This is a genomic window from Paenibacillus oenotherae, from assembly GCF_019443105.1.
In the GTDB taxonomy this organism is placed as follows: Bacteria; Bacillota; Bacilli; order Paenibacillales; family Paenibacillaceae; genus Paenibacillus_Z; species Paenibacillus_Z oenotherae.
Window position 1 is genome coordinate 1 of the sequence record NZ_JAHZIJ010000001.1, and the last position, 57,671, is coordinate 57,671.

The 57,671-nt window shown below is 51.3% G+C and carries 55 protein-coding genes and 1 rRNA gene (1 of these 56 running past the window's edge); 13 read left to right on the forward strand and 43 right to left on the reverse strand.

Annotated features, from left to right (window positions below):
- The 4 genes from K0T92_RS00005 to K0T92_RS00020 all read right to left on the reverse strand — a co-directional run.
- Nucleotides 1-329, reverse strand: a 16S ribosomal RNA gene (locus tag K0T92_RS00005); the annotation flags it as partial.
- 532 nt (nt 330-861) lie between these two features.
- Complete coding sequence (locus K0T92_RS00010; RefSeq protein WP_219870375.1) at nt 862-1,188, reverse strand: hypothetical protein; 327 nt, start codon at nt 1,186-1,188, stop codon at nt 862-864.
- A gap of 178 nt (nt 1,189-1,366) precedes the next feature.
- Nucleotides 1,367-2,299: a manganese-dependent inorganic pyrophosphatase gene (locus tag K0T92_RS00015; protein WP_219870376.1), complete on the reverse strand. Its 933-nt coding sequence runs from the start codon at nt 2,297-2,299 to the stop codon at nt 1,367-1,369.
- A 193-nt stretch (nt 2,300-2,492) separates the two neighbouring features.
- Nucleotides 2,493-3,440, reverse strand: a complete 948-nt coding sequence (locus K0T92_RS00020) for an alpha/beta hydrolase (protein WP_219870377.1) — start codon at nt 3,438-3,440, stop codon at nt 2,493-2,495.
- A 124-nt stretch (nt 3,441-3,564) separates the two neighbouring features.
- Here K0T92_RS00020 and K0T92_RS00025 point away from each other — a divergent pair, with 124 nt between their 5' ends.
- A complete protein-coding gene (locus tag K0T92_RS00025; protein ID WP_219870378.1) occupies nt 3,565-3,867 on the forward strand; it encodes a hypothetical protein in 303 nt (100 codons plus the stop codon).
- A gap of 147 nt (nt 3,868-4,014) precedes the next feature.
- Here the strand turns inward: K0T92_RS00025 and K0T92_RS00030 are convergent, their stop codons facing one another.
- The 6 genes from K0T92_RS00030 to K0T92_RS00055 all read right to left on the reverse strand — a co-directional run bounded on the left by K0T92_RS00030 (nt 4,015) and on the right by K0T92_RS00055 (nt 8,956).
- Entirely contained in the window at nt 4,015-4,314 is a 300-nt protein-coding gene (locus tag K0T92_RS00030) for a hypothetical protein (protein WP_219870379.1), read from the reverse strand.
- Complete coding sequence (locus K0T92_RS00035) at nt 4,283-4,894, reverse strand: DUF3990 domain-containing protein (protein WP_219870380.1); 612 nt, start codon at nt 4,892-4,894, stop codon at nt 4,283-4,285. The genes K0T92_RS00030 and K0T92_RS00035 overlap by 32 nt, the downstream gene beginning before the upstream one ends.
- Nucleotides 4,895-4,923: 29 nt before the next feature.
- Nucleotides 4,924-6,873, reverse strand: coding sequence for an ATP-dependent DNA helicase (locus tag K0T92_RS00040; RefSeq protein ID WP_219870381.1), 1,950 nt, complete (start codon nt 6,871-6,873; stop codon nt 4,924-4,926).
- 182 nt (nt 6,874-7,055) lie between these two features.
- On the reverse strand, nt 7,056-7,514 hold the full coding sequence (locus tag K0T92_RS00045) for a hypothetical protein (protein ID WP_219870382.1): 459 nt from the start codon (nt 7,512-7,514) through the stop codon (nt 7,056-7,058).
- A gap of 234 nt (nt 7,515-7,748) precedes the next feature.
- Nucleotides 7,749-8,726, reverse strand: coding sequence for a peptide-methionine (R)-S-oxide reductase MsrB (gene msrB, locus K0T92_RS00050; RefSeq protein WP_219870383.1), 978 nt, complete (start codon nt 8,724-8,726; stop codon nt 7,749-7,751).
- Nucleotides 8,727-8,764: 38 nt separating this feature from the next.
- Nucleotides 8,765-8,956, reverse strand: coding sequence for a hypothetical protein (locus K0T92_RS00055; protein ID WP_219870384.1), 192 nt, complete (start codon nt 8,954-8,956; stop codon nt 8,765-8,767).
- Between the two features lie 84 nt (nt 8,957-9,040).
- Between K0T92_RS00055 and K0T92_RS00060 the strand changes: the two genes are divergently transcribed.
- Complete coding sequence (locus tag K0T92_RS00060; protein WP_343223601.1) at nt 9,041-9,769, forward strand: metal-dependent hydrolase; 729 nt, start codon at nt 9,041-9,043, stop codon at nt 9,767-9,769.
- Between the two features lie 96 nt (nt 9,770-9,865).
- Here the strand turns inward: K0T92_RS00060 and K0T92_RS00065 are convergent, their stop codons facing one another.
- The 3 genes from K0T92_RS00065 to K0T92_RS00075 form a co-directional block, all read right to left on the reverse strand.
- On the reverse strand, nt 9,866-11,050 hold the full coding sequence (locus K0T92_RS00065) for a peptidylprolyl isomerase (protein ID WP_219870385.1): 1,185 nt from the start codon (nt 11,048-11,050) through the stop codon (nt 9,866-9,868).
- A gap of 141 nt (nt 11,051-11,191) precedes the next feature.
- A complete protein-coding gene (locus K0T92_RS00070) occupies nt 11,192-12,082 on the reverse strand; it encodes a MarR family transcriptional regulator (protein WP_219870386.1) in 891 nt (296 codons plus the stop codon).
- Nucleotides 12,083-12,365: 283 nt separating this feature from the next.
- Nucleotides 12,366-13,106, reverse strand: a complete 741-nt coding sequence (locus K0T92_RS00075) for a MerR family transcriptional regulator (RefSeq protein ID WP_219870387.1) — start codon at nt 13,104-13,106, stop codon at nt 12,366-12,368.
- A gap of 231 nt (nt 13,107-13,337) precedes the next feature.
- Between K0T92_RS00075 and K0T92_RS00080 the strand changes: the two genes are divergently transcribed.
- Nucleotides 13,338-15,098: an alpha-glycosidase gene (locus K0T92_RS00080; protein WP_219870388.1), complete on the forward strand. Its 1,761-nt coding sequence runs from the start codon at nt 13,338-13,340 to the stop codon at nt 15,096-15,098.
- A 49-nt stretch (nt 15,099-15,147) separates the two neighbouring features.
- A complete protein-coding gene (locus K0T92_RS00085; protein WP_219870389.1) occupies nt 15,148-15,924 on the forward strand; it encodes a hypothetical protein in 777 nt (258 codons plus the stop codon).
- A gap of 539 nt (nt 15,925-16,463) precedes the next feature.
- Here the strand turns inward: K0T92_RS00085 and K0T92_RS00090 are convergent.
- Nucleotides 16,464-17,174, reverse strand: coding sequence for an AAA family ATPase (locus tag K0T92_RS00090; RefSeq protein WP_219870390.1), 711 nt, complete (start codon nt 17,172-17,174; stop codon nt 16,464-16,466).
- Between the two features lie 18 nt (nt 17,175-17,192).
- Nucleotides 17,193-17,534, reverse strand: coding sequence for a zinc ribbon domain-containing protein YjdM (locus tag K0T92_RS00095; protein ID WP_219870391.1), 342 nt, complete (start codon nt 17,532-17,534; stop codon nt 17,193-17,195).
- A 170-nt stretch (nt 17,535-17,704) separates the two neighbouring features.
- Here K0T92_RS00095 and K0T92_RS00100 point away from each other — a divergent pair, with 170 nt between their 5' ends.
- On the forward strand, nt 17,705-18,775 hold the full coding sequence (locus tag K0T92_RS00100; protein ID WP_219870392.1) for an LLM class flavin-dependent oxidoreductase: 1,071 nt from the start codon (nt 17,705-17,707) through the stop codon (nt 18,773-18,775).
- A 143-nt stretch (nt 18,776-18,918) separates the two neighbouring features.
- On the opposite strand, the gene K0T92_RS00105 is transcribed toward K0T92_RS00100, so the two are convergent.
- A complete protein-coding gene (locus K0T92_RS00105) occupies nt 18,919-19,935 on the reverse strand; it encodes an SDR family oxidoreductase (protein ID WP_219870393.1) in 1,017 nt (338 codons plus the stop codon).
- A gap of 258 nt (nt 19,936-20,193) precedes the next feature.
- Between K0T92_RS00105 and K0T92_RS00110 the strand changes: the two genes are divergently transcribed.
- Complete coding sequence (locus K0T92_RS00110; protein ID WP_219870394.1) at nt 20,194-20,619, forward strand: MarR family winged helix-turn-helix transcriptional regulator; 426 nt, start codon at nt 20,194-20,196, stop codon at nt 20,617-20,619.
- 25 nt (nt 20,620-20,644) lie between these two features.
- Entirely contained in the window at nt 20,645-21,280 is a 636-nt protein-coding gene (locus K0T92_RS00115) for a nitroreductase family protein (protein WP_219870395.1), read from the forward strand.
- Between the two features lie 112 nt (nt 21,281-21,392).
- Here the strand turns inward: K0T92_RS00115 and K0T92_RS00120 are convergent, their stop codons facing one another.
- The 9 genes from K0T92_RS00120 to K0T92_RS00160 all read right to left on the reverse strand — a co-directional run bounded on the left by K0T92_RS00120 (nt 21,393) and on the right by K0T92_RS00160 (nt 30,195).
- Complete coding sequence (locus tag K0T92_RS00120; protein WP_219870396.1) at nt 21,393-21,821, reverse strand: GNAT family N-acetyltransferase; 429 nt, start codon at nt 21,819-21,821, stop codon at nt 21,393-21,395.
- Nucleotides 21,822-21,935: 114 nt separating this feature from the next.
- Nucleotides 21,936-22,136 carry a copper ion binding protein gene (locus K0T92_RS00125; protein WP_219870397.1) on the reverse strand — a complete coding sequence of 67 codons (201 nt, stop codon included), beginning with the start codon at nt 22,134-22,136 and terminating at the stop codon, nt 21,936-21,938.
- 18 nt (nt 22,137-22,154) lie between these two features.
- Nucleotides 22,155-22,499, reverse strand: coding sequence for a metal-sensitive transcriptional regulator (locus K0T92_RS00130; protein WP_219870398.1), 345 nt, complete (start codon nt 22,497-22,499; stop codon nt 22,155-22,157).
- A gap of 148 nt (nt 22,500-22,647) precedes the next feature.
- Nucleotides 22,648-23,964, reverse strand: a complete 1,317-nt coding sequence (locus K0T92_RS00135; RefSeq protein ID WP_219871138.1) for a deoxyguanosinetriphosphate triphosphohydrolase family protein — start codon at nt 23,962-23,964, stop codon at nt 22,648-22,650.
- A gap of 19 nt (nt 23,965-23,983) precedes the next feature.
- Entirely contained in the window at nt 23,984-25,051 is a 1,068-nt protein-coding gene (gene add / locus K0T92_RS00140; protein WP_219870399.1) for an adenosine deaminase, read from the reverse strand.
- Between the two features lie 257 nt (nt 25,052-25,308).
- Nucleotides 25,309-26,625, reverse strand: a complete 1,317-nt coding sequence (odhB, locus tag K0T92_RS00145) for a 2-oxoglutarate dehydrogenase complex dihydrolipoyllysine-residue succinyltransferase (RefSeq protein ID WP_219870400.1) — start codon at nt 26,623-26,625, stop codon at nt 25,309-25,311.
- Nucleotides 26,626-26,637: 12 nt separating this feature from the next.
- Nucleotides 26,638-29,535, reverse strand: coding sequence for a 2-oxoglutarate dehydrogenase E1 component (locus K0T92_RS00150; protein ID WP_219870401.1), 2,898 nt, complete (start codon nt 29,533-29,535; stop codon nt 26,638-26,640).
- 40 nt (nt 29,536-29,575) lie between these two features.
- On the reverse strand, nt 29,576-29,734 hold the full coding sequence (locus K0T92_RS00155) for a hypothetical protein (protein WP_219870402.1): 159 nt from the start codon (nt 29,732-29,734) through the stop codon (nt 29,576-29,578).
- Nucleotides 29,735-29,826: 92 nt separating this feature from the next.
- Nucleotides 29,827-30,195: an ArsR/SmtB family transcription factor gene (locus K0T92_RS00160; RefSeq protein WP_219870403.1), complete on the reverse strand. Its 369-nt coding sequence runs from the start codon at nt 30,193-30,195 to the stop codon at nt 29,827-29,829.
- A gap of 291 nt (nt 30,196-30,486) precedes the next feature.
- On the opposite strand from K0T92_RS00160, the gene K0T92_RS00165 reads away from it, so the two are divergent.
- A complete protein-coding gene (locus tag K0T92_RS00165) occupies nt 30,487-31,251 on the forward strand; it encodes a carbohydrate-binding protein (protein WP_219870404.1) in 765 nt (254 codons plus the stop codon).
- Between the two features lie 295 nt (nt 31,252-31,546).
- On the opposite strand, the gene K0T92_RS25235 is transcribed toward K0T92_RS00165, so the two are convergent.
- The 3 genes from K0T92_RS25235 to K0T92_RS00175 are packed head-to-tail and all read right to left on the reverse strand — an operon-like array spanning nt 31,547 to nt 33,517.
- Complete coding sequence (locus tag K0T92_RS25235; RefSeq protein ID WP_281423085.1) at nt 31,547-31,678, reverse strand: hypothetical protein; 132 nt, start codon at nt 31,676-31,678, stop codon at nt 31,547-31,549.
- A gap of 40 nt (nt 31,679-31,718) precedes the next feature.
- Nucleotides 31,719-32,672, reverse strand: a complete 954-nt coding sequence (locus K0T92_RS00170) for a carbon-nitrogen hydrolase family protein (protein WP_219870405.1) — start codon at nt 32,670-32,672, stop codon at nt 31,719-31,721.
- Nucleotides 32,669-33,517 carry a uroporphyrinogen-III synthase gene (locus K0T92_RS00175; RefSeq protein ID WP_219870406.1) on the reverse strand — a complete coding sequence of 283 codons (849 nt, stop codon included), beginning with the start codon at nt 33,515-33,517 and terminating at the stop codon, nt 32,669-32,671. The genes K0T92_RS00170 and K0T92_RS00175 overlap by 4 nt, the downstream gene beginning before the upstream one ends.
- Before the next feature lie 347 nt (nt 33,518-33,864).
- Here K0T92_RS00175 and pdxR point away from each other — a divergent pair, with 347 nt between their 5' ends.
- Nucleotides 33,865-35,295, forward strand: coding sequence for a MocR-like pyridoxine biosynthesis transcription factor PdxR (gene pdxR / locus K0T92_RS00180; RefSeq protein ID WP_219870407.1), 1,431 nt, complete (start codon nt 33,865-33,867; stop codon nt 35,293-35,295).
- A gap of 527 nt (nt 35,296-35,822) precedes the next feature.
- Here pdxR and K0T92_RS00185 read toward each other — a convergent pair.
- A complete protein-coding gene (locus tag K0T92_RS00185) occupies nt 35,823-37,667 on the reverse strand; it encodes an ATP-binding cassette domain-containing protein (RefSeq protein ID WP_219870408.1) in 1,845 nt (614 codons plus the stop codon).
- Nucleotides 37,658-38,503: an energy-coupling factor ABC transporter ATP-binding protein gene (locus K0T92_RS00190; protein WP_219870409.1), complete on the reverse strand. Its 846-nt coding sequence runs from the start codon at nt 38,501-38,503 to the stop codon at nt 37,658-37,660. Before K0T92_RS00190 ends, K0T92_RS00185 begins: the two co-directional genes overlap by 10 nt.
- A gap of 85 nt (nt 38,504-38,588) precedes the next feature.
- Between K0T92_RS00190 and K0T92_RS00195 the strand changes: the two genes are divergently transcribed.
- On the forward strand, nt 38,589-39,170 hold the full coding sequence (locus tag K0T92_RS00195; RefSeq protein WP_219870410.1) for a biotin transporter BioY: 582 nt from the start codon (nt 38,589-38,591) through the stop codon (nt 39,168-39,170).
- Between the two features lie 32 nt (nt 39,171-39,202).
- Here the strand turns inward: K0T92_RS00195 and K0T92_RS00200 are convergent, their stop codons facing one another.
- Together K0T92_RS00200 and K0T92_RS00205 are read right to left on the reverse strand one after the other, a co-directional pair.
- The gene (locus K0T92_RS00200; protein WP_219870411.1) at nt 39,203-39,679 is read right to left on the reverse strand and encodes a YhjD family protein; all 477 of its coding nucleotides are present in this window, start codon (nt 39,677-39,679) and stop codon (nt 39,203-39,205) included.
- The gene (locus tag K0T92_RS00205; RefSeq protein WP_219870412.1) at nt 39,676-40,932 is read right to left on the reverse strand and encodes a DNA polymerase IV; all 1,257 of its coding nucleotides are present in this window, start codon (nt 40,930-40,932) and stop codon (nt 39,676-39,678) included. The genes K0T92_RS00200 and K0T92_RS00205 overlap by 4 nt, the downstream gene beginning before the upstream one ends.
- Nucleotides 40,933-41,181: 249 nt before the next feature.
- Between K0T92_RS00205 and K0T92_RS00210 the strand changes: the two genes are divergently transcribed.
- Entirely contained in the window at nt 41,182-42,438 is a 1,257-nt protein-coding gene (locus K0T92_RS00210; RefSeq protein WP_219870413.1) for an MFS transporter, read from the forward strand.
- Between the two features lie 803 nt (nt 42,439-43,241).
- Here the strand turns inward: K0T92_RS00210 and K0T92_RS00215 are convergent.
- From K0T92_RS00215 to K0T92_RS00230, 4 genes are read right to left on the reverse strand one after another with little or no spacing between them, the layout of a single operon-like run.
- Nucleotides 43,242-44,000 (reverse strand): phytanoyl-CoA dioxygenase family protein, encoded by a 759-nt coding sequence (locus K0T92_RS00215; protein WP_219870414.1) that lies wholly within the window; start codon nt 43,998-44,000, stop codon nt 43,242-43,244.
- Between the two features lie 15 nt (nt 44,001-44,015).
- Nucleotides 44,016-45,413: a class I adenylate-forming enzyme family protein gene (locus K0T92_RS00220; protein WP_219870415.1), complete on the reverse strand. Its 1,398-nt coding sequence runs from the start codon at nt 45,411-45,413 to the stop codon at nt 44,016-44,018.
- A gap of 35 nt (nt 45,414-45,448) precedes the next feature.
- Nucleotides 45,449-46,864: a hypothetical protein gene (locus K0T92_RS00225; RefSeq protein WP_219870416.1), complete on the reverse strand. Its 1,416-nt coding sequence runs from the start codon at nt 46,862-46,864 to the stop codon at nt 45,449-45,451.
- Complete coding sequence (locus K0T92_RS00230) at nt 46,845-48,236, reverse strand: alpha/beta hydrolase (RefSeq protein WP_219871139.1); 1,392 nt, start codon at nt 48,234-48,236, stop codon at nt 46,845-46,847. The genes K0T92_RS00225 and K0T92_RS00230 overlap by 20 nt, the downstream gene beginning before the upstream one ends.
- 430 nt (nt 48,237-48,666) lie before the next feature.
- Between K0T92_RS00230 and K0T92_RS00235 the strand changes: the two genes are divergently transcribed.
- Nucleotides 48,667-50,310 (forward strand): diguanylate cyclase domain-containing protein, encoded by a 1,644-nt coding sequence (locus K0T92_RS00235; protein WP_343223602.1) that lies wholly within the window; start codon nt 48,667-48,669, stop codon nt 50,308-50,310.
- A gap of 93 nt (nt 50,311-50,403) precedes the next feature.
- Here the strand turns inward: K0T92_RS00235 and helD are convergent, their stop codons facing one another.
- Complete coding sequence (gene helD, locus K0T92_RS00240) at nt 50,404-52,779, reverse strand: RNA polymerase recycling motor HelD (RefSeq protein ID WP_219870417.1); 2,376 nt, start codon at nt 52,777-52,779, stop codon at nt 50,404-50,406.
- Between the two features lie 407 nt (nt 52,780-53,186).
- On the opposite strand from helD, the gene K0T92_RS00245 reads away from it, so the two are divergent.
- Nucleotides 53,187-54,020: a glycerophosphodiester phosphodiesterase gene (locus K0T92_RS00245; protein WP_219870418.1), complete on the forward strand. Its 834-nt coding sequence runs from the start codon at nt 53,187-53,189 to the stop codon at nt 54,018-54,020.
- Nucleotides 54,021-54,116: 96 nt separating this feature from the next.
- Here K0T92_RS00245 and K0T92_RS00250 read toward each other — a convergent pair whose 3' ends face one another.
- The 6 genes from K0T92_RS00250 to K0T92_RS00275 form a co-directional block, all read right to left on the reverse strand.
- The gene (locus K0T92_RS00250) at nt 54,117-54,767 is read right to left on the reverse strand and encodes a cell wall hydrolase (RefSeq protein WP_219870419.1); all 651 of its coding nucleotides are present in this window, start codon (nt 54,765-54,767) and stop codon (nt 54,117-54,119) included.
- 187 nt (nt 54,768-54,954) lie between these two features.
- Complete coding sequence (gene hflC / locus K0T92_RS00255) at nt 54,955-55,821, reverse strand: protease modulator HflC (protein ID WP_219870420.1); 867 nt, start codon at nt 55,819-55,821, stop codon at nt 54,955-54,957.
- Nucleotides 55,818-56,840: an FtsH protease activity modulator HflK gene (gene hflK / locus K0T92_RS00260; RefSeq protein ID WP_219870421.1), complete on the reverse strand. Its 1,023-nt coding sequence runs from the start codon at nt 56,838-56,840 to the stop codon at nt 55,818-55,820. Before hflK ends, hflC begins: the two co-directional genes overlap by 4 nt.
- A gap of 80 nt (nt 56,841-56,920) precedes the next feature.
- Nucleotides 56,921-57,130 (reverse strand): coiled-coil domain-containing protein 22, encoded by a 210-nt coding sequence (locus K0T92_RS00265; protein WP_219870422.1) that lies wholly within the window; start codon nt 57,128-57,130, stop codon nt 56,921-56,923.
- Between the two features lie 80 nt (nt 57,131-57,210).
- Nucleotides 57,211-57,627: a disulfide oxidoreductase gene (locus K0T92_RS00270; RefSeq protein WP_219870423.1), complete on the reverse strand. Its 417-nt coding sequence runs from the start codon at nt 57,625-57,627 to the stop codon at nt 57,211-57,213.
- A gap of 26 nt (nt 57,628-57,653) precedes the next feature.
- A protein-coding gene (locus K0T92_RS00275) for a DsbA family protein (RefSeq protein ID WP_219870424.1) crosses the window boundary here: on the reverse strand, nt 57,654-57,671 show its 3' end. Its footprint extends 648 nt past the window's final position; 18 of the gene's 666 nt are visible here — the last part of the coding sequence; the start codon falls outside the window, past its right edge; the stop codon is at nt 57,654-57,656.

A 57,671-nucleotide genomic window follows, 5' to 3' on the forward strand; every position in this document is an offset into this window, starting at 1 on the left:
CCAGTGTGGCCGATCACCCTCTCAGGTCGGCTACGCATCGTCGCCTTGGTGAGCCGTTACCCCACCAACTAGCTAATGCGCCGCAGGCCCATCTGCAAGTGACAGATTGCTCCGTCTTTCCCAATTCGGCCATGCAGCCAAATTGCGTATCCGGTATTAGCATTCGTTTCCGAATGTTATCCCGGTCTTGCAGGCAGGTTGCCTACGTGTTACTCACCCGTCCGCCGCTAACCATCAGAGAAGCAAGCTTCTCGTCAAGTCCGCTCGACTTGCATGTATTAGGCACGCCGCCAGCGTTCGTCCTGAGCCAGGATCAAACTCTCCATAAAAGAAGTCATTCCGCTTCAGCCAAGGCCTCCGGCGAAACACCTTCCATAACTTCAGCCCGAAGGCCTCCGTCTAGTAGAAGCTTGTTAGCTCATTACTTTGTATTGCTTGCTACAGCTCTTGGAGCTGAAGGGCATTTCACTCGTTGTGCAGTTTTCAAAGAACAATCCATTTCAATGAGACAGGAATTATATCTTATCACATTCAGCAGTTACTTGTAAAGATCTTTTTTCAATAACATTGGATCGTTACGGAGTGTATTCTGCTGCATGCCAGCCATCATTTCGTGGCAGGAAATATAGAATACCATAGATTATCCTTCATGTACAATAGTAATTTATTCCAAATCATTTTTTATTGCACCGCTACCCTCACTATACCCTTGCGCTCCCGAAACGCAAGCTTGTGCAGCATGCGCCTAACCAGGTTAAAAGAGCCAAGGCTCTCGCCTTGACTCACCTGCATCTCTATTCGATGTGGCCCCCATCCATCCTGTTAGGACAGCGCACATATTACTCCTGCTCCGCTGTAACATTACGAGGGCACCAATAATGCATGCAATTCATCCCTGGTTCTTTCTCTCATCAGTACATCCTCCGCAAGAATCTCGCCCGCCTCCGGCTTCGTAAACGCTTTGCCTTGAAGATGGTAGCCGTTCATTCTGGCCATGGAGTAGAAGGTGCACAGCTGATCTGCCACCCGGATGGCTTTTTCTTTGCTGGTAGCCGAATACAGCGTGTTGCCGAAACTGAGCGGATTGTTGTCGCTTTGAATGTTGACATTATATTGCCCGCCGTCTTCCTCCACCTGCTTCACAAGAATCTTAATATTATAGCAGTTCAATAGATAATGGACTGTCATGTCATTCACCGCCTAATCTGTCGTTTCGGCCTGCACCTCGGCTTGCCGTACTTGTTATTACACACAACCAACTTATCTTAACCATATCTCCCAGGCGGCCTCATAAGAAAAGAATCGCCCCTCTCATTGCTACAAGGCAATGGGAAGGACGATTCCAGCAATCCATAAAACGTCTATCTTAATAGTTGCTTAGCGTATCGGTCAGCACCGGTACGATTTGTGATTTGCGGGATACGACGCCTTTAAGCACGGCTTTGTTGTCAGCCAAGGTTACGTTGTAAGCTTTCTCAACTGCTTGGCTTACACGGCCAAGTGCCAAACCGATCGAATCATTGTTCAGAATATCGGTTACAACGAGCAAGAACAAGTCCAGGTTCTTCTCCGCGATAATGCTGTTCAATGCATCTTCCAGCTCAGCTTGACGGGAAAGCACGTCATTCGTATCCACTGCGTTCACTTGTGCGATTTCTACTTTGTAGCTGCCCATTTGAAACTCTTTTGCATCCAGCGAGATCAGTTGGCTGATCGTTTTGTCGCTCAGATCTGCTCCGGCTTTCAGCATTTCCAGACCATAGCTATCCGCGTCCACGCCAGCAATCTGGGCCAGCTCGCGGGCTGCATCCACATCTTCTTGCGTGCAGGTCGGGGATTTGAACAGGAGGGAGTCCGAAATAATCGCAGACAGCATAAGGCCCGCGATGTCTTTCTCGATCTCAACACCGTTCTCTTTGTAGAGCTTCTTCAGAATTGTAGCCGTGCAACCGACAGGCTCTGCACGATAGTACAATGGACCGCTTGTCTCAAAGTTAGCGATACGGTGGTGGTCGATAACTTCAACAACACGGACTTTATCAATGTCAGAAGCGCTTTGTTGGCGCTCATTATGATCAACCAATATTACATCCTTCGCTTCGTTCGATACAGTCTCGACCAGACGCGGAGCAGCCACCTTGAACTGATCCAATGCATATTGTGTTTCTCCATTCACTTCGCCCAGACGTACCGGCTCTACATTCCAGCCCAGTTTGGTTTTGAGCGCAGCGTAAGCAATTGCTGAACAGATTGTGTCTGTGTCGGGATTTTTATGCCCGAAGATAAGCGTCTTTTCCATGTTAATCTCCTTAATTGTTTATTGGCGGGCGAGAAAGCTTCCTATGTAAACCGATATCCTCATCAACTCTCAACCCGTCCTAAATGATTTCCCAATCTATTATAGCGTGAAATTCACCTTATTCCTATTCCTTTTGTACAGAATACGACAAAAGGCTCGAAATATTGGCAGAATGATGAAGGATTCTCCGCCATTAACGCTCGACGGCCAGGGGGCGCTGCCTTAATACCTCATTAACCCAGACAACAATATCGTTGTATACTGTTTCCTTATCAATTTCATTCAGAATTTCGTGACGCATCCCTTCATACAGCTTCACCTGTACGTTCGACACGCCTGCTTTTATGTAGGAATTGAAAGCCCGCTTGACCATTTTGCCATAAGAGCCTACAGGATCATCCTTCCCGGACAGAAGCAGTATCGGCAAATCTGCGCGGGTTCCATTGATATTGTTCTGATCTGTAATGAAGAGGAGGCCATGGAACATATCGCGGAAGGCGCCAGCTGTGAATACAAAGCCGCAGCGCTCATCCTGCCTGAACAGATCCACCTCGGCATCATTGCGCGACAGCCAATCCTGCTTCGTTCTTGACGGCTGAAACCGGTGATTAAACGACTCATATGACAATCTGTTCAGCAGTTTGCTTCTATGCCGGATGCCGAAAGCCCGGATTTCCCAATTAGCGATGAACCTTGCCACCCGAAGCATCACTCTCACATGATGCGCCGTTCCGACGAGTATTAAGCCGTTCAATTCATCCGTGTACCGTATCGCATAATGTCTTGCAAGAAAGGAACCCATGCTGTGCCCCAGCATAATAAGCTGCAGTTGAGGATGCTCTTGCCTGGCCAGCCTCGTCACTTGATGCAAATCATCCACCATCAGGCTCCAACCGTTCCACTCTCCAAAATAGCCCAAATCCCCATCCACTGCTGCCGTTAAGCCGTGGCCCCGATGATCACTCGCATATACTACAAAGCCCCGGCTGGTTAGAAACTGCGCGAATCGCTCATATCTTCCCGCATGCTCGCAGGAACCATGCACCAGTTGAATGATGCCGAGCACCTCAGCCCCATTATCCGGCTCCCATTTGTAGACATATACATGATCATCAGACAGCTTGTAGTGTGAGCATTTCATCGCATTACATCTCCTCCGCCCATTATCAATTGCATCTCCCTGATATTCCTGCCGGTTGTAGATCTAAGGCTATCTTCGTATAATTAGCTCATATATTGCCCCTAACAATGAAGGAGAACTGATAATGAACCGCAACGAACTCGAACAATTTATTATCCAAAGCTATCAGAATGACGAGCAGTCGATGATTCTTTGCTTCGCCCAATGGTGCGTCAATAATGATCTCGATCCGCAGCAATTGTATGCGCGCGCCTATCCGCAGCAGGCTGACAATGAAGCTCTGCAGCAAGCGATCGCACTAACGGTCAATAAGGAAGATGCAGATCCGATTGGAGCTGAGGTCGTGCAAGCCTTCTTGTCCATGTTCGATAATGAGGAACTGGCCTTTATCGTTTATGAGGAAGCGGCCAAATTGGAGTCCAGATAGCGAATGCTTGTGAACGATGCCGCTTGTCTTCGCCCCAATCTGCCGCGAAGCAGGTACACTCGCCACAATAAAAGGCTATCCCGAGTCATTCATAGGATGACAATAGGATAGCCCCTTATACTGTTTGCATGTCTATAGCTGTCAATATTACCATACGCGTGCGTATTGGGAGCCATGTTCAAGGTGAAGAATCCCTTTGTCCGCTGCTGCCTCACGATCTATGGAGCGGATACGCTCCAGCCATTCTTCCGGCATAAGGTTCAATTGCTGCGCCTGAACAAGACGCTCCGCATGGTCGCGGCAGCTGTCATAACCGCCAAGCTTGCGGATAACTGCAATATATTGAACGACTAGACGGCGAGCCCCGTCAGCACTGTAACCGAAATGTTCCACGAGCTCTTCAACTATGCCCCGTTCATAAAGATTGAGCCTCACTTGAGCAGTCATGATAGATCCACCTTCCCCCCATATAGATATTATACCCAACGAGTTTAAGAGATGATTCCCAACTCTCGGAAGAGAACACAACCTGATTCCCAAGAAGGAGCGAATCCAGTCGCCGTCCGCGCATTGTTCGTGTAATTTGCTCGTAGAACCAGTGTGCATCTTTATTCAATTGTAACGCTTCTTTTATAATTTTACCAGTGTCACTGTCCGCCATCGGGCCGATAATAATATCTGGATGACGGTCGCATGGATCCGTCCCCTTCCGCTCGACAAGGCGGTGCAGCATAATAAATTCCGCCCAGGCCAGCGAGTCGCTCAGGAAGATCAGAGGATGGCACGGATCGGGAATGGCGTGCAGTTCGATCTCCAGCACACACGCTCTGACCGCTCCCTGCAGTGAGCCCCGCATCGCCTTGTACGCCCATTTCCTGGCTTGTCCAGCAGAAATTGTTGTATAGAAGCCCTCGCCGAAATCCCGGCCAGGCCGCCAGTATTGGCTGTTCAGCAGCTTCGTCTGGAAGGATGGCAGCAAGTTGTCTGTCGTGCCGTGATACAACCGTTGTGGTGTAATAATGTCCATCGTACACACACTCCGAATCTAGTAATAATCTAGCGATCAATAAGTTGAATGGACACGCCCTGAGGAAGCGACTGAATGACGCTCTCCCGCACCTTCTCATCCTTCAGCTCTTGTCCGAATATCGTGATCGTCCCGCGATCACCGCGAGTGCGAATCAGCCGCCCTGCTCCCTGTCTGAGTCTTAGCAGCATATACGGCATATCCACCTCTTCGAAGGCGTTGGACGCATCCCTTCTTTTGGCTGCAAAGACGGGGTCACGGGATGGAAAAGGCAGCGACCATACGATCACATGCGACAGGGATGGCCCTGGAATGTCCAGCCCTTCCCACAGCGTAACCGCCCCCAGGGTGCTTGTCTCATCATTCTGAAACTCGCCGATCAGATGACTGATCTCACTATCGCCCTCATATAGAAAACGAAATGCGAATTGCCCCGCTTGAGGCTCCATATGCTGCTTGAACAGATTCAGCTCTTCCTTGGACGGGAATAGAATTAATGTGCGGCCCTCCGATTGCTGAAGCATTCGAACCGCTATCCCGATCTTTTGACTATAGTCTGCATCGTTATCCAAGGATGATGTCGCCACACGCATCTGGTTCTCATAATCGTACGGCGACTGCACGGTGAAATCGAGGCTGTTCTCAATTCCCAAGCTGTCGGCAATATAGCGAAAATCTCCATTGACAGAAAGTGTGGCGGATGAGAACACAACAGGCATTTGCCGCGAGAATACTTGCTCCTTCAGTACCTGCTTCACCCATTTGGGCATGATGACCAGAGTGATTCCTTCCTTATCCTCCATTACCCAAGAGATAAATTGATTCTGCTGCTTGAATAAGCCAAGCGCAAGCTGAATCATCTCCAGATGCTCCTCAACGATCTTGAGCTGGTAGGAATCGAGGGAATAGACACCGCTCTCGTATACGAGCTCTTCCTCAATTGCATCAATCATACCGCGAAAACGGGCAATCTCGCGCAGCAGCTCCTCGTTCCAGACAATTTCCTTCCGGTCCGATGCCGGAATGCGCACACTATATTGATCGATCAGTGAGAATAGATGCTCGCTCTGCATGCTGGCCTCATCAATAGCAACCGCGAGCGACTCGCGAATTTCCCCTTGCAGGAGGCGCGACAGAATGCCGTCGAATACAGCATGATTCAGCTTATAGGTAAGCGCCTTCTGTGCAGCGGTCTCGAGCAGATGCCCCTCATCAAATACGACCGAGCTGTGCTCCGGCAGCAAAGGCAGCTGACCCTCCCGCTTCCTCGCTTCATAGGTCCACACATGCTCCATATAGAAATCATGGGAACAGATGATCAGATCCGTTGATTTGCGGTAATGATCCCGTGATAAGGTCTGCCCGCAGCGATGGCGCCTGCTGCAAACGAGGCAATCCTGGAACACATCCCACCCGATTTTGTTCCACTGCTCATCGTTCAGATCTGAATAATCTTTGCGATTCCCGTAGGGATAGAACGATTGCATCGTGACGGGCGAATGAACGAAATCAGGCAGTCCCTGATAAATCTCCTGATAGAGATCTCCGTCTTCCAACGAGCCTCGCGCATCGTCAAGCTTGTTCAAGCAAATATATTGATGAGGAGACTTGCCTAGTCTGGCATCAATCGTCAGATCCAAGTAACGGGCAAGCTTGGCAATATCGCCTTCCGGCTTGACCAGCTGCTCGATCAACGATTCATCCGCACAGGCGATAATAGCCGGCTTTCTCGTATAGCGCGCATAATTGATCGCATACAGCAAGTAGACAAGTGTCTTGCCCGTGCCGACTCCGGCTTCCGCGAAAATGGTCGCTTTCTCGCTATAGGCCCGTTCCAGTTGAAAGGCCATATAAATTTGTTCATCTCTAATTTCGAAGCCCGCTTCAGGCAGTATCTCGTAGAATACATCTGCGATCCAATCGCTTGCCTGTGTGACAAAGGGTTGTTTCGGATCATAGGAGAATGGATAATTGTTCACTCGGTCTTGCCTCCACATTAGCAGTTCATTCTGCGTTGTTTAACAATTCATTGTATCACGAAATGAACAAAAAACCGAACCCTCCTCCTTTTTTCCGCACAGCCTGTTCATGGCAAAGACCATCCAGAGCTTTGTCCGGATGGCCGTTTCGTACTCCCTATGTACATACTTAATGCTATTAATTATTTGACCTGAAACCAAGTCCAATAATTTACCTTACTATCGAAGGAGCCTGCCGCATGCGGTGCTACTTTCCAATAGATGGAGTCCCCGCTTTGAATCTTTTGGGTGTAGCTGTCGAACTTATCCGTCCCCCGATCCGCCACATTTGCTGTTCCTTTGAGATGATCCGGATCACTCCCCCACGAGACCGTCAAATCATTATTATTATTCTTGGGAGTCAGGAGGAACACGGTAACATATTGGTCTTTGCCGCTCGTATTCGTATAGGAATACCAATCCACATCATTAACGGCATTAATATAATGGGAGAAAAATTGCGGCTCCGCAAATTTCTCTGCCTTGTCAATCGAATCCGCGAAGGGCTCAGGACTGAAATTCCCGCTTGCGAAAGCTGTTTGAGAGACCGTCAGCATACATGCCGCAACTAACACAGATAGAATTAACTTTTTGGATTTCATCGTAATACCCCTCCGTATTGGTTTGTCAGATGCTGGCCAGTCATCTATTCTCAGTATGTCATTCCAACCATATTATGTTAATAGTTCTTAGTCCCCTTTCTTGTGTAGAATAATGTCTTGTTAATTAACGACATAAACCTTCAAGATATGAAAAATGGGCGGGATTCATTGGCTTATTAGCCAAAATCCGCGCCCTGTATGTCGAGATGGCGTTTGTGCCATTCCGTTATGCTGTCATTCTGTGCGGAATAGCCCGCTGTATTCGCCATAGCCCTCTTGCTCCAGCTCAGCTTTCGGAATAAAGCGCAGTGCAGCGGAGTTAATACAATAACGAAGCCCGCCAGGCTTCGGACCGTCCGGGAAGACATGGCCCAAATGGGAATTGCCGAGCCTGCTTCTTACTTCCGTGCGGATCATATTATGCGTGTAATCCTCCACTTCACCAACCAAGCCCGCTTCAACCGGCTTTGTGAAGCTCGGCCAGCCGCAGCCGGAATCGAACTTGTCCATGGAGCTGAACAGCGGCTCGCCGGAAACAATATCGACGTACAGCCCCTCCTCCTTATGATTCCAAAATTCATTATGGAAGGGCGGCTCTGTAGCATTATTCTGTGTGACCTCAAATTGCAGCTTCGTCAGCTTGCTCCGCAGCTGCTCCCGATCCTGCTCGGTATTCCAATGCTTGGCGATAAAGGCATCGCGGCCGGAGCCCTTGCGGTACATTTTGTATCGAAGCGGATTCGTCTTATGGTAGTTCTGATGATAATCCTCCGCTGAATAGAAGACAGTTGCCGGAACAATTGGCGTGACAATCGGCTTGCTGAACCGGCCGCTTTGCGCCAGTGCAGCCTTGGACGCTTCAGCCTTGCGCTGCTGCTCCTCAGAATAGGTGAAGATCGCTGTCCTGTAGGATGAGCCGCGATCATGGAATTGACCGCCTTCATCGGTAGGATCGATCTGCCTCCAGTAAATATCCAGCAGCTTCTCATAAGGGAATTTCTCCGGATTGAACGTAATTTGTACCGCCTCCGTATGTCCCGTTTCATGCGTGCATACTTCTTCATAGGTCGGGTTAACCGTATCTCCGCCAATATAACCCGAGACGACGCTAATGATGCCAGGAAGCTCTTCAAACGGTGTTACCATGCACCAGAAGCACCCTCCGGCGAATGTTGCATATTCCACTGGCTCTTCAGACCGATTCTCATTCATTTCTCTTCAGCTCCCTGTATTTAGTAATTGCAGCATGTTCATCCTTCACCAATAACTGTCCACAGGCTCCCGTTCCATTGGATCCGGTCATCTGGCTTAACACTCGGGACTACCTTGCTTGCCGGAATGTTTATATTCTTGCCGTTGACTGCTGCCACCACATGATTCTGCCCAACCGAAATTACGATGGCTGTTCGTTCGATGGAACAACTGCTCCTGCTCTCTGCCATAGAACAACCCCATTTCACGATCTTGATTAATCGTATACATCACACCTGCTTGCAAGCCTCTTCTTACCTTTGGAGGTTGTTTCATTGGAGCTGTTCATGTATACTGTTACAACGAACGTACGTTTGCCTAATGAATACATTCGATCCCAATCAATCAACGGAGGAATTATGAAAGGAACTACACATCTCGCCATTGGCGCCGCTATCGGGCTTGCCGCAGCCGCCTATTATCCCTTCACCTTGAAGCATGCTGCTCTATATGTTACGGTTGCAGGCTTCTCCGCCCTTAGCGCAGATCTCGACGGTACAAGCATGTTAAGCAGCAAGCTTGGCAAGCTGTCCAAGCTAATCAGGGAGCTGCTTCTGTGGGGAGGCGCGCTCTTATTAGCCGGTGTCGCTTATATTTATTACCTGGAGGCGCAGTTCTACAAGGAATATACGATTATCTCCGTTATTGTGTTTCTACTTGGTATGGTAACAAAGCAAGGGATGATTCGCAATGCGCTTGTAAGTGCAATCGGCTGTATTCTGCTGTATGTCGGCCTGACATACGCCATGAACTGGCTCATGGGCCTCGGACTGTTCATTGCTTGGGTCCCATGGCTGAACCATCGAGGAATGACGCATACGGTGTGGGCCGTACTGATCTGGGGAGCGATCGGCTGGGGGCTGGAGCAGCAGCTTCAGTTGGAAGGCATCACCATTGTCTCGTTAGCCGGCTATGTATCCCATCTGGTTGCAGATACTTTAACGCCTAGCGGGGTCAAGTGGCTGTATCCTCTCTATAAGAAAAGCATCAAGCTGCCGCTGTGACCCAACGAATGCTTATTTAGAATTGCACAAATAAATCCACCTGACAGACAGCATGGCGCTGTATTGTCAGGTGGATTCCAATTTGATGGATGAGCTTTACGCCTTGGACGCATCCAGCTTCGTAATCTTACCAGGCAGCTCGTTGCTCATGAAATTTTCAAAGCGTGCTTGAGCAATTTCTGATCGCAGCTGCGCAATATCTTGTTCGGTCAGATTCTCATAGCTCTTCGTTTCCCTCTTCTCAACCTGAATGACATGATAGCCGTAATCCGTCTTCACAGGGTCACCGATCTCACCGATCGGCTGGGTGTTCGCAGCATCCTTGAACTCCGTAACCCATCCAAGCGATTGTTGATTCTCGTACAAACCGCCGTTGTCGCTGGAGCCCGGATCTTCGGAGTACTCCTTGGCAAGCGCAGTCCAATTGCCGCCATCTACCAGCAGCTTTTTAACTTCCTTCGCCCGTGCCAGCGCTTCAGCATCTGTACGTTCAACACCGCCCGTGCTCAAAGCCTCTGTACCGATGAGAATATGGCGAACGGTAACAATGTTATAGTCAGCTTGCTTGGCCATAAACTCAGCTTTGATCGCATCCGCTGTCACATTATTCTCCATCTCTTTAGGAACCAGCGTCAGCATCTTGTAGTAGACCCTCATATCGTTCTCTGTCACGCCGGATTTTTCCAGCTTTGTCTTCAGATCGGGGTTTTGGCCGAGATAAGTTTTCAATTGTGCCAGGAACTCATTGAAATCTGCGGCAAAAGCAGTCTTGTCCTCCGCGCTCATTTCTTTGGAACCATAGGTGGCATACAATATTTTGTAGCCGACATATTCACGCAAGAACTGCTCCTTATACGTTGCATCCTCCAGCATTTGCGATGTGCTTGAGTTTACAACCGTCATGAAGGTTTTGTATTTAGCATATTCCGTATCCATTACTGTCGCCTCTTTGGCATTGACCTTATAGGTGGCAATGACTTGGGGCTTCGATGGCAGCACAGATGGATCTACCTTCAGCTCAATTGTCTTGGTCTTCGTGTTCCAATTGACTTGAGCGCCTAGCAGCTTGCTGACATCCTTGAGATAGACATATGTTTTCCCATCGTAGGTAATAGCAGGATTGTCCAGCTTCGCCGCACTCCCGTTGACAGTAACCTTGACACTTCTGTCGAGCAGCGCTTTGATTGCTTGTATGCCATTATCGGCGAAGGCAACCGAAGACACGGTTAACAGTGATCCTACTACTGTACCAATAATGAATGGTTTGATTGATTTTTTCATTATGTAACCCCTTTCATATAACAAATCTCATTCAGTATATCATATCTTGCACGAGTTGCTAGGCAGAATTATCGCGAAAAAACCCTCATTATCGCCAATAATAGCGAAAATGAGGGAATGTTAATCTAAATATGGCCAATATCAACGCAGCCGCTGCTCAAGAATGGCTGTCAGCTCCTCGGTACCGCCCCATATGATGGGATTTATTTCTTTGGAATGAAGAGGCAGCTGCTCCGCATCGCTCTTGTTGACCGTGCATAGAAGCGGAATTTGCAGCCCTAGCGCATAGCCAGCTGCAAAATAAATCTCCTGATCCTGGCCAGTCAAATCCGCAATGATCAGCTTGCTCTCGGCAATAAGCTGCATAATCCCATCACCCTCTGCATCATTTTGCGGATTATCCGCCATTCGTACCGTATAGCCGCATTGCTCGATCATCGGCACCACCTTCTCCGACCACTCCTGACGCCACTGCTCATCGTCAGCCACAATAACGACACAGGGCTGCAGCCGTTTGCCGCCGGCAATCATGGAAGCCTCCTTCCAGCCTGACTCGGTCAGCTTGAAGGTTGCTCCTACTCTTTCGACATATTCCTCTTCCCTCAGCTTCTCTATAATGTAGATAAGCTCCTGCAGGTTCGGCGAATAAGTGAGATTATAGCTTTGGGACAGCTGATGAATGACAACCGGCTCAAGCGGCCCGCGTGAGCGCTTAAATAGATATTGCAGCAATCGCTGAGACTTCTCTTCGATTGTCGTCGGTATGGCAGGACTATTCAGGATGCCCTCCAAATCCTCGAACGTGATCATGACTCTCTCATCAAGATCTGTCAGCTCCCGGATATAGGCCGATAGAATCGGGAACATCTGGCGTTTATTCTGGTAGGACAACGAATTATAGTGGATATAGCTGTCATTTCTCAGGTTATAGGAGCTTCCCGGCGCACAGTAGCAGCCCTCATAACGATCATAATCTCCGATACTATTGACCGGTACGATTTGATCGCAGAACAGACATCGTTTCGTAATCATTATCGTCAATCACCCCTTCTCAATAGCTTTCGCATATCGTACAGGAATAAGGGGTGTCACAGTTATTAAATGTCTCTCATGAAATATTCATTATTCTCACATAATCGTACAGCAGCGCTTCAGAACGCCCTGGCCTCTAAGGGTTCAGAGCATTATAGCTGTTAGTTAGCTTGCTGGGCGAAACATTCTTCCACGCTTGTATAATTAACCCATGCAATTCCACTAAACCAGCCCGATCCATTCGAACGAGAGAAAATGCTCTCTTACCCTTTATGGTACATTATTATTGGCTGTTCTGGTCGGCGTAGGCGCCCATTGCATCACGCATGAAAACCGCCAATCCTTCGCCAAATTGATCAATATTCCGGGTGAAGCGTACATCATCCACATACATTTGCCCGAGGCCTTTGAATGCCTCCAGTGAATAACTGCCCATTCGATTCAGCATATCGTACCACTTGCCAATCGCGGCCTGCGCTTCCTGGGATTGCGGCGGCGTATGGCGAAGGGAAGCGAGCAACGTATAGATTGCCGTCATTTCCTCCGACATCGCCTGCTGCTGGTCTTTGGACATGCCCGCTACTTTCGCGTTTGCACGATCGACCGCTTCGTCTCCCCATCGTTCACGAGCTTCCTGCTCATAAGGGTTGCGGCTGAAGTCAAAGCCTTCGAATTTCTCTTTATTCGTCATTGTAATTTCTCCTTTCGTATACTGCAGAGTCTTATCAAGGGTTGCAATCATCTTGTCGAGCCGGCTCCGTTTCTCCAGCAGCAGCTTTCGATGCATGACAAGCGCTTCCTGACGGTTGAATGATTCGTCATTGATGATTGCTTTGATTTGCTTTAAAGGAAGGTCAAGTTCTCTGAAAAATAAAATTTGCTGCAGCAGCTCAAGATTATTGTCAGAGTACAGCCGGTATCCGGATTCCGTTGTCTCCTCTGGCGTCAATAATCCAATTTCATCATAGTGGTGTAGTGTGCGCACACTAATACCGACCAAATCCGCAACCTCTTTTACTTTCATGCAATCTTCATTGCCTCCTTTCAATGCTAACTATAAAATATCACGTAACGTGAGAGTCAATCATAAAATTAAATTGCAAAAATCGACAAAATTCTTCTTGACGCGAATATTGATACCGTGTTATCTTGGCATTATTAATTAAAGGGCAATGCAACCTTCGGGTTCAACCTCACAAACGGGTGGGGTTGAACCTTTTTGCATTATCCGTAAAAAGGGGAGAATGATGCTAATATGAATTTAGAAGCTGTCTATCACCGTGCAAAATCCAGCTGGTCCTATGCTTATGACGATCGAACCCTGCATATCCGCATTCGTACGAAGAAAAACGACATCACTGCGATTGATCTTCACTCCGGCGACAAGTATGGCGGAGAAGATACAAACGCTGTCGCTGCTATGGTTCGTTTTGCCTCCGATGCCTTGTTCGACTACTGGGAAGCAGCCGTGCGACCGAAATATCGCAGAACGGTCTATTATTTTGCCCTGCATGACGGAGAGACATCGGCGTATGTGCTGGAGAAAGGCATTTTTGATGAGCCACCGCCATACATCTATGAAGGTTGTTTTGACTTTCCTTTCATTAATGCAGTCGATGTGCTGAAGCCGCCAGCCTGGGTTAAGGATGCCGTGTTCTACCAAATCTTCCCTGAGCGCTTCGCGAATGGCGATCCCAGCCTCAATCCGGAAGGAACAGAGCCATGGGGCGGAACGCCAACTCCCACAAACTACTTCGGCGGAGACTTGAAGGGCGTTATGGATCATCTTGACCATCTGACTTCGCTTGGCGTCAATGCGATCTATTTCAATCCCGTTTTTGAGGCAACTAAGAACCACAAATACGATACTAGTGATTATTTGAAGGTTGATCCGCAATTCGGTACGAATGAAACATTGAAGGAGCTCGTACAGGCTTGTCACGAAAAGGGCATCCGCGTGCTGCTTGATGCAGTGTTCAACCATAGCGGCCATGCGTTTCCGCCATTCGTTGATGTACTTGAGAATGGTCCTGACTCACAGTATGCGGATTGGTTCCACGTACGGGAATGGCCGCTTACAGTAAAGGATGGTGTGGCTACCTATGACACGTTCGGCTATGAGCCGATCATGCCAAAGTTGAATACAGAAAATCCGGAAGTCATTGCATATCTGCTTAAAGTGGCAAAATATTGGATCGAGGAAGTTGGAATCGATGGATGGAGACTGGATGTCGCGAACGAGGTCGACCATGCCTTCTGGCGAGAGTTCCGCAAGACGGTGAAAGCGGTAAATCCGGAAGCCTATCTGCTTGGTGAAGTTATGCATGACTCGCTCCCTTGGCTGCTTGGCGACCAATTCGATGCCGTCATGAATTATCCTTTCACGAATGCGTGTATCGACTTCTTCGCCCGCAGCGCCATTAGTGCAGGACAATTCACCAGCCGGCTCAGTGCACAGCTTGTCAGCTATCCTAAGCAAGCCAATGAAGTAGCCTTTAATTTGCTTGGAAGCCATGATACATTCAGACTGCTCACACAATGCAACGGCAACAAGGAGCGCTTCAAGCTGACATCGCTATTCCAGCTCACCTTCTCGGGTGTTCCCTGCATTTATTATGGAGATGAAATCGGTATCGACGGCGGATATGATCCTGGCAACCGCAAATGTATGGAGTGGGATCCGAAGAAACAGGATCGTGAATTGCTCGCATTTTTCCAGCGGCTCATCGCACTGCGTCACAAGTATGCGGCACTGAGAACTGGATCGGTTACTTTCCTTCAGGATCAAGAAAGTGACACCAGCTTGATCTACGAACGCCGTGATGAACAGGATCACTTCATTATTCTTATCAATAATTCTGATACTGCTGCGACCCTTCGAACGACTGTTTCGAGAGATTCATGGACAGGTGTATTGTCAGAAGCGCCTGTGGTGACACCGCAAGGGCAGTTGAAGCTGCAGCTTCCGCCATTCGGCTATGCTATACTCCATGCGCAAGTAAACGGAGACAACTAGTAACAGCAACCGTTCCTTCATGATTGCTGTATTCACGAGGAGACTCTATATGCTAAAAACAGAACTGCTGCTTCAAAGACTTAATGCAATCGGGGATGTTCTTGAACAGAAAGGCGATGCTCTCATGCTACTGGGGCTCGGCTCCGTAGGAATTGAACTCGGGCGCCTGGATGAGTATTCCGATCTTGATTTCTTCGTGATCGTGAAGCCCGGCGCCAAGAATCGATTTATTGATCAATTGGACTGGCTGGAGGACACCTATCCGCTCGCATATGCTTTCAAAAACTCTGATGTCGGGTGCAAAATCTTGTTCGAAGATGGCATCTATGGCGAGTATGCCATCTTTGATGAAGCCGATATGGATGCAGCGGGCTACTCAGAGGGAAGAATTGTATGGAAGGCTCCCGGTTATAATAATGACAGCATCGCAAAACCGAAAATCGGCTATCCCAAGCTAAAGGGAGCATCTCTGGCCTTCCCCCTCAACGAAGCGTTGACTAATTTATATGTCGGGTTAGGAAGATACGCCAGAGGCGAGAAGCTGACCGCAACCAAATTTGTTCAAGGCTACGCAGTAGACAGTATCATCTCGGTTGTTCATTTATTGGAACCGGAAGTGGACTATTATCCCGATCCTTTCGGCAATGACAGAAGGGTCGAGAAAAGATTTCCCCGACTGGCGGAGCGGCTCGGTCAAATGGTCCAAGGTTACGACAAAGTACCCCAATCTGCCATTTATATATTGGATTACTTGGAGGAGATTTTCCCGGTCAATGAGAGAATGAGCGCTGAAATTCGCAAGCTTGCCAACTCATTGATAAAGTAACAAAAAAGGGACGCCCTCGTTACGGCGCCCCGGACTGTTGGGGGCCCCCTGCCGAGGGGGGGTGACTCCATAAACGGCGAGAAAGCCTGCGATAGAGCAGGCTTTTTTGCCGTTCCGACTTACTGAAGGTTTGATGCCTGCCAAAGAGCAGGCTTTTCGCCGCATTTTGTCCCTATCGCCGAATCTGCCTCATAATTCCTGCACAATCGCATCTATTCTACCGATAAAGTGTATTCTAACTGAAAATCCTGCGCTTACGCAGGAGTTCTTCATTACCTGACCTGCCAGGATGAAGTCTCCGACCTCAACAGCACTATCATCTGCATCAGAAAGGTTGACATTGACATCATGGAATCTGCACAACGTATGACCAGCAAACAAGCTGACAAAGCACCTTTTCCCGTCTCCTTGCTCTCTCTTACCTTTGGCGCTTTTGCAATTTGGCGGATGGGTCATTCATACGGCGGCATGAGCCTGTGCCTGCTGTAACAAATGCGAGTTCGGGACCGGCAATACTGGCATTACAAGTCCCGATCTTGCTATTCATCCTCAAACAAATGCTTCAGCATGCGGCTCGGGTTCTCCAGGAATCTTCGGGTGATCTGATAATGATCAGTATCCTCGTACGCAATTTCTACAATCGGGCTGCTGTCGAAATTAATAATTTGAGCATCCGGATAACCCATCAGAATCGGCGAATGAGTGGCAATGATGAACTGAGCATGCGCGGAAAGATCCTTGATAATCCTGAGCAGGGACAGCTGCCTTGATGGCGACAATGCTGCTTCCGGCTCATCCAGCAAGTAGATCCCTTTGCTTTTAAACCTGTGCTGAAACAGGCGTAGAAAGGATTCGCCATGGGACTGGCTATGCAGCGAACGGCCTCCATATGAATCAGTCCCCTCAATTTGATCAATGTGGGTTGCAAACGCATAGAACGATTCCGCCCTCAAAAAAAATCCTGCCGTTACTTTCGGCATCCAGGATAATCGCACATAATCGCCCAACGAGGCCTCGGAGGATTCGACGTAATGAGCATTATTCCTGCCTCCACCTGCTGTATTGAAGCCGCACTGATAAGCTATCGCTTCCAGCAACGTAGATTTCCCGGAACCATTCTCACCAACGAAAAATGTGACATTGCCCGTGAAATGGACGGTACTCATATTTTGTAGAAGCGGCAAAGAAAACGGATATTGCTCAGCATTGCCCAGCTTCTCCTTCAGAACAGTTAACGATTGCAGGTACATCGATTTCTCCTTGAACCCTTATATTTTTTTCACAAATTCGGACTTGAGCTTCATCGCTCCAAAACCGTCAATTTTGCAATCAATATCATGATCTTCATCAATCAACCGTATATTTTTTACTTTTGTGCCTATTTTGATGACGGAGGAGCTGCCCTTTACCTTCAGATCCTTGATAACAGATACAGAATCACCGTCGTTCAAAATGTTTCCATTGGCATCCTTAACAATCTTCTTATCGTCGCGATCCCCGGCATCTTCCCCTAAAGCCCATTCGTGAGCGCATTCCGGGCAAACGAATAGACTGCCGTCCTCGTATGTATATTCAGACTTGCATTGTGGACAATTTGGCAAATTCGACATGATCTCATGTCCTCCATTCATTGGATTTATGTTCTATTGTAACATGCCTTCCCTTGCATTTAACCAAGCAATGCCTCCATTGTTACGCCGATCCCCTGCCAATCAGCTTACTAAATTTGAGAAACCATAAAAAAATGAGTAAACTATACGTATGAAGGGGGAGAATCAAAATGTCAGAGCAAGCAATCAACATGGAAATTGGAATCAGTACATTTTTGGAAGCTACACCGGATCCAGTGACCGGAGCGGCCATGAACCACGCCGAGCGGCTGCGCAATGCAGTGGAGGAGATCGTGCTGGCCGATCAGGTCGGCCTGGACGTCTATGGCATCGGCGAACATCATCGGGCCGATTATGCAGGCACCTCGCCTGCTGTTGTGCTTGCGGCTGCAGCAGCCATGACCAAGCGGATTAGGCTGACAAGCGCCGTTACCGTGCTGTCCTCGGATGACCCGGTTCGTGTGTACCAGGCTTTCTCTACCCTTGACGCGATCTCTAATGGCCGGGCCGAGATTATGGCGGGCAGAGGTTCGTTTATTGAATCCTTTCCGCTATTCGGATATAACCTGGATGACTATGACGAGTTATTCGAAGAAAAGCTAGAGCTGCTCCTTGCAATCCGAGCATCGGAGAAGGTCACTTGGCGCGGCGGTCATCGTCCCGCCATTAATAATCTTGGCGTCTATCCCCGTTCGGTCCAGAGTCCGCTGCCGGTATGGATCGCCAGCGGCGGGAATCCGCAATCGGCTGTCCGTGCCGGAATGCTGGGCCTCCCAATCGCCTTCGCCATCATCGGCGGAATGCCAGAGAGGTTCGCGCCGCTGGTCGCCCTCTATAAGAAGGCGGCAGCACAGGCCGGGCATAACCCCGATACGCTGCAGATTGCGACCCATTCGCATGGGTTTGTCGGAGAAACAACCGAGCAGGCTGCTGATCTGTTCTTCCCGTCCACACAAGCCCAGATGAACGTCATCGGGCGTGAGCGGGGATGGCCGGCATACAGCCGCGACAATTATGATGCCGCACGCAGTCTAAGCGGTGCCCTCTACGTCGGAGATCCCGAATATGTCGCGGAAAAAATCATTCTGCTGCGCAAAAATCTAGGCGTTACCCGGTTCTTCCTCCATGTCAACGTCGGCACGATGCCCCATCGTGAAGTGATGCGCGCCATCGAGCTGCTCGGCAGCAAGGTTGCGCCAATTGTACGGCAAGAGCTGGCCCGCATCGAAGCAGCGGAATAGCTTCAACAGTAGCGGCATCAGCGTACCCGCACAAGCTTCTGCCTTCTAGCATGGCGCGGCTCTTTATTGTATCACAAAGAAGTGTGCGGACCGTCATCGTTCGCACACTTCTTTGCCATGCTGGTCTGAATCGTATGGCCTGCCTACGCCTTGACCGCGATTAAAGCCGCATCCAGCGCATGAATAACCTTGTCACACCACGCATCGAATTCCTCATCCTCCCTTTGAAGCTCGGGGTGGGCCAGTATATGTTGAATCGTCCCTCTGATCCCCTGGTCAAGCCGCACCGTAGCAACAAATCCGGGAACCAGTCTTTTCAACTTTGCATTATCGAATACGACGGAATTAGCCTTGTCGCCCAGTAATCCGCCTCTGAAATCCTGCTCGCTGCACGCAGCCAGAAATTCGGATGAAATATGGACAGCCTTAAGCTTCACACCAAGGACATCCGCAATTATTTCGTAAATTTGATTCCAGGTCACCGTCTCATCGGACGTAATATGGACAGACTCGCCAATCGCGTGAATATTGCCCATTAGACCAATAAAGCCTTTGGCAAAATCACTATTATGCGTCATCGTCCACAGTGAAGTGCCGTCACCATGAATGATCACGGGCTTGTTTTCCAGCATGCGCCTGGCGACCTGCCATGACCCGTTGCTTCCATGCACTCCGAGCGGAATGGAACGTTCGTCATAAGTATGGCTCGGCCTTACAATCGTAATCGGGAACCCCTGCTCGCGATACTGTTTGATCAGATACTCTTCACAGGCAATCTTGTTTCTGGAATACGCCCAATGCGGATTGGACAAAGGCGTCCCTTCCGTGATGCGGTAATCCGACAGGGGCGTTTGATAGGCGGAAGCAGAGCTAATAAACATAAATTGTTTCGTCTTCCCGTTGAACAAGCGATAATCTCTCTCCAATTGTGCCGGTTCAAACGCTATGAAATCAGCCACAACATCGAACGCCAAACCTTCGATAAGCTGAGCGACACGCGTTTCATCATGAATATCCGCTTGTATCAGGTTTGCGCCCGCTGGCAGTGTTTCGTTACGTGTTCCTCTATTCAGAATATAAAGCTCGCATCCCGCTTCCAGCAATTGCTTCGTAATCGCAGAGCTGATCGTACCCGTACCTCCAATAAATAGCGCCTTCATAACCCACCTCCGTTAGTAGTTGGACAATAGGGCTGCGCCATATGTCCTGTCATTATGCGATAGCTGTGTCACATTACTGATTCGACAAGGATAACAGGATACCCTGCCCTGAATTTAGGAGCCGCCCATTAGATTCGCTGAGAACAATCAATAGCAGCAGTCATGGACTTGACATTTGATTATATCCCTTTATAATGATTGACATATCAATAATTGACCTATCAAATATTATGTCGTCATGTTTACAGGAGGCTGGCCTTGACTCATCCATTAGCAGAAGAATCCAATATATTTGAACAGTTGATCAATCTCAACAAACAGCTCGGTCTCAAATTTGAAAAGTGCATGGGTATTAGTCCCTCGAAGCTGCGCCTTTTGTATGAGCTGTATCAGGTTGACGAGATCAGTCAAACCACTCTGCAAAAAAAGGTTGATATCGACAATGCCGCTGTGACTCGTCATTTAAAGCAGCTTGAGCTCAGCGGGATGGTGGGAAGACGAATGAATCCAACAGATAACAGGGTGACGCTTGTCTGTCTCACAGATCATGGCCGTAAAGAAATTATTTCCTTAAGGGAAGAGAAAACACAATTTATTACAAGGATGCTCAAAGATTTCAACGAGCAAGAGCGTGATGCTCTTTGTAACATGCTCAAACGCATGCTGAATAATATCGGCTATTAAATTCCAATGTAAAGGGGAATTACCAATGAATACAACGATCAATAATGATTTTACTAATATTGTAACTGAACGCCGTTCCATCCGGACTTATGACCCCACTGTCAAAATTACTCGTGAAGAAATGTCCGAAATACTAACAGAAGCCACCCTGGCTCCTTCATCAACAAATATGCAGCCATGGCGTTTTATCGTAATCGATAGCCCTGAAGGAAAAGCCACCTTGGCACCTCTCGCCCGGTTCAATCAATCCCAAGTGGAAACCTCAGCAGCAGTTATTGCGGTATTAGGCGATATGAATAATTTCGACAATGCCGAAGAAATATACGGAAGAGCTGTTGAGCTTGGTTATATGACACAAGAAGTGAAAGAGAAACAAATGGCCGCCCTTACAAATTACTACAATGCCCTTTCACCTGAGAACATGAAAGATACCGTGCTCATCGATGGCGGGCTCGTGTCCATGCAGCTTATGCTTGTCGCGCGTGCTCATGGTTATGATACAAATGCAATAGGCGGCTTTGAGAAAGATAAGCTGGTTGAAGCGTTTGGTTTAGATAAAGAGCGTTACATTCCAGTTATGCTGATTTCCATCGGTAAAGCAGCGGTAACTGGCTACAAATCCGTTCGTCTTCCAGTTAATAAAGTCTCCTTTTGGAAATAAGCGCTCTGCCGCTGACGCTTCCATCTCCACATATAGTGGTTTTGGAGGCGTCTTTTCCTTATTCGGACTAACTCGCGAGGTGTTACCCGGAGGCAGCCTTTTTCTGCAACGGTCAATCGAGATATTTCTTAAATCCTTTTGCCACAGGGGAAAATCCTTGCCGCTCAAAAAACAGATGCGCTTCTGTCCTTCTCAGGTTGCTCATCAACAGAACTTCTCTGCAACCCAGCTTTTTGCATTGGCTTACGGCGCAAGTGATCAGATCTTTGCCCACGCCCTTGCCTCTGGACGCTGGATCCACGATTATATTTTCCGCTACGGCATAAGGCCTGTTCCCGAACATCGCATCCAGGCAAATGCTGAGCAGCACGGTCCCCTCCACTCTCCCGTCGATCTCTGCTACGTACAAAAAATTGTTGGAATCCCGCTTAATTTGTTCAATCCGTTCCTCCAGCACGTTAATGTCATCCGCATCGGGGATAAGAATCCGGTACAGCTCCTCGATTCTTGCCCGGTCACGGATCTCCGCTTCTCTAATCATCGCCATTCTCCTTCAACTAATGATCGAATCTGTACATGAATAAAAGGAGAGTCGCGGCTCCCAGGCCCGTGCACTCTCCCTGCTGGTTTGGTTCATCAATCTCTTATCTGGCGCCTAAGCGACATCATAGCCCTGCTCTTCAATCGCTTCCTTAATGGCTCCGAGCGTCAGCTTGCTCTCATCGAATTGAACCTCCACAGTACCCGCAGCTAAATTGACTTTGCCTGCAGCACCGATTTCCTTAAGCGAGCCTTCGACAGAGTTGACACAATGCTGGCAGGACATGCCTTTCACTTGCAGCGTTGCTTCTTGCATAGTAGTAGCCTCCCTTTCTTACTTCATCAATTTGTTAACTGTAATGAGCAATTCATCGATAACTTCCGACTCTCCAGCCTGGATGCGCTCAATGACACAGCTCTTCATATGGCCTTCCAGCAAAAGCTTGCCCACACCATTCAATGCGGATTGAATGGCTGCAATTTGATTCAGTACATCGTCGCAATAAGTATCCCGCTCGATCATCCCTTTAACGCCCCGAATCTGGCCTTCGATCCGGTTCAGGCGCGATACCAGATTGCCTTTCATTTTATCCGAATGATGGCTCTTGCGCTCGCCTTCGGTTGAGCAGCATTCATGATCGCTTGCATGAGGAATCGTTGTTCCATTTCCTTCTGTCATAAGATCACCTCTTTATGAATTAAATATACTATACCCCCTGAGGGTATGTCAACAATTGATTCCTCGTCTTTCGAATCAAGCGGAATGGGCCATAGAGCGGTGAAACAGATGATTTCACGTTCGTTCCATGACCCTCTCCTTCTCTCTATCAATCGCGTTCGTAGATGGAACCGGTCCGTCCTGCGAACAATTCTGCGTATACCTTCTCAGCGTAAGCATCCGTCATGCCTGCAATATAATCCGCAACAAGCCGCGGCCATGACCAGTTCTCCTTGTGCTGCTCATAGCTCTCCAGCCAGTCCGGCGGAATAATGAGCCTGCCTGTCTCGTAGTGCTTGAAGCTTTCCCACATTCGCGTAATGATGATTTCACTGCGCTTCTGCAGACGCAATACCCGAAAATCTTTAATAAGCGTCACCCATGCAAGCTTCTTCACAATTTCCATCGTGCGCAGCAGCTCCAGATCCTCCTGCCCGTCACGTACGAAGGTTACACGTTTCCAGCCGGTAGCGGGATCGTCAATAATACCGACCTGATTGGCGAATCTGCTGACCCAGCGCGCTTTCATTTCCCGGCGCGCGCGTGACGCTTCGCGTTCACACTCCGCATAGATTGTCTCCCATTGCTCCAGGTAATGATCCAGCACATTCCGAACCATTGCCGTCATATCGATCTGATCCCATCCGACCGCTGAATTGCCCTGATCCTCCACAATCTCTTGGATGAGATGCTGTACCAGCCTGTCATCCTCGAAGAAGCTTCGGTTCATCAGAATTTTTCCGGCACGAATCCCATCCTCAATATCATGCGTCGAGTAGGCGATGTCATCGCTCAGATCCATTAATTGCGCCTCCAGCGTCGCACAGCCCTCAGGCATCCCCCACGCTTGGCGCAAAGACTGAATGCCCTCCCATTCCTTGGGATAGACCCCCTTGAGCCTGCCTGGTTCAGCAAGGCTGAAGGGATATTTGTTAATGCCAAGCAGAACAGCGGCTGTCAGATCAAGCCCGCTTCCGCTGCCAGCCCGCTTCTCCAGAAACATAAGGATACGGTAATTCTGGGCATTCCCTTCGTAGGGCAGGCCAAATTCAGTTGTGAGCAGCTCATTGAGCACCTCTTCACCCTTATGGCCAAAGGGAGGATGGCCCAGATCATGCGCAAGCGCGGCGCATTCTACCACCTCCGGCTCCATGACAAGGCCGGGATGCTCCTTCTTCGCCAGAAACGGATACTTCTTCCCCAGCCGCCTGGCCAGCTCGCGCGCAATCTGCGACACCTCCAGCGAGTGGGTAAGACGGGTCCGGTAATAATCGCCCGTTCCTGCGCCGAACACCTGTGATTTGCCCTGCATCCGGCGAAAGCCCGGCGACTGAATCAGCCGCGCATAATCCTTCTCGTACTCATCGCGATCCTCGCTGGAGAGAATATTCTCGGTATCGAACAACCGCATCTTTCGTACATTCATCATCAGCCCTCCTCGTCAGCTATCCTCGATTCCCCAGCTTCATCTCAAGCCCTAAAGCGCGGAATTCATTGCCTACCGCTTCCCTGAGCGACTGCTTCTGCTCATCCGGCAGAAACGCCGCATTCACTCCATTCATCACGATTGCTGCGAGTTCAACTGCCGTGAAGCCGAATCGGTCCGCAACAATCTCATATTCCTTCGTCAGGTTCGTACCCGATACCGTCATGTTGTCCGTATGGATTGTAATCGCAAGCCCCTGATCGTAATATTCACGAACCGGATAGGAGGCCCAGTCAGGCACCGCCTTGGTCTGGATATTGCTTACAGGGCACATTTCCAATACGATCTGACGCTCCTTGACGAGCTCCAATACAGCGGGATCATCCCTCAGCGTAATGCCATGGCCGATGCGTGTGGCGCCCAGATGCACAATAGCTTCATAGATATTGTCCGGTCCGGCCGCCTCCCCGGCATGTATCGTAACTGGAATGCCTCTCTGCCTTGCGATCCCGAACAATTCATGAAACCCGGCAGCGGGAAATCCCGCTTCATCGCCTGCGAGATCAACAGCGACCAGCCCTTGATCGAGAAACCGCGCCGCCGCCTCGATCACCACGCTGTTATTCGGCAAAGAATCATGACGCATGCAGATCGCAATTGCTCTTGCGCCTATTCCGAACGCTTCCTCGCCGCGCTTCAGCCCGGCAATAACATGGCGGATCGTATCATCTACCGTAAGCCCGCCCTGTCGATGCAGCTGTGGAGCGAACCGCACCTCTACATATTTGCAATTATGCCGCGCTGCTTGCTCCACAACCTCGAACGCTGTACGCTCCAACGCTTCAGCAGTCTGCAGAAACTGGAGCACAAAATCGAATTTGCTCAAATACTGCTTTAAGCTCTCGCATTGCTCCTCCACCTGCATATACGGCAGCAAGCCTTGCACATCGCCAGCCGGCAGCTGCCGTCCTTGAGCGGCAGCAAGCTCCAGCACCGTCTCGGGCTTCACACTCCCATCCAGGTGGACGTGCAGATCAACCTTGGGCATGCGGCTTATGAACAGCTCCATCGGCAAACTTCCTGTCATTAATGTTCATCCCCCTCATATTCCCCGCTGCTGTGCGAGTAGACCCCGAACTCGCGGATCATGATGATGACAGGCATTCCGATCATCTGTAGGCTTCTCAAGAATAGTTCTATTATAGATGATGGCTGTTGCCGACTCAATCCAGCAATTAGGCCGCTCTATCACGGCTCCCGCAAAAAGAACCCAGCAGGCGCCAGCCGGATTAACCGGGCAGTGCCTGTTGGGTTCATGGATGGATAATGTGTACCTCTTACCTCTTAGCCTTCCAGCAGCAGCGATTCCGGATCCTCCAGCAGCTCCTTGACCACAACGAGGAAGCGCACCGCTTCAGAGCCGTCTACAATTCGGTGGTCGTAGGACAGCGCAATATACATCATCGGACGATTGACCGTAGTCGTCTCATCAATAGCAATCGGGCGCAGCTGAATCTTGTGCATCCCCAGAATACCGACCTGAGGCGTGTTCAGAATCGGCGTCGAGAGCAGCGATCCGAATACACCGCCATTCGTAATTGTAAAGGTTCCACCCTGCAGATCGTTCAGCGACAAGGAGTTGGAGCGCGCTTTCTCCGCAAGTCCGGCAATCTGCTTCTCAATACCGGCAAAGCCAAGGCGGTCCGCATCACGAACAACAGGAACAACAAGACCTTCCTTCGCGGATACGGCAATCCCGATATCATAGTACTGTTTCACCAGAATTTCATCGCCCTTGATTTCCGCATTCAGCAGCGGGAATTTCTTGAGCGCACCGACAACAGCCTTCGTGAAGAAGGACATAAAGCCAAGCCCAATATCATTCTTCTCTTGAAAAGCTTGCTTGCGGCGCTTCCGGATGTCAAGAATAGCCGTCATGTCTACTTCGTTAAAGGTAGTCAGCATCGCGGCCGTCCGCTGGGCTTCGACCAAGCGGTTCGCAATTGTGATGCGTCTGCGGGACATTTTACGGCGCTCTACCGGTTTGCCGGGATCACTCGCAGCAGACTCGGCTGTCTTGTCCGCCGCAGCTGCCGTTAATTGAACCTTCGATTCTGGTGCAGAGCCCTTATGCTCGGAGTAGGCCTTTACGTCCTCTTGGCGAATACGGCCAATGGGATCCTGAGCGGATACCTGACTGAGATCAATACCGCGCTCTCTAGCCAGCTTCCGCGCAGCAGGCGAAGCCGGGTAAGGCGTGCCCTCCGCCGCTTGGCGAGCATTCTCGTCAGAGGCTGCTTGCACCGGGGACTGAGCGGGAGCTGCTGCCACAGCGGACTTCGCTTCGCCGCCTGCACCTGCACCGGATTGCTCCGGCTCAGCAGCGCTTGTCCCGCCACTCTGACCGGTTGAAGAAGCTGCTGCTCCGCCAGCGCCAATTCGGCCAATCGTCTCACCGATACTGACCGTCTCGCCTTCTTGCCGGACGAGCGCTTCAATCACACCGCTCTCCTCTGCGCTAATCTCCAAATTGACCTTGTCCGTCTCAAGCTCTGCAAGCACGTCTCCGGAATTGACACGGTCTCCTTCTTTGACATACCACTTGGCAATTGTTCCTTCTGTTATCGATTCGCCCATCTCGGGTACTTTAATATCACTCATGCCGATTCCTCCCTACTGTTTCGTATTCAATGTACTGCGGTTCAACGCCACCGAAATAATCCGCTGCTGTTCATAATGATGAATCTCCTGGAATCCGCTGGCCGGGCTGGACCGCTTCGGAAGACCGATAAAGCGGACTTCTGTCTGCTGAGGAGCGCGCGCACGGATGCGGGGCTCGACATAATTCCATGGCCCCATATTTTGCGGTTCTTCCTGAACCCACATCATTTCCTTCAAATTCGGGAAGCGGCTAATGATCCGCTCTATATCGCCTTTCGGGAAAGGATACAGCTGTTCGAGGCGGGCGATATGCAGCCAGCTCCAATCCGGCATTTCCTCTGCCCCGCCCGCTTCAAGGGCGCTGGCAAGATCAACAGCGATCTTGCCGCTGCACAGGATGAGCCGCTCCACCTTGTCCGGCTCGCCTCCGAGATCAGGCTGTTCCAGCACTGGCTGGAACGTCCCTTCAGTGAACGCCTTTGGTTCCGACGCTACCTTAGGGTTCCGAATGAGGCTCTTTGGCGACATCAGAATAAGCGGCCTGGCATCCTCTGTATTCACAATGGACGCTTGTCTGCGAAGCAGATGGAAATACTGTGCCGCTGTCGTCAGATTGGCAACCGTCCAGTTGTCATCTGCCGCCAGCTGCAGGAAACGCTCCAGTCTGGCGCTGGAATGCTCCGGCCCCTGGCCTTCATATCCATGCGGAAGCAGCATGACGAGGCTCGATTTCTGATACCACTTGACGCGTCCGGCAGCAATGAATTGATCGATAATAACTTGCGCGACGTTGACGAAATCGCCATACTGCGCTTCCCAGATGACAAGCGTCTCCGGGGAGAATACATTGTATCCATACTCAAAACCGAGCACGCCTGCTTCAGACAGCGGGCTGTTATGAATCGCGAAGGACGCCTTCGCCTGCGGCAGCCGGTGCAGCGGACAGAAGGTGCCGCCTGTCCGGGGATCATGCAGGACAAGATTGCGGTGTGCGAACGTTGCCCGCTCCGAATCCTGTCCGCTTAGCCGGATCGGCTTGCCGTCGGCAAGAATCGTGGCGAACGCCAGCGTCTCCGCAAGGCCCCAGTCCACCTTGCCATCTTCCAGCAGCGCGCCTTCGCGCCGCTTCAGAATTCTCTCCAGCTTCTCATAAACCGTGAAGCCCTCCGGCCATTTCAACAGCTCCTCATTAATGGCTTGAAGCTCATGAAGAGGAACAGCAGTATCCGCTTCAATGTTGCGACGCTTGCTGCTCGACTCATCATTGCGTGTGCGGCGCTGCTCTCCGCCATTCTGCTTCACGCCGTCAAGCGCGGCCTGCAGCCCGGAAATAACATCCGCCTTCATCGCTTCAACCTGCTCCGCCGTAACCAATCCCTTATTGGCAAGCGATTCCGCATAGATCGCAGATACAACGGAATGTTTGCGCAGCTTCTGATACATGAGCGGCTGAGTCGTCTCCGGGTCATCCGTCTCGTTATGACCATGGCGACGGTATCCGATCAAGTCGATGAGAAAATCTTTATGAAACCGTTGCCGATACTCGCATGCCATGCGTACCGCAGCTATGCACGCTTCCGGATCATCCGCGCTTACATGCACGATTGGAATTTCGTAGCCCTTGGCCAAGTCGCTCGAATAATACGTTGATCTGGAATCCCCGCTCTCCGTCGTAAAACCGATGCGGTTGTTCGCAATAATATGAATCGTTCCGCCGTTCTGGTAGCCCGGCAGCTTCTTGAAGTTCAAAGTCTCCGCCACGATGCCTTCGCCCGCGAATGCTGCGTCGCCATGAATGAGCACAGCAGCAGCCACCCCAAAGTCCTGCTTGGGGTAGCCTGGCGCAGTGCGGTCATCCTGTGCCGCGCGGCTAAAGCCTTCTACTACAGGATTGACGTATTCCAGATGGCTCGGATTGTTCGCCAGCGTCAATCGCGTCTCATAGGTCTGTCCTTCTTTCACCGAGCGATGGGCGCCAAGATGATACTTGACATCGCCTGTCCAGCCGTAGCTGATGCCAATCGAGCCCTCCGAAGGAATCAGCTCCTTGTTGGGCGCATGATGGAATTCCGAGAAAATCGTTGCATACGGCTTGCCAAGAACATGGGCAAGCACGTTAAGCCGGCCGCGATGCGCCATCCCCATCGCGATATGCTTCGCACCGTTATGACCGACCTCGCGCACGATCTCGTCAAGCACCGGCACCAGCATATCTATGCCTTCGATAGAGAATCGCTTCTGACCGACGAATGCACGCTGCAGGAACAGCTCGAACTGCTCCACCTCAACCAGCCTTCTCAGCAGCGCTGTGCGCTCCTTCGTATTCATCGGCTTGGCTGCCATGCCCGATTCCGCCATGCGGTTAAGCCATTGGCGCTCTTCTTCCTCATGCACATGGCCGAATTCAAAACCGAATGATTTCGTATAAATTTTGTTCAACAGCCCGATAGCTTCCCAGCCGTTGCTGACAGATGCCGGGGCATCTTCCCATATTAGAGAGGCCGGAATCGATTTCAGATCCTCCCTGCTGAGGCGAAAGGTTTCCGGCTCCAGAAGCCGGGTATCCGAAGTTCTGCCAAGCCCGAGCGGATCATTCTCCGCAGCGAGATGGCCGTAGGTTCGAATATTCCGAACCAGCTTGCCGGCATCTACTACTTTTTTCAGATAGACCGGATTTACGGCTTGAAGTTCATTCTGTGACGGGGCAGCTGCGATTACGCCCTGGCCCTGCACCTCTGCTGCATCCACAGCCGATGGCGGCGGACCCCAGCGCTGGAACATCTCCCGGTAGCTCGGCTCCACTTCCTCCGGATTGTCCACAAACTTCTCATATTGCTCCTGTATGTACCCTAGATTCGGACCATGATATAACTGCCAGGGCGACTGCCGTTCGTCGTTGCCTACTGCCATTGCCGTCTACCTCCGCTAAATTGAATTCATAATAGCTCTTCTATTGATTAACCATTATATCGTACTGCCATACCTGTGCCCTATAAATCCACAGCCCTTCAGCGCAAAGCTCGGCCGCAATCGGCGCTGCCCGCTGTCCTGCTGCATGATGCCCGCTGCTGCTTCCTCTCGTTAATGTGCCGCTAAAATGACCGTTCATACACGGCATCCCTGCCGCCGCCTCACTTTTTTCCAGACACACAGCACAAAACCGCCTTCAATAACCTAGGCGGCTTTCGTCGCATTACCGGGTTATTCATGCTTCAAATGCTGCAGCGTCTGTACGAATATCTGTTCAACATGATCATCGTCGAGCGAGTAAAAAACGGTCTTCCCTACTTTGCGGCGTTTCACGATTCTAAGGTTGCGCAGCAGCCTGAGCTGATGAGAGATCGCGGACTGCCCCATATCCAGCACCTGAGTCAGATCATGCACACACAGCTCGCTTTGCAGCAGCGTGTGAATAATTTTGACACGTGTTGGATCACCAAGCACCTTGAACAAGTCAGCAAGCTGCACGGCCGCCAATTCGCTGATCAGCTTCTCCTGAATGAGCTTCAGATTCACTTCAGTGCCGCTGCAAGCATCGTCACAAGCTTCTTGCATGAGTTTGTCCGTCATGTAGACTCCACCAACCAACTTCATATAGTTTCGCAAATTATACCATAGTCGGGATGAGATATAAATGCACAGAGAAGCGGGATCTGCTTCAACACGTCAGAATGCTGCATAATAAGTCCTTCGTTTCGAATGGAAGCATATGGGACTATTAATAGATCATATCTATATCCTACTAAATAATTGGAAAATATGAAAATATGATTAATTTTTCGATTTCATATTTTTATCCAGTCTCTGCCATGGTATTTTATAGGTGCATTTAAAAATATAGGATAAGGAATAGGAGATGAAATGATGAGAAGAATGGGAAAACTGGCTATGGGATTGTTTGTTGTAGTAATGCTTATGGGTACGCTGGCACAATCTGCTTTTGCAAGCGGAGAGGTTGCGCTCCTCAAGGCATATGTGTACAAGTACAAGTTTGGCTATGTCGGATTTAGCGGGGACATCGAAGTACTGAACAGCGCTTATGCGAAAACAGTTACTGTTCATTATAATCCGGGCAACGGAACATGGTATGACACAAATGCCTCTTATGTAGGGCCAACGGATGCTTCCCATGAAAAGTGGAGCTTCTCCATTGCGACTGACAACATCAATAATGCACATCCGGAGCTGTCCGGCTTGACTTCGATTGAGTTCGCGGTTAAATATGAAGTGAACGGGCAGACCTATTGGGACAACAACGGCGGCAGCAATTATACGCTTGGTACTTCAAGCTCAGGCCCTGGATATACACTCTTGGGCAAGCCGAATGTTCTGGCCCAATACGGTTTCATAAACGGAACCAGCTTCTATGGCAATGTCACGGTCAAGGATCTTGCCTATACGAAGACGGTTAAGATCGTTTATACAACAAACAATTGGGTTACTACGCAGGAAGGCTATGCTACCTATAGCGGTGAAGCGAACGGCGCAGGCAGCGTGGAGAACTGGGGCTTCGACTTCAATGTCGGCTCTGGCGTGACCCAGATCAAATATGCAGTCTCTTATACGGTAAATGGACAGACGTACTGGGATAACAACTATGGCAACAACTACACTGTAACTCCGTAACATCAGCTCCGGTGCCGGGCTTGCTGCAAACAAAGGCGCGCGCGGTACGGAAAAAAGAGACAAGCGAGCTGCGAGCGAGGCGAAACATGCGAAACGACATGTATTTGCTCGTTTTTGGCCCCATGAAGGTGAAATGCCTGCCAGCGTGCAGGTATTTCACCTTCATTTCTCCTTAAAGGCCGAATTCTGCTCACATTCATGCTTCATCGCAGGAATTTAACCATTATGGCGTCTTGTAACTGAAATTCATGCATATTCGCAGGGTTCTTGCTCCGGACAGCCCGTTTGTTTTGGGCTATTTATCGTGCTTTCCCTCCTCGTCTTCCCATCTTCTGGAGTAGGCTTTGTTCGTAATCCAGAACGTCATCCACGATAATATAATGACAATAATTGCGGCAGCAATCCATACACCTACTGGCACCTGCATCTTTCGTCCCTCCTTGTTTCCATGCGCTTATTGCGATCCCTTATGAGTGGAATCGAACAATATCCCGCTTCTTCTCATTGACGACCAACTGGAATACATCCGGCCTATTGTAATGCCCTACCACATCGAAGTCGAATCTGCTCCGGGTGACATGCGACATGTCCAGATCAGCAACAAGCAGCCCTTCCCCATCATACAAAGGGCCTTCGATGTATTCTCCCAGCGGGCCGACAATTGCGCTGCCTCCTCTGCACAGCACATCGGAATCCTGCTCAATGTCGCTGTAACAGGCCAGATCAGCGGGATAGCTCGATTTGGTCGCATACTGGTTGCTCGACAGCACATAGCACCGCCCTTCACAAGCAATATGCTGAAGCGTTGCCTGCCATGTATCGCGGGCGTCTGCTGTTGGCGTGACCAGAATATCGATTCCTTTGGCGTACATTGCCGTTCTCGCTAGCGGCATATAATTCTCCCAGCAAATTAATCCGCCGATTCGGCCGAAAGGCGTATCGATAACGGTAAGCGTGCTTCCATCTCCCTGTCCCCACAGCAGCCTCTCCGCTCCTGTAGGCAGCAATTTGCGGTGCTTGCCCAGCAACTCGCCCTCCGGTCCGATATATACAATTGAATTATAGAGCGTTGAACCGCTGAACTCCTGATCTCTCTCCACTGCTCCAACGATTAGATACAAGCCGTTTTCCTTCGCTATCTCGCCTAGTCGATCCGTGTCTTCACCGGGGATATCAATGGAGCTTTCCCAATAGCGGGCCCAGTCGCTTCGGCCTTCAGAAGTTCTGCTCCCGACACGGGTGCCAAGCGTTAGCCCTCTGGGATAGCCCGATAGGAACACTTCCGGGAAAACAAGCAGCTTGACTCCCAGCCGGCCGGCTTCCTGTGCATAGCTGGCAATTCTCTCAAAAGCGGACTCCTTGTCGAATAGAACCGGAGCTGCCTGCACAACTGCAACCCGCACATGAGCATGCTTCTTCATAACCAGCTCTCCCCTCCCTTGCCTGCTGCCGCTGCTGCTTCATAGTAACGGGAAATCTCGACGATCATTGCTCCCATTCGTTCCGCAGCAGGAACTATAACCCGTTCCATCCCGTATGCCTCCAAGGCTCCCGCAGTAACCTTGCCTACAGCAGCCGCAAGAACATCGCTATTGAAGGCAGCTCTCAGCATACTGTCGCGCCCTGTCTCCATCGCATAACGAAACAGATACCGCACCTGCACCGCTGTCGTAAAGCATACCGCGTCAATGGAGCCTGCCTCCACCTCGGACAAAAGAGTCTCCAATATCGCTTTCTCTGGCGGAATATGTCTGTACGGCAGCACGGATTGTACTTGCGACGCACCTTGCCGGGTCAAGAGCTGCTCCAGCTCAGGGGAGGGCTCCCCGTGCAGTTGAATCCATACGCGCTTGCCCCCAAAATCGATGGAATCCAGCTTCTGAACAAGGCTGCCCATCGTCCCGTCATCATCGCTCATTACCGCCCTAAGCCCCTTCCGCTTAAGAAAGGCGGACGTCTTATAGCCTCTCGAAGCGATGTTCGCCTCTGTCAAGCGCTGCTGTAGCTGCTGGTCAATGCCCAGCCGTTCTGCGGCTTCAACCAGGCTGTCCGCTCCGCGCCCCGTCGTCAGAATGACCCAGTCCGCTCCTTCGCGGACGAACTGCCGGAGAGGCTCTGCCAGCTGAGCCTCCTCGAAGATTGTAATTCCCTGAAGCGGACGGATGATCGGCGTGCCGCCCTGTTTTTCGATAATGATGCTCATTTCATTCGTTTTTTGCGAACCGGTAATAACGACTCGTCTGCCTCTCAGTGCTGGTGTTCCCATCGTCTTTAACACTCGCTTTCTTAACTATTCACTCACATGCACCCTGCATGATCCGTTGTCACGTTCTTCTAGTACCCCTTCGCCAGTTCTTATGGCCTATCATAAAACCGCTAACCGGATTTGTAACCGTCCAATTTCGGCAGGAATAACCCATCCAGTGATGACAACGGGCAGCTGTACTGCATAATTGGATGGTCTACTCAGCTGCCAATTGGATCTTCTCGTTCCATGACGCGGCCCTTATCCTGAAGTTAAGAAGCCCTGCCCTACCTTGTGATATACATTCCAGAAATCTATAATGGCAACATATCTACTCATTCGTACATCATTCAAAAGGGGCTGATGCAATGTGGAGGCCTGACCGTGCAGACAAAACACCGTTATATCAGCAGATTGTTGATCATATTGAACGAAGAATATCCTATGCGGAGCTCCCGCCTGGCAGTGCCCTGCCCTCCGAGCGCAAGCTTGCAGAGCAGCTTGGCGTGAATCGCAGCACCGTTATTCAAGCCTATGAGGAGCTGCGCGCCTCTGGTCTTGTAGAAAGTATCGTTGGCAGCGGCACACGGGTAAGCCGGACCAAATGGGGGATTGCGCCCAGCCATACACCGAACTGGAGACAGTATACGGAAGGCGGAACGTTCCTGCCCAACTTGCCGCTTATGAGGCGTATCCGCGAGGCCACTTCGAATAACAGCTCGATTATTAATTTGGCCAGCGGCGAGCTATCGTCAGACCTGTTCCCGAATGACATCGTGCACAGCCTGCTCCGCGAACAGAATTTCAATGAGCATCTCGGCTATGATGATCCTCAGGGCTTTCATCCATTGCGGAAGTCGCTCGTATCCTCCTTGAAGCAATATAACGGGATTCATACAACAGAATCCTCCATTCTCATCACATCGGGATCGCAGCAATCCTTATATCTGATCACCCAGTGCTTGCTGTCCCCTGGCGATGCCGTTGCTGTTGAAGATCCTTCTTACTGCTACTCGCTGCCCATGTTCCAGTCAGCAGGGCTGCGTATCTTCCGCTTGCCCGTCCACCATGACGGCATCGAGCCGGATGATATGATCCGGCTGTATCGGCAGCACCGTATTCGCATGGTCTTTCTCAATCCCAACTATCAGAACCCGACAGGCGCAATACTGAGCGAATCCAAGAGAAAGCGTCTGCTGGAGGCCGCCGCTCTGCTTCGCATTCCCATCGTGGAGGATGATCCGTTCAGCTTAACTGCATTCAGCGGCGCTGTTCCTCCACCCCTTAAAGCAATGGATACAGATGGTATCGTTCTCTATATCGGCTCGCTTTCCAAAATCGCCGCCTCAGGGCTGCGAATCGGCTGGATGATCGCCCCCCAATCAGTAATCGGCCGCCTGTCTGATGCCAGACAGCAGATGGACTTCGGACTAAGCATCATCCCCCAATGGGTTGCGGAGCAACTTCTTGCTTCCGGGCGTTTCGACGACCATATTGCTCGGCTGCGGCGAGCCTTGGATCAGAGACAAGAGATCATGGTCCAATCATTAAGCGATATTCTTCAGAATAAAGTGGCCTTCTCCCCGCCTCAGGGCGGACTGAATATATGGTGCAAAATCAATAGGCCTGTGGACGATAGCAAGCTGCTGGAGGAGTCTATCAGAAGAGGAGTCGTATTCGTGCCCGGAAGCGTCTATGGTTCTGAGCCAGGCTTTATCCGGTTCAGCTATGCCAAGCCCAGGCTTGAGGACATACCGGCTGGCATTGCTGCTTTCAACCAGGCACTCGGCATGATGTAGGACAGAGGAAATGGATAAGGGGCTGTCCAATAAGTCCTTTTTTGGAAACTTAACTTCCACTTTAAGAAGCAGTTCGATGTGGGATGCCTGCGATCATCAAGCTGTGGACGTACTCCTCGCCAGAGATGATCCGTCACTCAAACGCCGCCGGGAGGACACGCGCGGTGCGGGAAAAGAGGCAAGCAAGCTGCGAGCTCGGTGAAACATGCGAAACGGCAGCTTTTTTCTCGTTTCCGCCCCCATGAAGGTGAAATGCCTGCCAGCGTGCAGGTATTTCACCTTCGTTTCTCCTTAACGGCCGATGTTTGCTCACATTCATGCTTCATCGCAGGAATGTTGCCATTATGGCGTCTTGCAACCGAAATGCATGCTCATTCGCAGGCTTCTTACTCCGTCACAGTTGCCCCACTAAGTCCCCAACAATAAAACAGATGCTTCCAGTTCCACTTTTAGTGGTTTGGAGGCATCCTTTCACATCATTTGGGACTGACTCAATGGATATTGGACTTTTTGGACAGCCCCTCTTATTAATGCCACATATAGAACACAGCGAAAAGCAGAATTCCCGCGGCTACACCGATCCATTCCCGCCTTGTCCAGGGCAGCGGCACGCTGCCTGCTCTTCGCCAACGCTTCATCTGGTACCCTCTGGATTCCAGGGTGAGGGACAGATCCTCCGCATACTTCATCATCGACAGCAAAAAAGGAATAAGGAATACCGGCAGTTCACGCAGCCGCAGGGCTCCTCTCCTCGTCTGGAATTTGCCACGGGCTTGAACGATGATCGCCATGCGGTCCATTTCCTGGAACAATCGCGGCAGGAATCTCATGAGCATCGTAGCGGCAAAAGCAAAGGGAGCTGCAGGGATTCTCAGCCGCTCCAGGAATGACAGCGCCTGCTCCATCGCCGCCTGCATTCCCTTCAGGCCGGTCGTCACCGCCAGCAGGACGCCCATAATCATAACGAATAAGAAACGGATCAGCAGCCCCGCAGTCTCTGCAGCCGCCTCAGTGGAGAAATAAATTCGCTCCAGCCGCCACGAATCCGGAGCCAAGGTAATTCCGATTCCGGAAATCGCTACCGATAGGACAATAAAATAGAGGAAAGGCTTGATCGGGCGCCGCAAGCTCCGATAGGCCACACCGGAGAGCATGACAAGTCCTCCTGTAATTAAGCCCGCCGCTCCGATTCCTGCCCAGCTATGCTGCATAAGGACCGCTGCAGACAGCAGGACATAGATCAGCCACTTGGCAATCGGATGCAAGTCCCTTACGATCCGGGCCGCCGCGACTCGGGCCGTCGTCCCCCTGCTTGCTGTCCTCGCTTGCTTTGCTGCCGGCCCTGCTGCCTTCAATGGGGAGGAGGACTCTGCCCGCGCGAAGGCGAGGCTCCTCCCTGCAGAGTTGCCGTCTGTCGCCGCTGCCGGGGTGGGGCCCGCCTGCAATGGATGGACAGCCCTCTCCTTGCGCTCAACAATGCGGTCAGCCATCTCTTCTGCTGTTAAAGGAATACGATCGCAATCAATGCCGTTCTCGCGCAGAAGAACCGTCAAATGCAGCGCGGACGGAAGGCCGATTCCCGTCTCCAGCCAGAGACGCGGATTCGCCAGCAGCTCCTGCGGCGTCCCCTCTGCTGCCAATGCGCCGCCATGCAGCACAAGAAGACGGTCGGCAATCGGCAGAAACGTGTCCAGATCATGGCTGACGACAACGATTCCGCCACCGGCAGCCTTCTGCTCCAGCATACAGTCAATCAGCGGGGCAATTCCTTGCGGATCAATGCCTGCGGTAGGCTCATCCAGCAGAAGCCATCGGGGCTCCGCAGCCAGTGTCGTCGCTAATGCAGCCTTTCTCTTCTGCCCTTCGGACAAGGTAAGGAAGGATTCCTTGAGAATTCCCTCAGGCAGTCCCATTCGCGCCAAAGCACGCTGAATTCGCTCCCCTTGAACCGTCTTGGACAGCCGATAAGGGCGAAGGGAGTAACGAAATTCCTTCTCTATGCTCTCGGCGAACAGCTGCCGCTCCGGATATTGGAATACGATCCCGATGGAGGCATGAAGCGGATGCAGACGACCGCCCTCCATCCATAAGGAATCCGCGCCATACCGGACTGCTCCGCGGCTCAGCGGTGTCAGCCCGGCGATTGTTTGCAGCAGCGTCGTCTTCCCTGAGCCGGCAGCCCCTGCAATGAGCGTAATGCTGCCAGCTGCTATATGGCAGTGAATATCTTGCAGCAAGGGCTCCGCCCGCTGCCCCCGCCCCTTGTCCCCGGCGCAAACCGATACATGCTCCAAGGTTATGCCTGTCTCCTCCGCACGGTTGCCCGATCCGGCACCGGGCTCTGCCATCATCATCGATGCTCTCACCGCCATTGGCCCACTGCCCTTCCAAGCTCCTCGACAGAGGTCGGAAGCGGATGCAGCTGCATGCCCCGTTCCATCAGCTTCCGCGCAACCTGTACGACAAAGGGCGGCATGAAGCCCAGCGACTCGCAGACAGAGGCTTCTTCCCCATTCTGCGGATACAGGAAGGCCTCCTTCGAACCATCGAACACCATTTCGCCCGCCTGCAGCGCGACGACCCGGTCACTTGCCGCCACTTCATCCAGCAGCTGTGTAATCCAGATGACCGTTGTGCCAGCTCCATGCAGCTTCCGGGCAGCATGGAGCAGATGCTGGCGTGACATGAGATCCAGCATGGACGTAGCCTCGTCGAAGATCAGCACCTCCGGCTGCACCGCCAGACATCCCGCCGCCTGCAGCAGCTGCTTCTGGCCTCCGGACAATTGGGCGGCCGGCATATCCGCCAGAGGGGCAAGCCCCACCCTCTCCAGTGCATCCATCGCGAGCCGCCCCGCTTCCTCAGGCCGGAATCCGTAGTTGTCGAGTCCGAACCGCACATCCTCGTACACGGTTTCGCCGATCATCCCCACGTCCGGATTCTGGAAGATAATGCCGACATAGGGTCTGCAGCCGCCAGCTGCAGCATCGCCGTGGACAACCATTCCGGTCGTCGCCGAATAAAGCTTCGCCATAAGCTTGGCGAGCGTGCTTTTCCCGCTGCCGTTCGAGCCGACAACCGCCAGCCATTGTCCCTGGGGAATGGACATATTCATTTCATGCAGCAGCGTCCTGGTTCCGCCCTCCGCGTCTATCGCATAGGAAACGCCCCGCAATGCCACGGCCAAAGCTTCTGTTTTATTTTTCATTATATATTAGCTCTTTCCAACAAAAATCGGTCATGCTACAATGCAAATGTTCATATTAGGTTAACAAAATAAAGGAGATCCTGCAATGAAAACTGATTTATCTATGAGAGGCCTTGTGTTTAGCGCACTCTTTGCCGCCCTGCTGGTGGCATCCAGTTATGTGAATATCCATCTGGGCTTCTCGCCGGTTCCAATTACGATCGAGAATCTGGTCGTCATGCTGGCAGGCGCCATTCTCGGCCCCCTCTACGGCTTCATCAGCATCTCGCTGGTCGTTGTGCTTGCTGCGCTCGGCATTCCCATGCTGCACGGCAGCGGCGGAGCAGCCCTGCTGCTGGGACCTACAGGCGGCTTCGTCTGGGCCTATCCCTTCGCTGCGCTGCTCATCGGCCTCATCGTTCAGCGAATCAAAGGACGCTCGCCCCTCAGCATTGTGCTGATCTGGCTGGCGATGGAGCTGTTCGGCTCGCTGCTCCTGTACGTGTCCGGGGTGCCTTGGCTTGCCCATGCCGCTAACTTGACCTGGCAGAAGGCGCTGGCCCTCGGCTGCTATCCTTACCTGGCGGGAGACGCCATTAAGGCGGCCATTGCGACGGCGATTCTTCTGCCAATCAGAAACGCATTCCCGGTCGCCCGGATTATCGGGGCAAGGCCGTCACAGAAGTAATCCGTTTCGCTCCAACTCAACGGCAGCCGGAGCTATTTGCGGAACAACGCCGTTATATATCTGGCAATGCGCACGTTCGCTTCCGCGCGGACAAAATCACGAACCATCGTGAATTTGTCCTCATAGCCCCGGCAGTTGAAACGGAACTGTATCGTGTTGTCGATGCGTTCCTCTTCGTACACCTTAATATTTCGCTCCCGCAATGTCTTGCGGACACGTACAAGATCGGCATGGATCAATTCGAGAAGCGCCTGCGCCGCAAGCACATACAGCTTCCGCAGCGAATAGGTTGTGTTCTCGATGGTTCTCAGATTGCTCTCCACAATCGACAGCAGCAGGGGCAGCAGCGCATACTCGCGGACGAGGTTTATTTCCTCTGCTGTGGGTATGTTTTTGCGCGGGGAGGACTCCCCTTCTCCTTGGCGGTGCTTGATTAATTGCTCCCGATGCTCAGGCAGCATCATCCGGCTCGATTCCCACAGCCCATTCCCTTTCAATTTTTTGCTCATCTATAGTGACCTCCGATTTTGACCGCGCGCTCACGCGCTTGCCCCGCTTCTGTCAAAGAAGACGCCCGCAATATGGACGCCGTGCCGTACCTCTGCTTGATCCTGTCAACCGCCCGGTCCAAATCACGCAGCTTCTCCCGTTCTCCAATCGTCAGCTGATACTCGCCATCGGCTGTGAGCGATGTCAAAGTTACCGCGAGCTTGCGGACAGGCAGACCATCCCAATGCCGGTAAAACAGCGTCTTGACCGCCTCATAGACCTCAACCCCGATGTTCGTCGGGTCAGCAAGCTTCATCTGGCGGCAAAAGCCGGTCGGCCGATCAAAATCCGCGCCCTGCGCGCCCGCGACGACAACGCTGCCCATATACCCCTTCAAGCGGCAGCGTCGGCACACCTCGTCGCTAAGCTCCAGCAGTACAGTATCAATCTCCTCCCTGCTGCCGTAATCGCGCGGCAAAGTCATCCCATGCCCCACTGACTGCTGCAGATCATGCGTGCCTGGCGTAACAGGCGAATCATCCAGACCGTTCGCCGTGCGCCAATAAACCTCGGCATTAATATCGCTGTTCTTGCCGAAGCGGATGCGCATTCTCCGCTGCAGCTCCGGCAAAGGCGTGCATGCCAGATCACCGATTGTCCCCATGCCCATGTAGTTGAAGTGCGCCGTCATTCGACCGGCCACTCCGAACAGATCGCTGATGCCGCGCGGCCATAACACCGCCCCGATATCCTGCTTCCGCAATGTGAAGATGCCGGTTTCACTCTTTTTCGCGAACAGATCGCATGCCATCTTGGCCAGAATTTTTGTGGAACTGATGCCTACCCGCGACCACACGCCCGTCTGCGCTAGAACCCGCAGCTGGATTTGGCGGGCAATCTCATCGGGAGATCCGAACAGCGCGGCCGAATCCGTTACATCGAGAAACTGCTCGTCGATGCTGAACGGCTCCACAAGATCTGTAAAGTGCTCGAAGGTTCCCGTGATCAACATAGATACGTCAATGTATGTTTGCATGCGCGGCCGAATGACGACAAGTTCGGGCTCCTTGGCAAGCGCTTGCCCAAGCGTCTCGGCTGTCTGGATGCCGCGCCTCTTCGCAATGGGACATGCTGCCAGAATGATGCCGCTGCGCCGCAACGGATCGCCTGCCACCACGACAGGCTTGTCGTACAATTCCGGATGGGCCGCTTTCTCCACACTGGCATAGAACGACTGGCAATCCACCAACATAATAACGCGCTCATCCGGCATACCGGCACACCGCCGATCCGGCAGCCGGAACACCGCTCCGGTTCATGCGCATAACGCCAATGATGCGAATAAAAGCCTCTGTAAGTAACATGCGACACCTCCGAATACGAACGTATGATCCTATTATATGCCGAATGTATGTTCTCAATACAGAGGATAAATAATCCATTTCAACAAAAACATTAACGCTGCATATAAATTGTGATAAAATAAAATAACTTAAACGTTTAAGCTAGGAGGCGTTATCGATTGTTCATTCCAACGCAAGAAGCTGCTCTTCCCCTGCCGCAAGATAATAAAGGTCTTTGGCGCAACCGCAACTTTGTGCTCGTGCTTTCCGGCTACACCCTCTCCACCTTTGGCAATTGCTTTCACAGCGTCGCGCTCAGCTTGTGGATTCTGCAAACGACCGGCAGCGCCCGCTACATGTCGGCTATTCTGTTGATCTACATCTTCACCCAACTGGCCTTCGGCACGATGGCAGGAACTGTCGTAGACCGGATGGACCGGAGAAAATTGATGTGGATGGCAGATTCCATCAGGGGCGTGCTCGTGCTTGGCGTCGCGCTGTGCATCGCGATACCGGATGTTCCTATTGCGATCGTCTTCGCCCTGACCGCGCTGGTCTCGATTGGCGGCCTGTTCCAATCCCCTGCCCTGCATGCCTCCATCGTTAATATAGTCGGTGTGTCCAAAGTGCAGAAGGCGGTGGGCTTCATCAATATTAGCGATAATACGGCCCGGATCTCGGGTCTTGCTCTCGGAGGCGCTTTCGTCGCCATGTTCGGAGGGTCCGTAGCCATCATCGTAGATGCCTGTGCTTTTTTTCTGTCTGCTCTTCTGGTGCTCGCGTGCACCCGTTTCCCAAGCTCGCATTCCACCGAGCAAAAAGAAAAGCAATCCTTTTGGCAGGATATGAAATCAGGGCTTCAGTATATTTGGAAGGATTCCTTCATCCGCAGTCTGGTCTTTCTCGCGCCTGTCGTGAACATGTTCTTCGTCTCCAGCCTGATGCTTATTCAGGTAATGGCCGTCAAGCAGTGGTCTGCGAATCCGATGCAGTTCGGCTTGATCGAGGCCTGTATTCCGACCGGATATATTATCGGAGCCGGGGTTATTCTGCTGATCGATACACGAATGAAACGGCGCGGCCTATTGATCTGCGGCAGCCTGATCGCGATGAGTCCGGTACTGATCACATTGTCTCTCCTGACCTCTGCATGGCCGGCTATTCCGCTTATTCTGCTAATGGGGTTCTTATTTTCTTTCTGTACCATGCTCTCCAGCATCATTCTGCGCGTGAAGGTCAGCCCTGAGCTGCAGGGCAGAGTATTCTCCACCCTGGGCTCCTTATCCAGCGTACTTCCTCCGGTCGGGATCGTAGCCGCTTCCTTTCTCGCTGATCTGAAGGGACCGGACATTCCTTTGACCGGATTCGGCATCGCGCTGCTGCTTATCAGCGTGCTGATCCTGCTATTCCAGAGAGCGCTGCGGACGTTCAACTGATTCATTTCTGCGCCCTAAGGGCGATTCCGTAATCAGCTGGCTTTAATCAGCCAGCATGATTCGGCGGCGAGCATTCCTGCGTAAAAGCAGGTTTTTTCGCGTTCCGGCCCGCTAGCAGCCTATTCCGCGCCGATATTCCTGCATCATCCAGGCTGCCCAGAAAGTCATTGTTTTCACTGAATCATACAAAATGGGAGAATGAAAAGAGTGAAATCTACCGACCGGATGTTCGGTAGTCAGTCACTCTTGCACGTTAGAGGTCAGTTGACGGAAAGTCCGCCGGACTTTCTCAAAAGCCTGCGAATAGGCTGGCTTTTTATCCTTTCTGTTTGATAAAGACCCAATGCCTGCCAAAGCGCAGGCTTTTCGCCATGTTTTCCCTCTATTGGACCGATCGGCCATATATTCCTGCGCAATCGCAGGCATTCTGCCTATAATGGCTACTTTTAGCTGAAATTCCTGCACTTTCGCAGGCTTCCCTCTCACCACCAACCGAATGTGTTGCCGTCACTCACTCTCATACGCTTAGAAGCTTAGCTAACGGAAGCGCTCCAACTGACTTTCTGGGCAGCCCGATCATCGCAGGCTTCCTGCCTCCTGGCACCTCTTTTAACCGAAATGGCTGCGCTTATGCAGGCTTGCTGCCCGCCTCCCCTGATTGAGCTCCCATAGAGCACCCTCAAGCCCAAAAAAACCTCCGGAACCCACAAAAATTGTGGGACCGAAGGTTTTATCGAGTCCATGCAACAGAGGCCGGGCAACAATCAGCAGACAGCTTTTGGACAGCCCCCTTGCTCTAACAACTAAAAAATAGTTTCGTTGAAGCCGAGCAATCTTTTCCTTCTGGCAGTCGCCCGATCCAGCACCTCTTGAGGCGCCTTGTACACCGCATTGTTGTCATGGCTCAGATGCGGCACAATGAATTTTTTGCGGTAAATGATCTGCTGAACGTATCTGGATGCGTTGCTCGTGTTGGGAGCGCCTCTGTGCCACACTTGGCTGTTGAACACGAGGCAGTCGCCAGCCTTTGCCAATACAGAGATGGGCTCAACGCCCTTGTAGGGCTCGATCTCTTCTGTGAATCCGAGATGCTTGCCTGCACGGTGCGAGCCGGGAACGACCTGTGTCGGGCCCATTTCTTCCGTAATATCATCCAGATAGTAGAGCGCATTAACGAGATAGACCGGCATTTGGATGCGGGGATCAATCTCGATGCCATCGGGCAGCGGGAAGAAGAGCGCCTCGTCCACATGCCATTTGCTGACCGCATTGTTGCTCGAAGTACGCATGCCATTCATGCTGCTTAATTGACAATCCGTTCCGAGAATCTCTTCAACAAAATCGATAACGGCCGGATGATCCACCAATGACTCGAACACTTCGCCCCGCTCGAACATAGGCCCCTGCAGCATGACCTTCTCATGCTTGCCTTCGAAAGCCTCCTGAATCCCGTTCTTAACAGCAGCTACCTGCTCAGCGTTCAGCGCATTGCGGAACACAATGTATCCATCCTTGTGAAATTGCTCTAATTCCTTGGCATATTGGCTAATCATCGCTTGCATTCTCATCACCTCATATTAGTATTTGGCACTCTGTACCGACCTGATTTTTTTCAAACGATCGCTAGTAAGAGACTGAGAAGTAACTTCGATTTTTTGCGGAATCTTGTATGGAGGCAGCTTGTCCTTGCAGAATTCCCAGATGCGGCTGCGCAGCTGCTTCAGACTTTCTTCCTGCTTCAGCCTGATCGTCGCCTTCACCATCTGGCCGGTAATTCCGCTCGGCGCGGAGCTGACGGCTACCTCCTCGATATTGCTCAGCAGCTGCAGCACGCTCTCCACCTCGGCCGGGAATACCTTCTCCCCGCCAACGTTGATAATATCGGATTTGCGCCCTAGAATTTGGATGAATTCCCCTTCCGTTCTGGCCATATCCCCGGTCCGCAGCCAGCCGTCCTCTGTGAACGGATGCGGCGCATTCAGATAGCCCAGCATAGCTGTCGGCGCTTTGACCTCAAGCATGCCGTCCACAATGCGATACTCGACCCCCGCGCCCTTCAATGCAAACAGGAGAGAATTCGAGTCCTTCGATTTGGTATGAAGAACGCCCAGCTCGGACATGCCGTAGGCTTGTACCGCACGTACGTGCGGGAACTGACTGTTCCATGCGGCAAGCGTGCTTTGGGGCATGACCTCGGAGCCGTAAGAGACAACTTCCAGACTGCTAAGATCGTAATCCTTGTAAGCCTCGCTGATCAGCAGCAGGTTCATAAAGGTCGGCGAAACGGGCAGCGCCTCTACTTTATAGGCCTCGATCATCCGGCAGATCTCCGCAGGCGACCGATCCGCAACAATAAGCAGACAGCCTCCGCCCGATACCGTCTGCAGCATCGTGTTGATCCCGCCGATATGGTCGAACATCATGAACGGTATCGTTCGTTTCGCGCGTCCCACCAGGCGGTATTTCTCCAGCAGCATGCCGGCATGATGAACCGCCGCCTTGCTTGTCCCGGTCGAGCCCGAAGTAAAGATAATTAATCCCGGCGCCTTCTCCTCCTGCAAACGGGCAATCCACGGGCTCCGTTCAGGGGCCGACGACTCGTCCTCGCAGGTCCCCCGCCCAGTCCTTGCAGCGACCGGCAGAATCTTCATGCCTTCGGGCCCTTCAATAATCCTCATCCCGGCTCCGGCTGTCTGCAAATACTTTATTTTCTGAGCTTCGACCAGGCTGCTGTCCACAGGGACAACAATGGAACGCAGTTCAAAGAGGGCAAATAACGTTGCTAGAGTAAAGGGAGAGTAGTCCCCTTCCAGGGAGACGATGCGGCCTGCAGCGCCTCCGCTGGCGTTCAGCTGCTCGATGCGAGCGCGGATGGCGGCGAGCAGCCAGTCGTATGAATACTCATCGCCGCGCCATACAACAGCAGCCCTGTCTCGAAACTGTTCGAAACGTTCCAGTAAGAAATGATGGAACATCCGCAGCCCCTCTCTTCTGAAGAAAGTCCATGCATTTACACGGCGGTTAGCACTTTAGGCAGCTTGTCCCTAATATAATCAATCAAACTCTCAATCGTGCGAAACGGACTGCTGCGATCGGACAGCGCGTTCTCTTCGGCCAAAAGCAGCTCAACGCCCATCCCATCCAGAATATCCTGTTCAATGATTGCGAGCAGCGAGATGAGACCGAGCGAGTCCAGATTCCCATCACGACCGTATAGAGGTGCCTGAAGGCCGAGCTCTACCGGGATTTTGGCATGACGGGTCGCATTGATTTCCGCGCAGCCCTCCAAAATAATGCGCAATAGCATGTCTTCATCCGGCAGAGGCAGAGGCGACCCGTCAGCGGCCGAACGTTTGCCGAGCAGCGGCACGCCCTGCAGAAGAGCAGCGACCCGTTCGTAGAACCGGTACTCCCTCTTGATGAGTTCATTGACAAAGGCATCCAGCAGCCGCAGCTGCTCCGCATTCATGACGCTCTTATCCGCTCTGAACCGGAACAGCTTATGCGCTTGCTCCCACTCCTTGATGATTTCACCGAATTCGATATGGATACTCGCATATTCCGGGCCGCACACCTCTGCCATATCCTGCAGCAGATCACGGAGAAAATAGCGGCTCCACCGCATGTCGAAAACCTGTACGGCAACGCTTTGCAGCTTCTCAGCATCCGTCATCGCCAACTGCAGATTCATCTTGATCCGGACAGATGCAGCATGGCCAAAATAAAAGGTTCGCTCGCCTTCGCTCACTTCTCTGCCGGACAGAAATTCGTGTGCGCTCGTCGCCAGCGTACTCCGCATAGCATCCTTGAGCGTCCCCGGCGTCAGCCGTTCCTCCATCTCAACTTCCAGCGTGCAGTACTTGAGCAGCTCTTCCCTGCGGCCTGCTTCGGCAAGCTCGGGAATGCTTACATTGCCTTTCCAGAACCCGTGGAAATCCTCCCTGCCGACAGGCCCGGAAAATTGCGCGGGCACGGGATCATAGACGAGCAGGTGATCATCATAAATGCCGTGCACGCCTATCCAGTGATCGACCAGGTACAAGCGCGAACCGGGCTCCGTATGTTTCTCAATGTATCTGGGATTCATATAATCGTCGCAATAAGGAAGGAAATAGCTGGTTCCCGTAGCCAGGAACAGCTCGCCCTCGCTTATGCGCGCTCTGATCTCTTTCAGACCCTGCTCAAAGTCAGGCAATCCCTTTCTTTCCGTCGTTGACCATATCGCTTCCTTATAGCCAAGCTTGGAGAAATACCAGCGCAAATTCCCCGTATCAGAAATAGCGGGCAGACCATACATTCTTGCGTTAGCGAGAAGGCTGAAGCGGCTCTCCGAGCCCTTCCGCTTCATCGCCTCATGAATGAATGGAAAATTGCACGGATAATAATAAGGGAGCTGGAGAACAGGATCAAAATGTGGTATCTGCATAATCCTTCCTCTCCGGACCGCTCTTGCCAAGCCCTTCCCACTGCTCCACCTCATAATGGAGCTCAACGTCTTTATCCGCTCTGAAGCAGCGGTTCCTGATTGGATTGCCCTCCGCATCCACCTCGAACATCCGGAAGCCCCGCGTGAACCGGAACTGATAGCCGCTGTCGCGCGGAACCATGAATTGTCCCTCGAACACCAGATTGCCGGTTGTCTCCAGCTTCATGCCCATACCGCCGTATATAGCCGAACGATCGGGGGTAGAAGACGGCACCTTCACACTCATGCGCACGCATACCAAATGGGACAGTTCCTTGATTACAGTAAATTGCCGGCTTGCCTGCAGGCCGTGAGCGATCAGGGTCACATTCGTAACGCCTTCGGCCTTCGGAATAATGACCCCGTCGCCGGTTACCTCCAGCACATCAGGATGCTCGACAATGTAAGTCCCCTCAAGCTCGCTCATCACAAAACCGCTGTCGTAATGAACCAGCGCATTGATAGACACGCTCATTCCCTGGAGACCGACATCATCTCTGGCGATTAATTCCAGTGCGACGGGCTTGCCGATTGTGCCGAACATATAGAGCAGAGGAATATGTACCCGCTCTCCCCAATCACGTTCTTGATGTGCGGCCTCCGGCTGCAGCAAGTAACCGATTTCATCACCATAACGGTATCCCCTGCCGATCAGTTCATCAACGGTCCCTCTAACATGACGGGGCAGGAACAGCCCCTCCGCATCTCCGATATCCATCCATATTTTCAACGCAGGCTTGCCCTCATACATGTCATAGATCGTTTCTTCAAACAGGCCGGAATCGGACTGCTCATCGAGACGCGCTTTGACAAAATAAGGCGAGAGCATCATCAGCTTGCCGAAAATATGCGGATTGCGAAAGCCGATATTGTACGTCGAAAGGGCGCCCGCAGACGAGCCCAATAGCGCGGTATGCCGAGGCTCCGTCAACGTGCGGAAGCGCTCGTCAATATACGGCTTCAGATCGTGGATAATAAAATCCTCATAATCCAGTCCCGAGCATTTTATATGCGCCAGCTCTTCATTGGGCGCGGTAAAGTGGTAGAACTCATTGGATTCTGTTGGCCTGACATGCGCGATTGCGACGATAATTATCTCTTCCATCAGTCCGTCAGCTATCAATCTGTCAGCGGCCTTATGGATGTTCCATGATTCAGTGCCTGGTTGTACGGGGTCGAATGCCCGCTGGCCAGCATGCATGTACAGAACCTGGTATCTTTTGTGCTCATTTTGTTCATAGCCTCGCGGCAAGTATATAAATAGCCTCCTGTCATTGTTTAATTTGTTTGCATGAAAATTCGATACGATGATGATCTTGGATTCATTCCTCAAGCTCACGCTCCGCCTCCTTATCAAGCAGGATCATTACGCATCAAGCGTTGTATGAATGTGTTCCTCACCTCCCTTTAGTCGTGATCAGCCATTCGCTTACCGGTTAGAAGATGCAAGCAACCCCGCTTCCTCAACAAAAGAAGCGGGGTTGTTTTTATAGCCTAGGTCCGGTATAAAAAGCAGGGCCCTCTGTTTTGATAACGCATACAATTACAATCAATTACATTTACATCCTAATATGTCAACAAAACATTTGTCAACCGCTTTTCCTGGCTCCTTCGCGAAAAAGATATTATTCCAATTAAACCGACAATTTTCAACAAAATCCCCCCCTCTCTTCCTTCATATACGCTATAATTATCGGATAAAACCCAATTCAAACCATACGGCCCATTTTTGCCGGGACGGTTGTCTGGAGGAGGATATATTCGTGTTTTTACCAAGCTTGCGCACTAGTCTTTCCCTTGTATTCGCCGTCCTTATCATCCTTATGTCGACACTGCTCAGCATAACGACAAGCAGCCGGTCAACCAACGAGCTCGAAGAGAAAATCGGCAACACCTTATCCGAAATCTCCTATCAAATGGCTGAAAATCTGGATCATTTCATGTGGTCTCGCGCCGGCGAAATTGAAGTTATAAGCAAGAGCGATATTTTGCGCAAACCTACTGATCCGCGCCGGGTGCATGAATATTTGGAGGATCTCAAACTGAACTTCCCCTCCTTCACCTGGGTCGGATTCTTGGATCCGCAAGGAACCATCGTCGCTTCGACCGGCGATATACTGGTCGGCAAAGATATCTCCGCCCGTCCGGTCTATAAAAACGCGCTGGCAAGCCAGTTTATCGGCGATGTTCACGATGCCGTTCTGCTCGCCAAGCTGCTTCCGAATCCTACCGGCGAACCGCTGCAGTTCGTTGATATCAGCACACCTGTCCATAATGCCGAGGGAGAGCTTGTCGGTGTCCTGGCCGCGCACCTCAGCTGGGAATGGTCGCGCCAAGTGGAGAACTCCATTATGAAGCCAATTCAGGAACGGATGGAGGAGCTTCAAATTCTGATCGTCAGCAAGCAGGACAATGTCGTCCTGCTTGGCCCCAAAGCTATGGTCGGACAGCCTCTTGAGCTGGCAAGCATTCGTGAAGCCCAGGCCGGCAACAATCATTGGATGACAGAGCAATGGCCCGATGGCCGCACTTATTTGACAGGTTACGCCTATGGAGACGGTTATTTGAATTACTTAGGCTTGGGATGGACTGTAGTCGTTCGCCAGCCAGTCGATGTCGCGTTCGAATCTGTCGGTGAGCTCCAAATGTCGATTTTAACGATAGGCTGCCTCGCCGCCCTCCTGTTCGCAATGATCGGCTGGTTCATCGCCGGTATTGTTGCCAAGCCGCTCAAGCGGATTGCAGTCGCTGCAGATCGTCTCCGCAGCGGCGAGCAGGTCGAAATCCCTTATCAGCGGAGCTATAAGGATATCGAAATTTTATCCTCCTCCCTTCGCAGCCTGGTCGATAACTTGACACGAACCGAGAATGCGCTCGGCGCAATGGAGAGCTTGGCCCACCACGATAAGCTGACCGGGCTTCCGAACCGGATCGCACTGGACTCCTATTTGGATAGAGCCATTCATAAAGCCGGGCAGAATGCGACAGCGCTGACCTTTCTTTATCTGGATCTGGACGGCTTCAAGAACATTAACGATTCGCTGGGACATGCCGCAGGCGACCAACTGCTTCAACTGGTGGCCGCCCGCCTTCTGTCCTGCGTGCGCGACGGCGAAATCGTATCCAGACTCGGCGGCGATGAGTTTGTCGCGATTCTGCATACCTCCCGCGAGCAGGCCGTCCAAGAAGGACTCCGCATTGCAGATGAAATTATCCGGCATCTGAACGAGCCCTTCGTCATCGAAGGCCAAGAGATTCAAATTGGCTGCAGCGTAGGCGGCTCCGTATGGCCAACTGACGGAGAAGATCCCATTGCGACCATGCGTCTTGCAGACGCGGCCTTGTATGCCTCCAAGCGAGCAGGCAAGAACCGCACCACCTTCACATCCACAGCGGAAGACCGCTAATTACATTCGTGCAGCGCTTGCCGCAGCAGGATGGATGCAAAAAGAGACGCCCCGGCACAATTCGTGCTGAACGCGTCTCTTTTTGCATCCCCTTTATCCCGCTTCGCCGCTCTCAAGCAGGCATAGCTGCTTCGCCTCGTCCGTTATGAACGGACTCCACTCTCCCGCTGCCTTGTAGAGATGGAGCTCATGCATGGCCCGAGTACATACGGTGTAGAATAATCTCCGTTCACTCTCGCGGCTGTATTGCCTGGATGAGCCATCATAGACAATAACGGCGTCGAATTCGACCCCTTTCGACAGGTAAGAGGGAATGACAACGACACCAGGCTCGAAGGACGAGGTCTCCTGCTCCAGCAGCCGGATCGGCGGAACAGCTCCCTTTAACGCTTCATAAGCAATACGGCTCTCAGCAATTGTTTTGCAGATGACCGCGATGGTTCCATGCCCTGCGGACAACAGCTCTTCAATCCGCTCTCCAACCAACCGATGCAGCTCCGCTTCACCTGAAGCCGCTGTGAGCGTCGGTTTGATGCCATCGCGATTAAATGGCTCGATGGCATTCCCGTCATCGATGAACCGGCTCGTAAATTCAACAATCTGCCTTGTAGAGCGGTAGCTCCGCGTCAGCACAATCGTCTCCGTCTCCTCCTGCTCATACAGCTCCTTCAAGGCTGCGAACCCTCCGCTCCCTCCGGATGTGTGCGCATTAATAGACTGATTCAGATCGCCAAGCGCTGTCACCTTGCTCCGAGGAAACATCCGCTTCAAGAAGGCGAACTGAAAAGCCGTATAGTCCTGCGCTTCGTCGATGATCAGATGCCGAACCGACGTATTCGTCTGGAATCCGCGTATTCGTTCAACCAGATACAGGAACGGCGTCGCATCCTCATAGGCCATATCCCCGCAATCCAGCCGTCCCCGTGTCGCGGTGCAAATATCCGGCCAATTCTGGGGGAGACTGCACGATTCATCGGCAATTGCACGGGCAAATGCGGGCTCGGCAAAGAGCTGGCGATAGATCGATTTCAGATCGATAAATCCGAGCTTCTTGATCCGTGAACGGAGAGGCTTGAACCTCTCTTTCACTACATATTTCGCCAGAAGCATCTGCTCGCGCTCATAATCGTCGAATGATTTGCCTGAGAAGCCCTTTTGCCGCTTCAGGCTCTGGAACGCCTTCAGATAGGTTTCCTTGTCCAGCAGCTCGATCTCGTTCTCCACCCAAGCCTCGCTGCATGCCGCCTGCTCGCGCTCCTTCAGCTGCTCCAGCAGCCAATCTGCCACCAGGCGCAGCCGGTTCGGAATCGGTATGGCATGATCCAGCGTATAGAAATACGCTGCCAGCGCTTCAGCATCTACCATCGGCTCTCCGCGGAACACCAGACTTCGGAATACGAGACCCTGCGTGCTTAAGTGAACCAGATAACGTTCAATAAGCGCGGCGTAACTCATCGATGCCTTGTAACGAATGCCTCCCATTCTCGCTGCGTATTCCGGATCGTCCCCCGCAGTGAGCGCATATTCAAGCTGTTCATACGGCCCTTCCAGCTTGAACGCTTTGCCAATTCGATAGACAAGATAGTCCTGGAAGGTCGTCTGCTGCATATTGTCCTCGCCCAGCTCAGGCAGCACGGTGGCAACATAGCTGTTGAACATCGGATTCGGCGAGAATAATACCACTTGATCGGCAGTTAGAGTGCCTCGATAGCGGTAGAGCAGATAAGCGACACGTTGAAGCGCTGCCGATGTTTTACCGCTCCCGGCCGCCCCCTGAACAACGAGCAGCCGGCTGCGCTCATTGCGGATAATACGATTCTGCTCCCGTTGAATCGTCGCGACAATACTCTTCATCTGGGCGTCGGATTGTTTGCCCAACACCTCCTGAAGCAGCTCATCGCCAATCGTCACACCTGTGTCGAACAGGCTGACGATCGCGCCATCACGGATCATATATTGCCGTTTGAGCTGCAGTTCCCCTTCAATCATCCCCATCGGAGTTTCATATCGGGCTGGACCGGGCGGATAGTCATAATAAAGACTGGAGACCGGAGCGCGCCAATCATAGATCAAATAGTTCTCGTCACTGCCATCCCGCAGTGATGCAATGCCGAGATAGATGGCATCCGCTGCCTGCTCCCCTTCCTCCTTATAATCGATCCGGCCAAAATAAGGCGAGAGCTGAAGCTTATTCAACGTGCGCAGCTGAAGCGCGGCTTGGCGGTGTGTCCGCTCCCGCTCCGACAAGAGCTCAGCCTGCTGCTTCATACTCGCATACGTTTCCGCCATTTCTGTCGCATCTTCGAAATTGACAGTAACATCATCCCAGAAATTTTTACGTATATCGACCATTTCGGATTTCGTATCTAATGTCTCCTGCTCCAGCAGAGCAATTCGTCTATTGATTTCGGCTACAACCTCATCCACTCGCTTCTGCTCAAGCGCCCAATCCTGATTGGTTTGATTCATGACAACCATCCTTTCCAGCACTATCGATCAAACAATCCTATCCAAATAACGATTGACACGGCCAAGGACATCGTGCTATAATTATTTTGGATAATACTATTTTTCGGAAACTTACTCTTTTGAGTCCAAGTTTGATTTTATCAGACTCTGACCGCAAGAGCAACCTAATCTTATCATCAATCAATATCTTATAGAGGCTGTCCCCCATGTCATTCCTAATGACGGGGGACAGCCTCTCTTGTGCTTTCCACGAGAAATGATGATCAATGACGGGACTCATGCCAGCTTCCAGGCTCCGAATTGGATAGGAAATGAAAACCCGCTTCATAATACATACACATCCCTCCAGTTGAATGAAGATATTGAATGTCTATCCAGTGTTGCTATGTAGAGGAGAGATTAGAGAGATGCACCTTATATGCCATATAGCAATTGGATTGCTGCTGGCAGCAGGCCTTGATGAAGGCGCCTCTGCTGCAGTTGCGGGAGCTGCCGGACAGCAATCGGCAAAGGTGCTCACGATTGCGCACCGCGGCGCATCCGGTTATGCTCCCGAGAATACGATGGCCGCTTTTGAGAAGGCACTGGAGCTCGATGCCGATTATATTGAGCTTGATGTGCAGCTGAGCAGGGATGGCCGTCTCATGCTCATACATGATACGACCGTTAACCGTACCACGAACGGAACCGGCTTGGTGGGCAGCATGACCTATGATGAGCTCAAAACTTTAGATGCCGGGAGCTTCTTCTCTCCTGCGTTTGCAGGTGAGCCTATCCCCTCCTTAGATGAAGCCCTTGATCGCTATCATAATCGAATCGGCATTCTAATCGAGATCAAATCGCCCCATCTCTATCCAGGCATCGAGGAGAAAATAGCTCAAGCACTTCGGGTTCGCGGCCTGCATCAGTCGAATGATCAAAAAATTATTGTACAATCCTTTGACTTCCAATCTTTGAAAAAGTTCCACAGCCTGCTCCCCGAAGTACCCATTGGTGTTCTGACAGCAGGCTCCTATCACTTAACGGAGGAGATGCTGGCTGAATTCAGCGCATATGCGGATTATATCAATCCGAATCTCCTGTTCGTAAATGAAGATGTCGTTCAGCGCATTCATGCTCACGGAATGGGGATCATGACATGGACCGTACGCGATGCGGCGCAAGTACGTCCTCTCCTGAAACTGAATGTCGAAGGCATTATTACCGACTACCCTGATTATGTAATCCGTGAGCGAAGTTAGTAACAGATAAAAAGCAAAGGCTTGTCCTCTTCCGCGAGAGAACAAGCCTTTGCTGTGTTTCTTCGATGCAAATGTCTAATTATGTGACGGCACCGCTTATTTAGTGAACACGTGGCTGCCGATCCTCAGAATAATCTCACGGGTTCTGATCCACTGCGAGGTGGCAGTATCCGGGTTGTAATAGAACAATGCATGACCAGTGGGATCCCAGCCTTTAACGGCATCCTTGGCGGCCTGGAAAGCCGTAGCATCAGGAAGAAGCCAATATTGTCCGTCCATTACGGCGGTGAAGGCATAGGGCTCCATAATAACTTCGGTCAATGTGTGCGGGAATAACGGGGATTGCAGCCTGTTCATAACAACAGCACCTACAGCCACTTGACCTTTGTACGGTTCACCCCGGGCTTCCGAATAGACAACCCTTGCAAGCTTGGAGAGCTCCGGCTTGCTGACCGAAACCTTTTTCAAAGCGGCCCATGTTCGGGAACCCGCGATACCGTCAGCAGGAAGGCCATAGACCTTCTGAAAACGCGATACAGCATTACGGGTTGCTGCACCATAATAAGTCGTGATCGTTGAGGCGTGGTAATGGCCGAGCAGCTGCAGCCTGTATTGCAAATCCGGTACATCCGGCCCGTTGCTGCCAAGCTTCAACGCGGGTGGCGCAGCAGCTTCGGCACGGCCTAGCGGGGTTGCTGCCGCAATCATTACGACGATGAGAACCAGCATACTAAGATGTCTGAACATGTTGTGTTTAGCTCCTCCTCACGCTTTTAGCGTTATAATATTGGGCTTTTGCCTGCGTCACTAATTCTAGCATGCCAGACAGACTGACCCTTGGTTTCCTAATAAATTTTAATGTTCCAAAATATGAAAAAAAGACCGCCAACACCGCAGTCTGCGGTGTCGGCGATCCTGGCTCGCTCACCCGGCATTATTTGCCGAGCAATATTTTTGCATAAGGTGATTCGATCGGCATAATAATGACCGGCTCGTTCTTCATCGTAGTCACATAGCTTTCCAGCGTGCGATAGAAGCTGTAGAACTGCGGATCCTTGCCGTAGCTCTGGTTGTATATTTTAGCCGCTTCCTGCTCGCCTTGAGCAATGATCTTCTTCGCATCTGCCTCCGCTTGGGCAATCAGCTCAACAGCTGACCGATCCGCCTTCGAGGTGATTTTCCGCGACTCCTCGTCACCCTCTGACAGATAACGCGCCGCAATCGATTGCCGGTCAGAAATCATCCGATTGTAAACGCTCTGCTTGTTCCCCTCTGGCAGATCAGTTCGTTTAATCCGCACATCGATGATCTTGATTCCGTAGTTGTCGCGCTCCAGTGCAGTAGCGACATCCTTCGTAATCTCATCGTTAATATTACCGCGTTCCGTATTTTCACTGATAATATTATCGTAGTTGATCTCTGAGAGCTTGCGTCGCACCGTATTATAAACCGCTTCATCGATCCGTTGCACCCCGGATGTAACCGTCTGAACAGATTGAAGGAATTTTTCTACATCTACAATTCTCCACACCGTATAGTTGTCCACAATAATCGGCTTCTTGTCTTTCGTCAGAATCGAGGTCGGATTACTGTCATAGGTCATTTGATACTTCGGCAGTGATTTCACAGATTCAATCAGGGGAATTTTGAGCTTGAGCCCCGGACTTTCACTGACTCTCACAGCTTCACCGAACTTGAGCACGACCTTGTACTCGCCCTCCTTAACAATATACACCGAGGAGAATAAAAGAATAACTGCGGCGATTGAAGAGAGCAGAATAATAACTAGACGTTTATTCATTTGGATGCTCCTCCTTGTCCGGCGTTATTGGCTCCTGCTGCCGCGGCTCCAGTACCGCCCCGAAGAAGCTCATTAATCGGCAAATATTTGACCGTCTCTCCTGAAGACTCCGAGATGAACAGCTTGGCATTCGGCAAAATTTTCTCAAGTGTTTCTAGAATCAAACGACTCTCCGTAACACTCTTGTTCGCTGCATATTGCGATTGGATTGCATTAAACTTGGCGACATCGCCCTGCGCATTCAAAATACGTGATTTCTTCTGTGCTTCAGCGTTCTCAATCAGAGCCTGTGCTTCCCCTCTCGCTTTTGGTATCCGGTCATTCTCATACTTGGCTGCATTGTTAATTTTCGTATTCTTCTCTTCACGGGCATTCGTTACCTCACGGAATGCTTCCTCAACCTGACCGCTTGGCGGTTCAATATCCTGGAATTTAATATCGACGATATGAATGCCTGTTTCATACTTCTGATGAAGCTCCAGCAGCTTGGCATAAACCTTGCTCTGAATCTCTGTCTTACCGTCCGTAATCGCGTAATCAAGCTTCGAAGAACCGATAATAGAACGGATTGACGAGATTGCGGAATTCCGGAGGAATGTCTCCGGATCTTCAATATTGTACAGATAATCTCGAATATTGCTAATTTTCCACTGTACGACGGCATCCGCCGAAACAATATTCTCATCGCCCGTAATCATCAGCGCTTCTTCATCAACAGGTGTAACGGTATCGCCTTCCTGACGGTAACCGATATAGATGCGTTGCGTTAGATTAGCCGGAACCTTGATGACCCTTTGAATGGGATAAGGCCACTTGAATCCAAGCCCTGCTTCACTCTCACCCGTATATTTTCCAAACGTAAGGATCGCCGCTTTCTCTTGTTCCTGAACCGTATAAAACATCGTGCTGCCAATTCCTAGTACTACTGCCACAATAACACCGATCACAATCTTTTTCATCAGACCTGGCGGGAGCTGAGGCGGCTTGCTCGGCTGAGGTCGTTCCATGGATTCGTACATTTACCTTCCCCTCTCTATTTGTTCATATAGCACCTGATACGAACCAATACAGAAATTGTTTCAAGTTTTTTCAAAATGGCCTAGCCCTGCGGGCCTTCTGACAACAATTGTCTGATCTCTTCCAGACGCTTAATCATCGCCTTCAGCTCAATCGCCAGAAAATCTTCATCAGCAGCTTCAAAGGCTGCTTTCAATTTCATTATCGCTGTCTCCGTATCCGGGAGCAGCGCAAAAGCTTGCTCCGCATGCTGATAGAACGGATGAACGGTCTCTTTAGAATTTGTTGTCATTGTAAGTACTCCCTCCAATAATTCAATATGAAAACAACCACCCGCAAACATGCGAATGGTTGTTGCTGCGACCTGCTAAATCATTTGGACGACGAAGATTTGGTCAGAATCATCATAATTGTAATGAGCGTAAATGCAATAAGCGCCAGGAACGGAATCGTAATAAACCCGAGCCAATTGATATAGTCAACATTGCAAGGCACGCCATACTTGCACGGCCTGATTGCAGAGAATCCGGGCACTTTTTGCTCCATGTAGTGAAAGATCGATATACAACCGCCGAAAATGCTTAGAGGCAGCACATACTTTTTGATCGACGTGTCGCCTTTGAATACAGCAATGCCAAGAATAATACTTAACGGATACATTAAAATCCGTTGATACCAGCATAATTCGCACGGTATGTATTCTAACACTTCACTAAAATACAGGCTGCCCAGAGTAGCGACGACCGCTACGATCCAAGCCATGTACAACGTATACTCGCGAATACGCATAAACTGCCCCTCTCCCGAACGTTCGCTTACAGCTTTTCTTCTAT

Bases quoted from the DNA above. Each gene is read 5' to 3' on its own strand.
- K0T92_RS00010 (WP_219870375.1), bottom strand. From the start codon at position 1,188: ATGACAGTCCATTATCTATTGAACTGCTATAATATTAAGATTCTTGTG.
- K0T92_RS00015 (WP_219870376.1), bottom strand. From the start codon at position 2,299: ATGGAAAAGACGCTTATCTTCGGGCATAAAAATCCCGACACAGACACA.
- K0T92_RS00020 (WP_219870377.1), bottom strand. From the start codon at position 3,440: ATGAAATGCTCACACTACAAGCTGTCTGATGATCATGTATATGTCTAC.
- K0T92_RS00025 (WP_219870378.1), top strand. From the start codon at position 3,565: ATGAACCGCAACGAACTCGAACAATTTATTATCCAAAGCTATCAGAAT.
- K0T92_RS00030 (WP_219870379.1), bottom strand. From the start codon at position 4,314: ATGACTGCTCAAGTGAGGCTCAATCTTTATGAACGGGGCATAGTTGAA.
- K0T92_RS00035 (WP_219870380.1), bottom strand. From the start codon at position 4,894: ATGGACATTATTACACCACAACGGTTGTATCACGGCACGACAGACAAC.
- K0T92_RS00045 (WP_219870382.1), bottom strand. From the start codon at position 7,514: ATGAAATCCAAAAAGTTAATTCTATCTGTGTTAGTTGCGGCATGTATG.
- msrB (WP_219870383.1), bottom strand. From the start codon at position 8,726: ATGAATGAGAATCGGTCTGAAGAGCCAGTGGAATATGCAACATTCGCC.
- K0T92_RS00055 (WP_219870384.1), bottom strand. From the start codon at position 8,956: ATGGCAGAGAGCAGGAGCAGTTGTTCCATCGAACGAACAGCCATCGTA.
- K0T92_RS00065 (WP_219870385.1), bottom strand. From the start codon at position 11,050: ATGAAAAAATCAATCAAACCATTCATTATTGGTACAGTAGTAGGATCA.
- K0T92_RS00070 (WP_219870386.1), bottom strand. From the start codon at position 12,082: ATGATTACGAAACGATGTCTGTTCTGCGATCAAATCGTACCGGTCAAT.
- K0T92_RS00075 (WP_219870387.1), bottom strand. From the start codon at position 13,106: ATGAAAGTAAAAGAGGTTGCGGATTTGGTCGGTATTAGTGTGCGCACA.
- K0T92_RS00080 (WP_219870388.1), top strand. From the start codon at position 13,338: ATGAATTTAGAAGCTGTCTATCACCGTGCAAAATCCAGCTGGTCCTAT.
- K0T92_RS00085 (WP_219870389.1), top strand. From the start codon at position 15,148: ATGCTAAAAACAGAACTGCTGCTTCAAAGACTTAATGCAATCGGGGAT.
- K0T92_RS00090 (WP_219870390.1), bottom strand. From the start codon at position 17,174: ATGTACCTGCAATCGTTAACTGTTCTGAAGGAGAAGCTGGGCAATGCT.
- K0T92_RS00095 (WP_219870391.1), bottom strand. From the start codon at position 17,534: ATGTCGAATTTGCCAAATTGTCCACAATGCAAGTCTGAATATACATAC.
- K0T92_RS00100 (WP_219870392.1), top strand. From the start codon at position 17,705: ATGTCAGAGCAAGCAATCAACATGGAAATTGGAATCAGTACATTTTTG.
- K0T92_RS00105 (WP_219870393.1), bottom strand. From the start codon at position 19,935: ATGAAGGCGCTATTTATTGGAGGTACGGGTACGATCAGCTCTGCGATT.
- K0T92_RS00115 (WP_219870395.1), top strand. From the start codon at position 20,645: ATGAATACAACGATCAATAATGATTTTACTAATATTGTAACTGAACGC.
- K0T92_RS00120 (WP_219870396.1), bottom strand. From the start codon at position 21,821: ATGATTAGAGAAGCGGAGATCCGTGACCGGGCAAGAATCGAGGAGCTG.
- K0T92_RS00125 (WP_219870397.1), bottom strand. From the start codon at position 22,136: ATGCAAGAAGCAACGCTGCAAGTGAAAGGCATGTCCTGCCAGCATTGT.
- K0T92_RS00130 (WP_219870398.1), bottom strand. From the start codon at position 22,499: ATGACAGAAGGAAATGGAACAACGATTCCTCATGCAAGCGATCATGAA.
- K0T92_RS00135 (WP_219871138.1), bottom strand. From the start codon at position 23,964: ATGAATGTACGAAAGATGCGGTTGTTCGATACCGAGAATATTCTCTCC.
- add (WP_219870399.1), bottom strand. From the start codon at position 25,051: ATGACAGGAAGTTTGCCGATGGAGCTGTTCATAAGCCGCATGCCCAAG.
- odhB (WP_219870400.1), bottom strand. From the start codon at position 26,625: ATGAGTGATATTAAAGTACCCGAGATGGGCGAATCGATAACAGAAGGA.
- K0T92_RS00150 (WP_219870401.1), bottom strand. From the start codon at position 29,535: ATGGCAGTAGGCAACGACGAACGGCAGTCGCCCTGGCAGTTATATCAT.
- K0T92_RS00155 (WP_219870402.1), bottom strand. From the start codon at position 29,734: ATGAACGGTCATTTTAGCGGCACATTAACGAGAGGAAGCAGCAGCGGG.
- K0T92_RS00160 (WP_219870403.1), bottom strand. From the start codon at position 30,195: ATGACGGACAAACTCATGCAAGAAGCTTGTGACGATGCTTGCAGCGGC.
- K0T92_RS00165 (WP_219870404.1), top strand. From the start codon at position 30,487: ATGATGAGAAGAATGGGAAAACTGGCTATGGGATTGTTTGTTGTAGTA.
- K0T92_RS25235 (WP_281423085.1), bottom strand. From the start codon at position 31,678: ATGCAGGTGCCAGTAGGTGTATGGATTGCTGCCGCAATTATTGTCATT.
- K0T92_RS00170 (WP_219870405.1), bottom strand. From the start codon at position 32,672: ATGAAGAAGCATGCTCATGTGCGGGTTGCAGTTGTGCAGGCAGCTCCG.
- K0T92_RS00175 (WP_219870406.1), bottom strand. From the start codon at position 33,517: ATGGGAACACCAGCACTGAGAGGCAGACGAGTCGTTATTACCGGTTCG.
- pdxR (WP_219870407.1), top strand. From the start codon at position 33,865: ATGTGGAGGCCTGACCGTGCAGACAAAACACCGTTATATCAGCAGATT.
- K0T92_RS00185 (WP_219870408.1), bottom strand. From the start codon at position 37,667: ATGGCGGTGAGAGCATCGATGATGATGGCAGAGCCCGGTGCCGGATCG.
- K0T92_RS00190 (WP_219870409.1), bottom strand. From the start codon at position 38,503: ATGAAAAATAAAACAGAAGCTTTGGCCGTGGCATTGCGGGGCGTTTCC.
- K0T92_RS00195 (WP_219870410.1), top strand. From the start codon at position 38,589: ATGAAAACTGATTTATCTATGAGAGGCCTTGTGTTTAGCGCACTCTTT.
- K0T92_RS00200 (WP_219870411.1), bottom strand. From the start codon at position 39,679: ATGAGCAAAAAATTGAAAGGGAATGGGCTGTGGGAATCGAGCCGGATG.
- K0T92_RS00205 (WP_219870412.1), bottom strand. From the start codon at position 40,932: ATGCCGGATGAGCGCGTTATTATGTTGGTGGATTGCCAGTCGTTCTAT.
- K0T92_RS00215 (WP_219870414.1), bottom strand. From the start codon at position 44,000: ATGCAAGCGATGATTAGCCAATATGCCAAGGAATTAGAGCAATTTCAC.
- K0T92_RS00220 (WP_219870415.1), bottom strand. From the start codon at position 45,413: ATGTTCCATCATTTCTTACTGGAACGTTTCGAACAGTTTCGAGACAGG.
- K0T92_RS00225 (WP_219870416.1), bottom strand. From the start codon at position 46,864: ATGCAGATACCACATTTTGATCCTGTTCTCCAGCTCCCTTATTATTAT.
- helD (WP_219870417.1), bottom strand. From the start codon at position 52,779: ATGAATCAAACCAATCAGGATTGGGCGCTTGAGCAGAAGCGAGTGGAT.
- K0T92_RS00245 (WP_219870418.1), top strand. From the start codon at position 53,187: ATGCACCTTATATGCCATATAGCAATTGGATTGCTGCTGGCAGCAGGC.
- K0T92_RS00250 (WP_219870419.1), bottom strand. From the start codon at position 54,767: ATGTTCAGACATCTTAGTATGCTGGTTCTCATCGTCGTAATGATTGCG.
- hflC (WP_219870420.1), bottom strand. From the start codon at position 55,821: ATGAATAAACGTCTAGTTATTATTCTGCTCTCTTCAATCGCCGCAGTT.
- hflK (WP_219870421.1), bottom strand. From the start codon at position 56,840: ATGTACGAATCCATGGAACGACCTCAGCCGAGCAAGCCGCCTCAGCTC.
- K0T92_RS00265 (WP_219870422.1), bottom strand. From the start codon at position 57,130: ATGACAACAAATTCTAAAGAGACCGTTCATCCGTTCTATCAGCATGCG.
- K0T92_RS00270 (WP_219870423.1), bottom strand. From the start codon at position 57,627: ATGCGTATTCGCGAGTATACGTTGTACATGGCTTGGATCGTAGCGGTC.